General features: G+C 62.5%; 53 protein-coding genes, 1 tRNA gene and 2 pseudogenes (1 of these 56 running past the window's edge). 21 read left to right on the top strand and 35 right to left on the bottom strand.

Annotated elements, in window-relative coordinates; translation table 11 throughout:
- From plsX to ACWUKX_RS07855, 3 genes are all read right to left on the bottom strand, one after another.
- Positions 1-271, bottom strand: the 5' portion of a protein-coding gene (gene plsX / locus ACWUKX_RS07865; protein ID WP_029353422.1) for a phosphate acyltransferase PlsX. 800 nt of this gene lie to the left of the window's left edge; 271 of the gene's 1,071 nt are visible here — the first part of the coding sequence; it begins with the start codon at positions 269-271; the stop codon falls past the left edge of the window.
- Positions 272-401: 130 nt separating this feature from the next.
- Positions 402-980 (bottom strand): YceD family protein, encoded by a 579-nt coding sequence (locus tag ACWUKX_RS07860; protein ID WP_456005527.1) that lies wholly within the window; start codon positions 978-980, stop codon positions 402-404.
- 7 nt (positions 981-987) lie between these two features.
- On the bottom strand, positions 988-1,530 hold the full coding sequence (locus ACWUKX_RS07855) for a ubiquinol-cytochrome C chaperone family protein (RefSeq protein WP_456005525.1): 543 nt from the start codon (positions 1,528-1,530) through the stop codon (positions 988-990).
- 114 nt (positions 1,531-1,644) lie between these two features.
- On the opposite strand from ACWUKX_RS07855, the gene ACWUKX_RS07850 reads away from it, so the two are divergent.
- On the top strand, positions 1,645-2,190 hold the full coding sequence (locus ACWUKX_RS07850; RefSeq protein ID WP_456005523.1) for an outer membrane protein assembly factor BamE: 546 nt from the start codon (positions 1,645-1,647) through the stop codon (positions 2,188-2,190).
- A 277-nt stretch (positions 2,191-2,467) separates the two neighbouring features.
- Here ACWUKX_RS07850 and ACWUKX_RS07845 read toward each other — a convergent pair whose 3' ends face one another.
- The 14 genes and pseudogenes from ACWUKX_RS07845 to ACWUKX_RS07780 all read right to left on the bottom strand — a co-directional run bounded on the left by ACWUKX_RS07845 (position 2,468) and on the right by ACWUKX_RS07780 (position 16,100).
- Positions 2,468-4,609 carry a sodium-translocating pyrophosphatase gene (locus tag ACWUKX_RS07845; protein WP_456005520.1) on the bottom strand — a complete coding sequence of 714 codons (2,142 nt, stop codon included), beginning with the start codon at positions 4,607-4,609 and terminating at the stop codon, positions 2,468-2,470.
- Between the two features lie 491 nt (positions 4,610-5,100).
- The gene (locus ACWUKX_RS07840) at positions 5,101-6,321 is read right to left on the bottom strand and encodes an MFS transporter (protein ID WP_456005517.1); all 1,221 of its coding nucleotides are present in this window, start codon (positions 6,319-6,321) and stop codon (positions 5,101-5,103) included.
- Complete coding sequence (gene nusB, locus ACWUKX_RS07835; protein ID WP_456005515.1) at positions 6,318-6,818, bottom strand: transcription antitermination factor NusB; 501 nt, start codon at positions 6,816-6,818, stop codon at positions 6,318-6,320. Before nusB ends, ACWUKX_RS07840 begins: the two co-directional genes overlap by 4 nt.
- Complete coding sequence (gene ribH, locus ACWUKX_RS07830) at positions 6,815-7,309, bottom strand: 6,7-dimethyl-8-ribityllumazine synthase (RefSeq protein WP_029353404.1); 495 nt, start codon at positions 7,307-7,309, stop codon at positions 6,815-6,817. The genes nusB and ribH overlap by 4 nt, the downstream gene beginning before the upstream one ends.
- Before the next feature lie 88 nt (positions 7,310-7,397).
- Positions 7,398-7,535: pseudogene (locus ACWUKX_RS07825) on the bottom strand (CopG family transcriptional regulator); the annotation flags it as partial.
- Positions 7,536-7,561: 26 nt separating this feature from the next.
- Positions 7,562-8,179, bottom strand: coding sequence for a riboflavin synthase (locus ACWUKX_RS07820; protein ID WP_456005512.1), 618 nt, complete (start codon positions 8,177-8,179; stop codon positions 7,562-7,564).
- On the bottom strand, positions 8,179-9,309 hold the full coding sequence (gene ribD / locus ACWUKX_RS07815; protein ID WP_456005510.1) for a bifunctional diaminohydroxyphosphoribosylaminopyrimidine deaminase/5-amino-6-(5-phosphoribosylamino)uracil reductase RibD: 1,131 nt from the start codon (positions 9,307-9,309) through the stop codon (positions 8,179-8,181). The genes ACWUKX_RS07820 and ribD overlap by 1 nt, the downstream gene beginning before the upstream one ends.
- Before the next feature lie 2 nt (positions 9,310-9,311).
- On the bottom strand, positions 9,312-9,788 hold the full coding sequence (gene nrdR / locus ACWUKX_RS07810; RefSeq protein ID WP_023798407.1) for a transcriptional regulator NrdR: 477 nt from the start codon (positions 9,786-9,788) through the stop codon (positions 9,312-9,314).
- A 148-nt stretch (positions 9,789-9,936) separates the two neighbouring features.
- Positions 9,937-10,524, bottom strand: coding sequence for an invasion associated locus B family protein (locus ACWUKX_RS07805; RefSeq protein WP_156768303.1), 588 nt, complete (start codon positions 10,522-10,524; stop codon positions 9,937-9,939).
- 83 nt (positions 10,525-10,607) lie between these two features.
- Positions 10,608-11,921 carry a serine hydroxymethyltransferase gene (gene glyA, locus ACWUKX_RS07800; protein ID WP_029353390.1) on the bottom strand — a complete coding sequence of 438 codons (1,314 nt, stop codon included), beginning with the start codon at positions 11,919-11,921 and terminating at the stop codon, positions 10,608-10,610.
- Between the two features lie 364 nt (positions 11,922-12,285).
- On the bottom strand, positions 12,286-13,539 hold the full coding sequence (locus tag ACWUKX_RS07795; protein ID WP_456005506.1) for a L,D-transpeptidase family protein: 1,254 nt from the start codon (positions 13,537-13,539) through the stop codon (positions 12,286-12,288).
- A 327-nt stretch (positions 13,540-13,866) separates the two neighbouring features.
- Positions 13,867-14,382, bottom strand: coding sequence for a transcriptional regulator LdtR (gene ldtR / locus ACWUKX_RS07790; RefSeq protein WP_095485756.1), 516 nt, complete (start codon positions 14,380-14,382; stop codon positions 13,867-13,869).
- Between the two features lie 255 nt (positions 14,383-14,637).
- Positions 14,638-15,060: a DUF6163 family protein gene (locus ACWUKX_RS07785; protein WP_127212047.1), complete on the bottom strand. Its 423-nt coding sequence runs from the start codon at positions 15,058-15,060 to the stop codon at positions 14,638-14,640.
- Positions 15,057-16,100 (bottom strand): enoyl-CoA hydratase/isomerase family protein, encoded by a 1,044-nt coding sequence (locus ACWUKX_RS07780; protein WP_456005503.1) that lies wholly within the window; start codon positions 16,098-16,100, stop codon positions 15,057-15,059. Before ACWUKX_RS07780 ends, ACWUKX_RS07785 begins: the two co-directional genes overlap by 4 nt.
- A gap of 206 nt (positions 16,101-16,306) precedes the next feature.
- On the opposite strand from ACWUKX_RS07780, the gene hemB reads away from it, so the two are divergent.
- Together hemB and ACWUKX_RS07770 are read left to right on the top strand one after the other, a co-directional pair.
- Positions 16,307-17,338, top strand: coding sequence for a porphobilinogen synthase (gene hemB, locus ACWUKX_RS07775; protein ID WP_456005501.1), 1,032 nt, complete (start codon positions 16,307-16,309; stop codon positions 17,336-17,338).
- Between the two features lie 221 nt (positions 17,339-17,559).
- Positions 17,560-18,204: a dihydrofolate reductase family protein gene (locus ACWUKX_RS07770; RefSeq protein WP_456005498.1), complete on the top strand. Its 645-nt coding sequence runs from the start codon at positions 17,560-17,562 to the stop codon at positions 18,202-18,204.
- A gap of 243 nt (positions 18,205-18,447) precedes the next feature.
- Here ACWUKX_RS07770 and ppk2 read toward each other — a convergent pair whose 3' ends face one another.
- Positions 18,448-19,368: a polyphosphate kinase 2 gene (gene ppk2, locus ACWUKX_RS07765; protein ID WP_456005496.1), complete on the bottom strand. Its 921-nt coding sequence runs from the start codon at positions 19,366-19,368 to the stop codon at positions 18,448-18,450.
- 259 nt (positions 19,369-19,627) lie between these two features.
- Between ppk2 and ACWUKX_RS07760 the strand changes: the two genes are divergently transcribed.
- Positions 19,628-20,671 (top strand): aldo/keto reductase, encoded by a 1,044-nt coding sequence (locus ACWUKX_RS07760; RefSeq protein WP_095521736.1) that lies wholly within the window; start codon positions 19,628-19,630, stop codon positions 20,669-20,671.
- A 34-nt stretch (positions 20,672-20,705) separates the two neighbouring features.
- Here ACWUKX_RS07760 and ACWUKX_RS07755 read toward each other — a convergent pair whose 3' ends face one another.
- Entirely contained in the window at positions 20,706-21,677 is a 972-nt protein-coding gene (locus ACWUKX_RS07755) for a glycosyl transferase family 90 (RefSeq protein ID WP_456005493.1), read from the bottom strand.
- Positions 21,678-21,878: 201 nt separating this feature from the next.
- Here ACWUKX_RS07755 and ACWUKX_RS07750 point away from each other — a divergent pair, with 201 nt between their 5' ends.
- Positions 21,879-22,037: a hypothetical protein gene (locus tag ACWUKX_RS07750; protein ID WP_023798419.1), complete on the top strand. Its 159-nt coding sequence runs from the start codon at positions 21,879-21,881 to the stop codon at positions 22,035-22,037.
- A 55-nt stretch (positions 22,038-22,092) separates the two neighbouring features.
- Here the strand turns inward: ACWUKX_RS07750 and ACWUKX_RS07745 are convergent, their stop codons facing one another.
- A complete protein-coding gene (locus ACWUKX_RS07745; protein WP_245316534.1) occupies positions 22,093-22,326 on the bottom strand; it encodes a DUF982 domain-containing protein in 234 nt (77 codons plus the stop codon).
- Positions 22,327-22,411: 85 nt separating this feature from the next.
- Positions 22,412-23,077: a GntR family transcriptional regulator gene (locus tag ACWUKX_RS07740; protein WP_456005490.1), complete on the bottom strand. Its 666-nt coding sequence runs from the start codon at positions 23,075-23,077 to the stop codon at positions 22,412-22,414.
- A 163-nt stretch (positions 23,078-23,240) separates the two neighbouring features.
- Here ACWUKX_RS07740 and ACWUKX_RS07735 point away from each other — a divergent pair, with 163 nt between their 5' ends.
- Together ACWUKX_RS07735 and ACWUKX_RS07730 are read left to right on the top strand one after the other, a co-directional pair.
- A complete protein-coding gene (locus ACWUKX_RS07735; protein ID WP_456005488.1) occupies positions 23,241-24,500 on the top strand; it encodes a multidrug efflux MFS transporter in 1,260 nt (419 codons plus the stop codon).
- A 41-nt stretch (positions 24,501-24,541) separates the two neighbouring features.
- Positions 24,542-24,916 carry a DUF423 domain-containing protein gene (locus ACWUKX_RS07730; protein WP_456005486.1) on the top strand — a complete coding sequence of 125 codons (375 nt, stop codon included), beginning with the start codon at positions 24,542-24,544 and terminating at the stop codon, positions 24,914-24,916.
- A gap of 49 nt (positions 24,917-24,965) precedes the next feature.
- On the opposite strand, the gene ACWUKX_RS07725 is transcribed toward ACWUKX_RS07730, so the two are convergent.
- Both ACWUKX_RS07725 and ACWUKX_RS07720 read right to left on the bottom strand, forming a co-directional pair.
- Positions 24,966-25,124, bottom strand: coding sequence for a hypothetical protein (locus tag ACWUKX_RS07725; protein ID WP_456005483.1), 159 nt, complete (start codon positions 25,122-25,124; stop codon positions 24,966-24,968).
- 61 nt (positions 25,125-25,185) lie between these two features.
- A complete protein-coding gene (locus tag ACWUKX_RS07720; RefSeq protein ID WP_456005480.1) occupies positions 25,186-25,329 on the bottom strand; it encodes a hypothetical protein in 144 nt (47 codons plus the stop codon).
- 142 nt (positions 25,330-25,471) lie between these two features.
- Between ACWUKX_RS07720 and ACWUKX_RS07715 the strand changes: the two genes are divergently transcribed.
- On the top strand, positions 25,472-26,554 hold the full coding sequence (locus ACWUKX_RS07715) for a LacI family DNA-binding transcriptional regulator (RefSeq protein WP_456005477.1): 1,083 nt from the start codon (positions 25,472-25,474) through the stop codon (positions 26,552-26,554).
- A 10-nt stretch (positions 26,555-26,564) separates the two neighbouring features.
- On the opposite strand, the gene ACWUKX_RS07710 is transcribed toward ACWUKX_RS07715, so the two are convergent.
- Entirely contained in the window at positions 26,565-27,785 is a 1,221-nt protein-coding gene (locus tag ACWUKX_RS07710) for an OpgC family protein (RefSeq protein WP_456005474.1), read from the bottom strand.
- 205 nt (positions 27,786-27,990) lie between these two features.
- Between ACWUKX_RS07710 and ACWUKX_RS07705 the strand changes: the two genes are divergently transcribed.
- The gene (locus ACWUKX_RS07705) at positions 27,991-28,665 is read left to right on the top strand and encodes an alpha/beta hydrolase (RefSeq protein WP_456005472.1); all 675 of its coding nucleotides are present in this window, start codon (positions 27,991-27,993) and stop codon (positions 28,663-28,665) included.
- A 9-nt stretch (positions 28,666-28,674) separates the two neighbouring features.
- Here ACWUKX_RS07705 and sthA read toward each other — a convergent pair whose 3' ends face one another.
- Positions 28,675-30,063, bottom strand: coding sequence for a Si-specific NAD(P)(+) transhydrogenase (gene sthA, locus ACWUKX_RS07700; protein WP_456005470.1), 1,389 nt, complete (start codon positions 30,061-30,063; stop codon positions 28,675-28,677).
- Positions 30,064-30,262: 199 nt separating this feature from the next.
- Between sthA and ACWUKX_RS07695 the strand changes: the two genes are divergently transcribed.
- The 3 genes from ACWUKX_RS07695 (at position 30,263) to ACWUKX_RS07685 (ending at position 32,657) form a co-directional block, all read left to right on the top strand.
- Positions 30,263-30,733, top strand: coding sequence for an RDD family protein (locus ACWUKX_RS07695; protein ID WP_456005468.1), 471 nt, complete (start codon positions 30,263-30,265; stop codon positions 30,731-30,733).
- A gap of 135 nt (positions 30,734-30,868) precedes the next feature.
- Positions 30,869-31,633, top strand: a complete 765-nt coding sequence (locus tag ACWUKX_RS07690) for an arginyltransferase (RefSeq protein ID WP_127314425.1) — start codon at positions 30,869-30,871, stop codon at positions 31,631-31,633.
- A 127-nt stretch (positions 31,634-31,760) separates the two neighbouring features.
- The gene (locus tag ACWUKX_RS07685; protein ID WP_456005465.1) at positions 31,761-32,657 is read left to right on the top strand and encodes a DMT family transporter; all 897 of its coding nucleotides are present in this window, start codon (positions 31,761-31,763) and stop codon (positions 32,655-32,657) included.
- Here ACWUKX_RS07685 and ACWUKX_RS07680 read toward each other — a convergent pair.
- Together ACWUKX_RS07680 and parC are read right to left on the bottom strand one after the other, a co-directional pair.
- The gene (locus tag ACWUKX_RS07680; RefSeq protein WP_287340050.1) at positions 32,645-33,853 is read right to left on the bottom strand and encodes an AI-2E family transporter; all 1,209 of its coding nucleotides are present in this window, start codon (positions 33,851-33,853) and stop codon (positions 32,645-32,647) included. The two genes, ACWUKX_RS07685 and ACWUKX_RS07680, sit on opposite strands and share 13 nt — an antisense overlap.
- 275 nt (positions 33,854-34,128) lie before the next feature.
- A complete protein-coding gene (gene parC, locus ACWUKX_RS07675; protein ID WP_456005462.1) occupies positions 34,129-36,381 on the bottom strand; it encodes a DNA topoisomerase IV subunit A in 2,253 nt (750 codons plus the stop codon).
- A 264-nt stretch (positions 36,382-36,645) separates the two neighbouring features.
- Between parC and ACWUKX_RS07670 the strand changes: the two genes are divergently transcribed.
- Positions 36,646-37,836 carry a hypothetical protein gene (locus ACWUKX_RS07670; protein WP_456005460.1) on the top strand — a complete coding sequence of 397 codons (1,191 nt, stop codon included), beginning with the start codon at positions 36,646-36,648 and terminating at the stop codon, positions 37,834-37,836.
- Positions 37,837-38,103: 267 nt separating this feature from the next.
- On the opposite strand, the gene aspS is transcribed toward ACWUKX_RS07670, so the two are convergent.
- Positions 38,104-39,894 carry an aspartate--tRNA ligase gene (aspS, locus tag ACWUKX_RS07665; RefSeq protein WP_456005913.1) on the bottom strand — a complete coding sequence of 597 codons (1,791 nt, stop codon included), beginning with the start codon at positions 39,892-39,894 and terminating at the stop codon, positions 38,104-38,106.
- Between the two features lie 260 nt (positions 39,895-40,154).
- Between aspS and ACWUKX_RS07660 the strand changes: the two genes are divergently transcribed.
- The 3 genes from ACWUKX_RS07660 to rnd all read left to right on the top strand — a co-directional run bounded on the left by ACWUKX_RS07660 (position 40,155) and on the right by rnd (position 43,319).
- Positions 40,155-40,658, top strand: a complete 504-nt coding sequence (locus tag ACWUKX_RS07660) for a DUF3280 domain-containing protein (protein WP_456005457.1) — start codon at positions 40,155-40,157, stop codon at positions 40,656-40,658.
- Positions 40,659-40,823: 165 nt separating this feature from the next.
- Positions 40,824-42,068 carry an MFS transporter gene (locus ACWUKX_RS07655; RefSeq protein WP_456005454.1) on the top strand — a complete coding sequence of 415 codons (1,245 nt, stop codon included), beginning with the start codon at positions 40,824-40,826 and terminating at the stop codon, positions 42,066-42,068.
- 99 nt (positions 42,069-42,167) lie between these two features.
- Positions 42,168-43,319, top strand: coding sequence for a ribonuclease D (gene rnd / locus ACWUKX_RS07650; RefSeq protein ID WP_456005451.1), 1,152 nt, complete (start codon positions 42,168-42,170; stop codon positions 43,317-43,319).
- A gap of 42 nt (positions 43,320-43,361) precedes the next feature.
- Here the strand turns inward: rnd and ACWUKX_RS07645 are convergent, their stop codons facing one another.
- The 3 genes from ACWUKX_RS07645 to ACWUKX_RS07635 form a co-directional block, all read right to left on the bottom strand.
- Positions 43,362-43,904 (bottom strand): hypothetical protein, encoded by a 543-nt coding sequence (locus ACWUKX_RS07645; protein ID WP_456005449.1) that lies wholly within the window; start codon positions 43,902-43,904, stop codon positions 43,362-43,364.
- Positions 43,905-43,929: 25 nt separating this feature from the next.
- Positions 43,930-45,432 carry an IMP dehydrogenase gene (guaB, locus tag ACWUKX_RS07640; RefSeq protein WP_065008021.1) on the bottom strand — a complete coding sequence of 501 codons (1,503 nt, stop codon included), beginning with the start codon at positions 45,430-45,432 and terminating at the stop codon, positions 43,930-43,932.
- Between the two features lie 67 nt (positions 45,433-45,499).
- Positions 45,500-45,985 carry a hypothetical protein gene (locus ACWUKX_RS07635; RefSeq protein ID WP_456005447.1) on the bottom strand — a complete coding sequence of 162 codons (486 nt, stop codon included), beginning with the start codon at positions 45,983-45,985 and terminating at the stop codon, positions 45,500-45,502.
- A gap of 342 nt (positions 45,986-46,327) precedes the next feature.
- Between ACWUKX_RS07635 and ACWUKX_RS07630 the strand changes: the two genes are divergently transcribed.
- Complete coding sequence (locus ACWUKX_RS07630) at positions 46,328-47,743, top strand: MFS transporter (protein WP_456005445.1); 1,416 nt, start codon at positions 46,328-46,330, stop codon at positions 47,741-47,743.
- A 183-nt stretch (positions 47,744-47,926) separates the two neighbouring features.
- Here ACWUKX_RS07630 and ACWUKX_RS07625 read toward each other — a convergent pair whose 3' ends face one another.
- Both ACWUKX_RS07625 and ACWUKX_RS07620 read right to left on the bottom strand, forming a co-directional pair.
- On the bottom strand, positions 47,927-48,622 hold the full coding sequence (locus ACWUKX_RS07625) for an RlmE family RNA methyltransferase (RefSeq protein WP_065008018.1): 696 nt from the start codon (positions 48,620-48,622) through the stop codon (positions 47,927-47,929).
- Positions 48,619-49,998, bottom strand: a complete 1,380-nt coding sequence (locus ACWUKX_RS07620; RefSeq protein ID WP_456005442.1) for a Ppx/GppA phosphatase family protein — start codon at positions 49,996-49,998, stop codon at positions 48,619-48,621. Before ACWUKX_RS07620 ends, ACWUKX_RS07625 begins: the two co-directional genes overlap by 4 nt.
- A 290-nt stretch (positions 49,999-50,288) precedes the next feature.
- On the opposite strand from ACWUKX_RS07620, the gene ACWUKX_RS07615 reads away from it, so the two are divergent.
- The 3 genes and pseudogenes from ACWUKX_RS07615 to ACWUKX_RS07605 all read left to right on the top strand — a co-directional run bounded on the left by ACWUKX_RS07615 (position 50,289) and on the right by ACWUKX_RS07605 (position 53,117).
- A complete protein-coding gene (locus ACWUKX_RS07615; RefSeq protein WP_456005439.1) occupies positions 50,289-51,221 on the top strand; it encodes a lysylphosphatidylglycerol synthase domain-containing protein in 933 nt (310 codons plus the stop codon).
- A gap of 343 nt (positions 51,222-51,564) precedes the next feature.
- A tRNA-Gln gene (locus ACWUKX_RS07610) sits at positions 51,565-51,638 on the top strand.
- A 597-nt stretch (positions 51,639-52,235) separates the two neighbouring features.
- Positions 52,236-53,117, top strand: a pseudogene (locus tag ACWUKX_RS07605) (IS1595 family transposase).
- A 298-nt stretch (positions 53,118-53,415) separates the two neighbouring features.
- On the opposite strand, the gene ACWUKX_RS07600 reads toward ACWUKX_RS07605, so the two are convergent.
- Positions 53,416-53,994, bottom strand: coding sequence for a hypothetical protein (locus tag ACWUKX_RS07600; RefSeq protein ID WP_456005437.1), 579 nt, complete (start codon positions 53,992-53,994; stop codon positions 53,416-53,418).
- 376 nt (positions 53,995-54,370) lie between these two features.
- On the opposite strand from ACWUKX_RS07600, the gene ACWUKX_RS07595 reads away from it, so the two are divergent.
- Entirely contained in the window at positions 54,371-54,931 is a 561-nt protein-coding gene (locus tag ACWUKX_RS07595) for a hypothetical protein (RefSeq protein ID WP_456005434.1), read from the top strand.
- A gap of 295 nt (positions 54,932-55,226) precedes the next feature.
- Here the strand turns inward: ACWUKX_RS07595 and ACWUKX_RS07590 are convergent.
- Positions 55,227-56,114: ISAs1 family transposase (locus tag ACWUKX_RS07590; protein WP_456005431.1), on the bottom strand; the 888-nt coding region annotated here is incomplete at its 5' end.

Here is a 56,114-nt window from a genome sequence, read left to right as displayed (position 1 = left end):
CCTCGACCGCTTTCCACATCGACGACTTCCAGCGGCCATGGCGCAGCGCCTGGCTCGGCTTGTCGTCCATCCTGACTGCTATGTCGCAGTGGATGAACTCGCTCACTTCCGCCAGCTTGGGGAGTTTTGCGAGTTCGGGGCGCACCGCCTCCTCGCGACCATAGATGACGAAGCGGATGTCGGGACGCCGGGTCGCGACCGTCATGAGCGCCGGGATGACCACGCTTGGTCCGTGATCGCCGCCCATGGCATCGATGGAAATCCTGATCACGCGGTGTTCATCTCACAGTTTGCTTGAGCGAGCGCCTGGCGCTGGCAACGGTTTGGGGCTCGCGAAGGTTCGGCGAAAATAGCGTTTTTGGGCTGCCGCACAACCGGCTTTCTCCGATTGGGTCGGGTTTTCAGGATTTTCCGAGGAGGGACCGCAGCTGTTGCTGGAATTCGCTTTCCGCAGCCCCGGCATCGTCGGCAGCCACCATCGAAACGCCTTGCTTGCGTGGATAGGGATCGATCGCCAACCCAAAGAACTGTTCGGCGAGCGCCCCGACGTCAATCGAATTGCCGGAAAACGTTTCAGGACTGTCCGGCCCTTCGGCATCGAGCATTATCTCGCCGCCGCCCTCGAAACCCTGCCGCCCGAGCTTGGACTGCTCCGGCAGAAACAGTGCGTCGACCGCCTCGTCGATATGCGCCTCGACCGGGTCGAGGGAGACGACGCAGGCTTGGGTGATATCGGCCTCGACGCGGCCGCTGACCTTGACGCCGTTGCGCTTCCATGGCGCCACCAGCAGTTCGGCGCGGTAGTTCTCGACCGAGAGCAACTCGTGCTCGCCCGCTAGCGCGGCGCGCTGCGCGGCGTCGGCCTCGATCACCACCGGCAGTCCCTTTTGCGGCAGCCGGGCGACATTGGCCACGAAGGACACGGGGCTCTGGTGATCGGGGCTCTGGTGATCGGGGCTCTGGGAATCGGCGTGTTTCATCTTATCCTTAGATAGTCTTGGCGACGGGGAATGCCACCGTGCCGGAAACAATCGATTCGGTCGCCTGTTCCGCGAGTCGCTTGGAGACATCGGCGACGTAGCCGGCCAGATGCGTTGCTTGCGGCCAAGCGCCGGTATCGGGCCGGACATTGCGGGCAAGGGCAGCGACGAGTGCATCATGGTCGTTTCGTTCCAGCGCATCGTCATAGACGGCAGTCCGGCCATAAAACATCTTCGCCAGTTTCTTCATGCGCTTCGGCACACCGACGTCGCCGATGCCCAGTTCCCGCAGTGAATGCTCGACATCCATGAAGAATTCGTCGATCAGCACCTGTGCGACCTCCCCGGCAACACCGCCCTCGCCGCGCAGCCGGTGCTGGAACAGGAACATGTGCAGCGACAGCATCTCGAAGCGGCCGAGCGGCGTGTCCGGTACATTCCAGTCGGAATAAAACACAGTTTGCCGCGCCGCTGCCACGATTTGTGCGTAAAGCGCCTCGGTGATAGCGCGGTTGGCGTGACGTTCGCGACCAAAAAGGCGCTGGAACATTGAGGGTGGTCTCCCGGGGACCGTTTGTTGAATTGGCCTTGTTGCATCGGCGAGCAAGCTGGTTTACCGGTTTTGCGGCCCAGCGCAAGTTGCGGCCAGCTAATGGAGTTGTAGTTGCGCGCGCTGAAATTCAAGTCGAGTTTTCTGCCCAGGTCAGCTTTGCCTAGATCCGCCGGCGCGGTCTCGCTGCTGGTGGTTGCTTCGGTGCTTTCCGCCTGCAACTCGTCGAAGATGATCGGTGATCTCAATCCGAGCGAGACGCTGACGCAGGGCTACGTCATCGACCAGCAGGCGATTGATCTGGTGCCGGTCGGCTCGAGCCGCGAACAGGTGCTTCTGGCGCTCGGCACCCCGTCGACGAAGGCGACTTTCGACAACGAGGCCTTCTACTACATCTCACAGACGCGCAAGCGTTACGTCGCCTTCGACAAGCCGAGGCTGGTCGACCAGAAGGTGCTGGCGGTCTATTTCGGCGAGGACGGGCGCGTTACCCGGATCGCCAATTACGGCCTGAAGGACGGCAAGGTGTTCGACTTCATCTCAAGGACCACGCCGACCGGCGGCAAGGACCAGAACTTCCTCAGTCAGATCATCAACGGCGCCAGCAAGCTGGCGCCCGGCCTCCCCGGCGGCGGCGGCAGCTCGCTCGGCGGCACCTGATCCATCCCGACAGAATCGGCTTTTCATCCTTTCCTCTTGCTTCCCTGGAAGCAGCAACATCTCAGGCGACCGAAAACCCGCGGGAGCGATCCTGCGGGTTTTGGTTTTTGAGACAGCAAGCCATCATCGCAGGCTGCGGGCCGCAGACGACCTGAACGCGAGCTTTGGAGCCGTCACGGCATCAATGCCCTGATGCTGTATGTCCAAAATAGAAGAACCGCGGGATAGCTCCCGCGGGTTCGGTTCTGGATTTCGGGCCCGGAAGGGCCGAGCGGCCTCAGCCGTGCGCGAGCACGGCCAACAGCAGCAGGGCGACGATGTTGGTGATCTTGATCGCCGGGTTGACAGCCGGACCGGCGGTGTCCTTGTAGGGATCGCCGACCGTGTCGCCGGTCACCGACGCCTTGTGCGCCTCGGAACCCTTGAGGTGCTTGATGCCGTCCTTGTCGGTGAAGCCGTCCTCGAACGATTTTTTCGCGTTGTCCCAGGCGCCGCCGCCAGAGGTCATCGAGATGGCGACGAACAGGCCGTTGACGATGACGCCGAGCAGCGAGGCACCAAGTGCTGCAAAGGCGGACGCCTTTGAGCCCGAGAGCAGCAGCACGCCGAAATAGACGACCAACGGCGCCAGCACCGGCAGCAGCGACGGAATGATCATTTCCCGGATCGCCGCCTTGGTCAGAAGATCGACCGCACGCGCATAGTTCGGCTTCGACGTGCCGGCCATGATGCCCGGATCCTCGCGGAACTGCTTGCGCACCTCTTGGACGATGGCGCCCGCCGCACGGCCGACGGCGGTCATGGCGATGCCGCCGAACAGATACGGAATCAGACCGCCGAAGATCAGGCCGGCGACGACGTAAGGGTTGGAGAGGTCGAAAGAGACTTCGCTCATACCCTGGAAGTAAGGATATTTGTCGCTATTGGCGGCAAAGAACTTCAGGTCGTTCGAGTAGGCCGCAAACAGCACCAGCGCGCCGAGACCGGCCGAACCGATGGCGTAACCCTTTGTCACCGCCTTGGTGGTGTTGCCGACGGCGTCGAGCGCATCGGTGGACTGGCGCACTTCCTTGGGCAAGCCGGCCATTTCGGCAATGCCGCCGGCATTGTCGGTGACCGGGCCGAAGGCGTCGAGCGCAACGATCATGCCGGCAAGGCCGAGCATCGTGGTGACTGCGATCGCGGTGCCGTAGAGGCCGGCGAGCTGGTAGGTCGATATGATGCCGCCGACGATGACGATCGCCGGAAGTGCCGTCGATTCCAGCGAGACCGCAAGACCCTGGATGACATTGGTGCCGTGACCGGTGACCGAAGCCTGGGCGATGGAGTTCACCGGGCGCTTGCCGGTGCCGGTATAGTATTCGGTGATCACCACGATGAGGCCGGTCACCGCGAGACCGATCAGGCCGCAGATGAACAGGTTCGTGCCGGTGATGGCCATGCCGGCGACCGTTCCGATCTCGCCCCAGCCCAGCGTTGCCGAGGTGGCGATGCCGAGGCCGACGATCGACAGCAGGCCGGTGACGATCAGGCCCTTATAGAGCGCGCCCATGATCGAGCCGTTGGAGCCGAGCTTGACGAAGAAAGTGCCGACGATGGAGGTCAGGATGCAGGCGCCGCAGATGGCCAGCGGATAGAGCATCGTGGCACTGAGAACGGCGGTGCCGCCGAAGAAGATGGCGGCGAGGACCATGGTGGCGACCACGGTCACCGCATAGGTCTCGAACAGGTCGGCGGCCATGCCGGCGCAGTCGCCGACATTGTCGCCGACATTGTCGGCGATGGTGGCCGGATTGCGTGGATCGTCTTCCGGAATGCCGGCTTCGACCTTGCCGACGAGATCGCCGCCGACGTCGGCGCCCTTGGTGAAGATGCCGCCGCCGAGACGGGCGAAGATCGAGATCAGCGAGGCGCCGAAGCCGAGCGAAACCAGCGAGTCGATGACGACACGGTCGTTTGGCTGAAGGACCATGAATTGGGTGAGGATCAGGTAGTAGATCGAGACGCCGAGCAGGGCCAGGCCAGCGACCAGCATGCCGGTGATGGCGCCCGACTTGAAGGCGATCTCGAGGCCGGCAGCGAGGCTGTTGGAAGCCGCCTGCGCGGTGCGGACATTGGCGCGCACCGAGACGTGCATGCCGATGAAGCCGGCAGCGCCCGACAGAACGGCGCCGATCAGGAAGCCGATGGCGGCGGTGATCGAAAGCAGCCACCAGGCGAGCAGCAGGACCACGACGCCGACGATGGCGATGGTGGTGTACTGGCGCGCCAGATAGGCCTGCGCGCCTTCGCGGATGGCCGCGGAAATTTCCTGCATGCGTGCATTGCCCTGATCGGCCGCGAGAACCGAACGTGTCGCCCAGATGGCGTAAAGGACTGAAAGCAGACCGCAGGCGATGACAGCTGAAATTATGGTCATTGCCGGATTTTCCTCGATTGATGACCCAAAAGAACCCCTCCCTGGGCCGTTGAGACGGGGAGCGGATTCCGCGCGCGGAATCCGCTCCCTTCGCACCGGCTTATGCGAAACAGGGGTGCGAACGTCAAGATATTGTTCGGTTTTTGCCCGGCTTTCGCCCAAAGCCTCTCGGTAGAGCCGCTATCTTTCACTTCAGAACCCGGTCGGGTCATGGAAATCACTGTTTCCCGCCGAGATAAGCAAGGCGATTTCTGAGCTGATTGGTCGGCTACGCCGTCTCCTGCCCCATGCGGCGCGCGGCGTAGCGGCATGGGCGCAATAATTGTTCGGAAGCGTGTGAGCTCGCGGCTGCCTCGTCCCGACAGCGTCATGTCACTACAGCGCCGCGCGTCCGCTTGGACGCGCAAAGGACGCTGTAGCACTTTTGATTTTGCGCATGATCCCCAGCGAAATCGATTCCGATTTCGCCGAAGCGAACCTTCGGTTCGGGGTCATGCGCTGGTCGGCCGCGCGCTTGTCATCTTCAACACACCCAGTGCCACGAAGCACAGCACCGTCACCGGGAAGATGATCCAGTTCAGCATCTCCCAGCCCCAGGCGTTGTAGACGGCGCCCGACATCAGCGATGCGAAAGCGACGGAGCCGAACAGGACGAAGTCGTGAAAACCCTGGACCTTGCCCTTTTCGGATGGCCGGTAGCTGTCGGCGACCATGGCAGTGGCGCCGATAAAGCCGAAATTCCAGCCGAGGCCGAGCAGGATCAGCGCCGTCCAGAACTGCCACAGTGCCAAGCCCGACAGCGCCACCACTGCGCAGCCGACGAGCAACACAAGTCCGGTTGCGACGATCCGTTCGGCGCCGAAGCGATAGATCAGCGAGCCGGTGAAGAAGCTCGGCGCGAACATCGCCATGACATGCCAGGAAATGCCGAGCGTGGCGTCGTCCGTCGAAAGGCCGCAGCCGACCATGGCGAGCGGCGCGCCGGTCATGACGAAGCTCATCAGCGCATAACTGCCGACGGCACAAAACAGCGCCGCGACGAAGCGCGGCCTGGTGACGATCTCGGAGAGCGGCCGTGCGTCGCTGTCGGTGATATCCGCTTTGCCGGCTGCCTTTGCCGGGATGCGCAGGAGCGACAGGATGGCAGCGCCGACAGCTGCCAGCACCAGGATGGACGCAAACGAGCCGGCAAACATCACCGGCGCAAACAATTCGCGGGTGAAGATGACGATCTGCGGCCCAAGGATGGCGGTGACGATGCCGCCGGCCAGCACGAAGGAAATGGCGCGCGCCTTGAATTCAGATGGCGCGTTGTCGGCGGCGGCGAAGCGGAATTGCTGGACGAAGGCACCGCCGATGCCGATCACCAGCAGGCCGAAGGCGAAGAGCCAAAAGCTGGCTTGAAACAGCGCCAGCGTGGCGATCAGACCACCGAGCGCAGTGACGATCGTGCCGGTCATGAAGCCGTCGCGCTGGCCGAGCCGGCGGATGATGGCGGCGGCCGGCAAGGCGCCGAGCGCCACGCCGACGTTGAAGCCGGTGATCGGTGCGGTCGCCAGAGACTTGTCGGAGCCGAGCAGATAATGTCCGGCCAACCCGCCCACGGAAATGGCGATGGGTGCGGCCGAACCGATAATCGCCTGCGAAGCGGCAAGGATGAGCGCCGTGCGGCGCGCTTCCCTGCCAGCCTCGGCGATAGCGACGGCCGTCATGAAGCGTCCTTGCCACGCCCTTCGCCGCGCACCCGGCGCGACACGCGATCGAGCACCGCGTTGACCAGCTTCGGCTCGTCTTCTTCGTAAAACGCCTTGGCGATGTCGACATATTCCGAAACGATGACAGCCACCGGCACGTCCTCTCGCTTCATCAGTTCGTAGACGCCGGCGCGCAATATGGCACGCAGCGTCGAATCGAGCCTGGACAGCGGCCAGTCTTCGGCCAGCGCCTGGCGGATGACCGGATCGATGGTTTTCTGGTTCTCGACGACGCCGGCGAGGATGGCGCGAAACCATTGTGCGTCCGCCTCGCGATAGAGCGCGCCGTCGACTTCCTTGCCGAGCCTGAACGCCTCATATTCGGCGGTGATTTCGAAGACGCCGCTGCCGGCCACATCCATCTGATAGAGCGCCTGCACTGCGGCCAGACGGGCAGCACCGCGCTTGTTGGCGAGGCGTGCTGCGGCCTGGCCGGGTGATGCGGGCCCGCTCACGATCGCTCTCCCAATTGTTGCTTGAGGGCAATCATAGTCAGCGCCGCACGCGCGGCAAAGCCGCCCTTGTCGCCTTCCGAGCGTTTGGCCCGCGTCCAGGCCTGTTCGTCATTTTCGGTGGTCAGGATGCCGTTGCCGATGCAGACCGCTTCCTGCACGGACAAGTCCATCAGGGCGCGGCTCGATTCATTGGCGACGATGTCGAAATGATAGGTGTCACCGCGCACGATGGTACCAAGGGCGACAAAACCGTCATAGCTCGGCCCGCCTTCGGCCGCGCCGTCAAGCGCGAAGGAAATCACCGCGGGAACCTCGAGCGAACCCGGGACGGTGACGACATCGTATGTCGCGCCCGCTTCCTCGAGCGCGCTTGTCGCGCCTTCGAGCAGCGCATCGGCAAGATCGTCATGGAAGCGTGCCTCGATGATAAGAAGGTGGGCCTTCTTCTTCGGGCGAATGAACGCTTTGCCGTGTTGGGATGTGCCAGCCATAGATGTCTCCGGGATCGCCGGTGACTTAGGCCGAAGCCGGTTTGATCGCAAGCAGAAGATTGGTGGAGATGCGGGAGGTCTGCCGAAACTATTTTATTTTCCGGCGCGGAGTCTGACGCGGATCCCTCGGATCAAGGCTCAAAGCCCAAGCCTGCACGACATGGTGGTCAATCACATTACCGGCGTCAACATCGGCTAACGCTTCGCGCGTCAGTTGCTCTTCCTGTCTGGAAGTCCTTCTGCCCTCAATCATCAAAGCCCCACTTTCGCGGCCTCGGCCAAACGCGCCGCGTAGCGGGCCATGGTGTCGATCTCAAGGTTGACCCGGTCGCCGACCTGGCGTTCGCCCCAGGTGGTCACCGTCAGCGAGTGATGGATCAGAAGCACGTCGAAGCGCGTGCCCTCAACCTTGTTGACGGTGAGCGAGGTACCGTCAAGCGCGACCGAACCCTTGGGCGCGATAAATTTGGCCAGGTCGCGCGGCGCTTCCAGCGTGAAGCGCACAGCATCGCCCTCGTCCTTGCGTTCGATGATCTCGGCCGTGCCGTCGACATGGCCTGAAACGATGTGGCCACCAAGCTCGTAGCCGATCTTCAGCGCCCGCTCCAGATTGATCCTCGTGCCGGATTTCCAGCCCATGGCCGTTGTCAGCCTGAGCGCCTCTTCCCAGGCCTCGACCTCGAACCAGCGCGCATTGGCGCCGCTTTCCGGCAAGGCCGTCACCGTTAGGCAGACGCCGCCACAACAAATCGAAGCACCGATGGCGATGGTCTGCGGGTCATAGGCGGTGTCAATGCGCAGGCCGACGCCCTCTCTCAGCGGCTTCACCGCAGCGACGGTGCCGACATCGGTGACAATCCCGGTAAACATCAGATGTCCCTTATCCACTCCGCGTAGCTGTCTTCGCCGAAACGCATGTCGCGCAATTTGCGAAATCCTGCCGGGATATGGTTCGCGTCGATGGGCGATACAATGCCGCTCCTGCCGATCGGCTCCTGCCCCTGGAACAGCACGATGCGGTCGACCAGCCCTTCGGCGAGGAAGGCCTTGGCCACCTTGGCGCCGCCCTCGACCAGCACGCTCGCCATCCCAAGCGCCGCCAGATCCTCGAGCAGTTCCGGCAACGCTATATCGCCTTCATACGTCTCGGTGCCGATGAAGCGCACGCCGGCGCGTTCGAGCGCGGCCCGCCGGTATGGGTCGGCTTCGGCGCAGGCGGCGACATAGAGCGGAACCCGGTCGACGCCGGCGACCAGCTTCGATGTTTCCGGCAGCCTGATCTGGCGGTCGAGCACGATGCGCGCCGGCGAACGGTTTTCCAGCCCCGGCAACCGCACCGTCAGCGCCGGATCGTCCTCCAGCGCCGTACCGATGCCGATCAATATGCCGTCGGCTTCGGCCCGCATCAGATAGACTTCGCGCCGGGCGATGTCGCCGGTGATCGAGACTTGCCCCTCGCCTTCCATGCCGATCTTGCCGTCGCTGGAAAGCGCAAGTTTCAGGATCACTTCCGGACGTTTTTTCAGAGATCGAATGAGATAGCCGGCCATCTGCTCGGCGGCTTCTGCCGCGAGCACCCTTTCGACAGCCTCGACACCGGCGGCACGCAGGATCGCATAGCCCTTGCCGGACACGCGTGGATCGGGGTCGCTCACAGCCCCAACCACCCGCGTGACGCCGGCATTGAGCAGTGCATTGGCGCAAGGCGGCGTGCGGCCATGGTGGGCGCAGGGCTCCAGTGTGACATAGGCGGTGGCGCCGCGTGCGAGCTCGCCGGCCTCGGCCAGCGCCTCGGTCTCAGCATGCGGCCGGCCGCCGACAGCGGTGACACCGGTGCCGACGATCATCGGTCCGGTGCCGTCGTCACGCACGATCAGCGTGCCGACGGAAGGGTTGGTCGCGGTCCGCCCGGCATTTTTGCGCGACAGCCTGAGTGCTGCCGCCATGAAGCGGCGATCAAGACCCTCTTGTTCGGCTTGGCTGCGCCCAGGCCCTGCCATGCTCAGCCGGCGTCCTCTTCCTTGAGCTCGTCACCTTTGAGCTCACCCAGCACGTCGTGAAAATCCTTGGCCTCGCGGAAATTGCGATAGACCGAGGCAAAGCGCACATAGGCGACGTCGTCGAGCGATTTCAGCGCCTCCATCACCAGGCGGCCGACCTCGCCCGAGGCGACCTCGGTCTCGCCCGAACTTTCGAGCTGGCGCACGATGCCGGTCACCGCGCGGTCGATGCGCTCGGGATCGACATTGCGCTTGCGCACCGCGATCTCGACCGAGCGCAGCAGCTTGTCGCGGTCGAACGGCACCTTGCGTCCGGACTTCTTCACCACCACGAGGTCGCGCAACTGCACACGCTCGAAGGTGGTGAAGCGGCCGCCGCAATCGGGGCAGACGCGCCGCCTGCGGATCGCCGCGCCGTCTTCGGCGGGGCGCGAATCCTTCACCTGCGTATCTTCGGACTGGCAGTAGGGACAGCGCATGGACAGCCTTGTATTCGCGATTCTCGTGGAGCGAAAGGCTTAGAGGTTTTTGCCGCGATGGCAAAGTATCGGGATGGTCTCTCGCGCCTCAGAGATAGCGAGGCGCGAAGCAAATTGCCAGATCATACCAGACGGCAACACCGGCCGATTACGGCGCGACGTCGACGGTTGGGAATCCACATGACACGCCGAGGCTGCGATAGGCCTTTGTGAAGCCGTCCATCGATACCGTCGCGACCGGTGTGTCGGCGAAGATCACATCGAGTGCGCTGGCGCGGCGCATGGCACGCAGCAGCGCCAGGCTGATCTCGGGCTTGTTTTTCAACATCCATTTTCCGCCGGCACCCGCCATGGCATCGACGGTCGCCTTGACCTTGCCGTTGCTGTCGCCGAACACCGCCGGAATGTTCTCGCCAGTCGGCAAGTCCTTGTTCTTCATGGCGATGACAAGGGTTGGATAGCCATCGGGCGGCAGTGCATCACCATTCGAGATGGCGAGCGTGAGGGTGCCGCTGGCACCGCTCGCGTCGAGAAAGGCGGTCGAGGCGACACAGGTCCTGCGCAGATCCTCACCGGTATCGATCTCGTCCACAGTGGTGGACCACTTGCCGAAGGTTTCGGTCTTCGGTGCGGCTGGGGTGGGCGCAGACTGTGCCAAAGCGGACAGCGGCAAGGTGGTCAGTGTCGCCAACACGCCAAGCGCGGCAAAGCCAGCGACACGGAAAATCTGCATCATCATTCAAGGCTCCTGTCCGGACTCCGTCCTCACTGAAACAGTGCTTTTCGTCCGGCTGATAAGGGACGACACTTTGCGTGAGCTCAACCGAGATAGGGATAGAGCGGAAAACGATCCGTCAGCGCGGCCACCTTCGCCTTCACCGCTGCCTCGACGGCTGCATTGCCCTCGTCGGAATTCGCGGCCTTGAGCCCGTCCAGCACCTCGGCGATCAGCTTGCCGATCTCGCGGAACTCGGCCTGGCCGAAACCGCGCGTGGTGCCGGCCGGCGTGCCGAGCCGCACGCCCGAGGTGACGAACGGCTTTTCGGGATCGAAAGGGATGCCGTTCTTGTTGCAGGTAATGTTGGCGCGGCCAAGCGCTGCCTCGGCGCGTTTGCCGGTGGCGTTCTTCGGGCGCAGGTCGACCAGCATCAGATGGTTGTCGGTGCCGCCGGAGACGATGTCGAGACCGGTTTCCTGCAGGCTGGAGGCAAGCGCCTTGGCATTGGCGGCAACGCTCTCGGCGTAAAGTTTGAAGCTTGGCTTCAGCGCTTCGCCGAACGCCACCGCCTTGGCGGCGATGACATGCATCAGCGGGCCACCCTGCAGGCCCGGAAACACGGCCGAATTCATCTTCTTGGCGATATCCTCGTCGTTGCACAGGATCATGCCGCCACGCGGGCCGCGCAGCGACTTGTGCGTGGTGGTGGTCACAACATGGGCATAGGGCAGCGGCGACGGATGCACGCCACCGGCGACCAGGCCGGCAATATGGGCCATGTCGACCATCAGATAGGCGCCGATCGAGTCGGCGATCTCGCGAAAGCGCTTCCAGTCCCAGACGCGCGAATAGGCGGTGCCGCCGGCCAGGATCAGCTTCGGCTTGGTCTCGTGGGCGGTCTTCTCGATCGCATCCATGTCGAGCAGATGATCGTCCCTGCGCACGCCGTAGGAAACGACCTTGAACCATTTGCCGCTCATATTGACCGGCGAGCCATGGGTCAGATGCCCGCCCGAGTTCAGGTCGAGACCCATGAAGGTATCGCCGGGCTGCAGCAGCGCCAGGAACACCGCCTGGTTCATCTGGCTGCCGGAATTCGGTTGGACGTTGGCGAAGTTACAGCCGAACAGCTTTTTCGCACGCTCGATGGCTAGTTCCTCGGCCACGTCGACGAACTGGCAGCCGCCATAGTAGCGCTTGCCCGGATAGCCCTCGGCGTATTTGTTGGTCATGATCGACCCCTGCGCTTCCAGCACGGCGCGGGAGACAATGTTTTCCGATGCGATCAGCTCGATCTCGTGGCGCTGGCGGCCGAGTTCGTTACGGATCGCGCCGAAAATCTCCGGGTCGGCATCGGCAAGCGTGGTTTCGAAGAAGGATTCGAATTTGTTCGACACTGCCGCTGCTGTTGCCATGCTTGAGATCCTTGTCGTCCGGGGGGTCTGCCGCGCCATTAACACAGTTGCTTTCGCCCCGCCACGTTTGCAGCGCGAAATTTGCTGGCCGGATTGCGGCAGCGAGGCGAAGAGCCCACCTATTTCCTTGCCTGACCGCCCCTCAGCAAGGCCTCGGTGAGCGTGATCTCGTCAACAGCGCCCGCGTCGTATGATCGTTGATCTGCCAACGCCGAAACATGGCGCGCACCGCGCCTTGGCCGCGTGGCGACTTGCATGGCTCTGTACCGAACGGCGCTTTCCGGACCCTGCGCGAAGCGCGCCCTCCAGCCGGATACAAAAAGGCCGCCCTCACCGGCGGCCTTTCAGCAAAAAGATCGGTCGCTTAGAGCGCAGAGGTGATTTGCAGCTCGTTGGCTCCGTCGAGCCCGTAGATGTCGTCGCGGAACTGCACGACGCCAGGCCCCGTCGACCAGGCCGAGATGTAAAGGAAATAGACCGGCACCGGATTGGTGACCTGCACCGGGATGTTCTCGCCGCTCTTGATCGCCGACTCGAAATACTGGCGGTTCCAGCCCGGCGTGTCGCGCAGGATCCAGGTGACGAGGTCGCGCACGTTCTGGACGCGCACGCAGCCCGAGGAATCGAAGCGCATCATCTTGCCGAACAGGCTCTGCTGCGGCGTGTCGTGCATGTAGACGCCGTCCGGGCTCGGGAAATTGATCTTGACCGAGGCCATCGCGTTGCCGGCGCCCGGATCCTGGCGGAAGCGGTATTTCTCCGCGTCGTCGGTCGACCAGTCGACGGTCAGCGGATCGACCTCGCTGCCATCCGGTGCGAACAGGCGGATCTTGCTGTCCTTGAGGTAGTTGGGGTCCTTCCGCATCAGCGGAATGATGTCCTTGCGCACGATCGATACCGGCGCGTTCCAGTAGGGATTGACGATGATCTCGTTGATCTTGGAATCGACGATCGGCGTCTGGCGGTCGATCTTGCCGACAACGGCGGTGTGGCGCAGCACGACGCGGTCGTTCTCGACCGCCTCGATCTGGGCGCCCGGGATGTCGACCAATACATAACGGTTGCCCAGCGTGCCGGCACGTTCGTTCAGCCGCTGCAGATTGGTCTGCAGCTGGCCAAGCCGGACCTGCGCCGAAACATTCATCGCCGCATAGGTATATTGGCCCAGGGTCCCGTCGGAAGGCAGGCCATGGCGCGCCTGGAAGCGCTTGACCGCCGCATCGACATAGGAATCGAAGGCCTCTGACAGGCCGGCGCTCTGCGCCAGGTCGCCCGAAATCATCAAGCGCCTGCGCAATGGCACCACGTCGGAGTCGACAACACCGAGCTGCAATTTCTTGGTATCCGGGACCGGCTCCCAGCCGCCCTGCGCGACAATGTTCTGATACTGCGCTATCGCCTGCTCGGTGTACGCAACGGTCTGCAGGCTGACGATCGGCAGCGTCGAGGCCACCTTGCCGCCCTGGCTGGCGCGGGCGTCGAACTGGTCGTTCCAGTTGCCGCGGCCTGAGGATTTCAGGATATCCGCGATCACGTCCTGCGCGCTGGCACCACCGGCAAGCATCGTCGCGGCCAACGCGGAGGCTCCGGAAAGGAAGAAACGGCGACTGGTTCTCATGTACGCTCCAGACATTCCTATAACAATTTCACCGGGCGATGCCGCCCGCACTCTAGGGTTGGCATTGTTAACAATTAGCCAACCATGACCCCTATCACTTCGTGAGAGCGCGCCGGGGGCGACTGCGTTCAGGGAGACGCCGGCTTTCGCCGCAACATCACCCGCATCCTCGCTTTCACCGGGAATATGGCGGCAACGTGGCCCTGACCGTGATTTGGATCGGCCGGTATCACGAAACGGAAAGACCGATGCTTTTCGGCACCGGTCCTTGATTGGCTGTCCCCGACCGCGCTTCTATGGCGCGGCTCCCGATCTCGATGCGGCGCCTTACATCCGATACGCAATCGTGTCGTTCCAGAACCGATCCAGCCGCTGCAGGGCGCGGTTCATCTGCTTGAATTCTTCCGTGTTGATGCCGCCGACCTGCTCGATCGAGCCGACATGGCGCTCGTAGAGGCCGCCGACGACTTCCGCCACCTCACTGCCCTTCGGCGTCAGCGAGACCCGCACCGAACGACGGTCGATGCGCGAGCGCTGGTGGTTGATGAAGCCGAGATCGACCAGCTTCTTCAGATTGTAGGAGACGTTCGAGCCGAGATAATAGCCGCGCGAGCGCAGTTCGCCGGCGGTCAGCTCCGAATTGCCGATGTTGAAGAGCAGCAGCGCCTGGATGGCGTTGATGTCGGAACGGCCGTTGCGGTCGAATTCGTCCTTGATCACGTCAAGCAGACGGCGGTGCAGCCGCTCCACCAGCTGCAGCGATTCCATGTACAGCGAACGGATTGCCTCGCGGCGGTCATCGGATACGTTGGCGGTCTTCGCCGCCGGACGGGAATTGATCATTGTCTTTGCCTCTCGTTTGTCGCCTGGTGATTTTTTGTTTTTCACCTTGATCGCGACACTATCGAATACTCATAAAATTCGACTTAAACGCTAGGGCTAACAAGAGCTTACCGGTAAGAGGTTTCGAAAGAGGCTTAACGAAGGGTCACCCGAACAAGGATGATTAACCTAAAGATTTAGCCAATGGTTCCGGGCGAAATTTGCGCGTCCAATCGGACGCGCGGCGCTATTCTTGTTGAGTATCGGTCCGATGCTCTATTGCCGGCTCTGGCGCTTCTGCATCCAGATCACCACGCGAAAGACGATGTAGAGCAGCGCCACCGCCGCATGCGAGGCGAGGATCAGCGGCCGGTGGCCGAAGAGCTCGGGAAAGCCGGCATACATGACGATCTCGGTCGCCGCGCAGATGAACCAGATCACCGGCCCCCAGGAGGCCAGCATCCACAGACCGGCGGCGGCGAAGGGGAAGAAGACGGCGAGCGTCACCGCCGCCACCTGCCAATGCACCGGCATCAGGTCGAAGCGCCACAACGAGCCGGGATAGAAGCCGATCAGCCGGATCCAGTACAAAATCCCGAACAACAGGCAGTAGCCCGATATGACGCGCTGGAACCAGGCGAAGATGACCTCGACCGTCGAGGGCTGGAGCACGACGCGTCTCGACGTGACGTCGCTCACAGCTCGAGTTCCCGTTCGCCAAGCGGAGCAAAATAGGCGTCGACCTCGGCAGCACTGACGTCGTCGATGCCTGCCGGCCGCCATTGCGGCGTCGAGCCCTTGTCGATGATGGCAGCGCGGATGCCTTCGTAGAAATCGTGGCCGGCAAGCATGCGGTTGAGGATGCGGAATTCCGTCCGCATGCACTCGTCCATCGATAGCGTCAGCCCGGCGTTGATCTCGCGCCAGGCGACATGCAGACTGGTCGGCGAGCGGGTGCGGATCGTCGCCAGGGTCTTTGCCGCGAACGCATCGGCGGGTGCGGCGCGCTCCAGGCTGCCGATGACGTCATCCAGCGACGTTTGCGCGAAATGCCGGGCGATTGCTTCCAGCGTCCGACTGTCAGTCTCGCGGCGGGCCGGGACGGAAAAGCCGCGCAGCGCCGATTCCGGGTCGCCGGTCGCGACCAGCCGGTCGAGAAAACCGGCCTGGTCCTGCGCCTTGATCGTATGCGTCGCCAGGCCCGACCACAAAGCGTCGCCATAGCGGATGCGGGTTCCGGTCAGGGCCAGATACATGCCGAAACTGCCGCCAAGGTTCGGCAGGAGATGACTGGCGCCGACATCCGGGAAAAAGCCGATGCCGACTTCCGGCATGGCGAATTGGGCGTTTTCGGTCAGCACCCGATGCGAACCGTGGAACGAGATGCCGACGCCGCCGCCCATGACGATGCCATCGATCAGGGCGACATAGGGTTTTTTGAACCGCGCGATGCGGGCGTTCAGCCGGTATTCGTCGGCGAAGAAATCGACCGGCGGCTTTCCCGCCCGGCCGGCCTCGTAGATGTGGAGGATGTCGCCGCCGGCCGAAAACGCCCTGCCCTCGGCCTTGACGATGACGACGTCGACGCCGTCGTCCCGCTCCCAGGCGCGCAGCGCCTTGTCGAGCGCCTTGACCATGCGGTGGGTGACGGCATTGAGCGCTTGCGGCCGCGTCAGCGTGACGATGCGGGCCCTGTCCAATCGTTCGAAGCGGATCTCGTCGCTGCCGCCAAAATCCATCGCCTGACATTCCCTCCCCTGCGCCGCCGGGACTAAAGTGCTAAAGCGTGGCGCATGGGTGCGTCAATGCCAAGGTCAATCCTGTCCTGCTACGGTCAGCCGGATTTGGTATACCGATATCCAGGTAATGCCAGCCCGGCACAATCGTGCCGCATTGGTCAGCGGCGGAAGCTCGTGGTAAAAGCTGCCGATCCGGAGTTTTGGCGATGAACAAATTCACCCCAGCAAAGCCTGCCGGCGCGCGCAGCGTCGACGAGATCACCGGCAGCCGCCGCTTGCGCCGCATGCGCAAGGCCGACTGGTCGCGCCGCCTCGTCCAGGAGAACCGGCTCTCCGTCGACGACCTGATCTGGCCGATCTTCGTCGTCGATGGGAAGAATATCCGCGAACCGATCGCCGCCATGCCCGGCGTCTTCCGCCTGTCGCTCGACCTTGCCGTCAAGGAGGCCGAGCGCGCGGCAAAGCTCGGCATTCCGGCGATCGCCACCTTCCCGAATGTCGAGCTCAGCCTGCGCGACCAGACCGGCTCGCATATCCTCGATCCGGAAAACGTCATCAACCGCGTCACGCGCGCCATCAAACACGCGGTGCCAGAGATCGGCATCATCACCGACGCAGCGCTCGATCCCTTCACCTCGCACGGCCACGACGGCATCTTGCGCGACGGTATCATTGTCAACGACGAGACGGTGGAACAGGTGACGGCGGCTGCCGTCATCCAGGCAGCGGCCGGCGCCGACATCATCGCGCCTTCCGACATGATGGACGGCCGCATCGGCGCCATTCGCGACGCACTCGACGCCAACGGCTTTTCCGATGTGGCGATCATGTCTTACGCAACGAAGTTCGCCTCCGCCTTCTACGGCCCCTACCGCGAGGCGGTCGGCACCGCCGGCCTGCTCAAGGGCGACAAGAAGACCTATTACATCGACCACGCCAATTCCGACGAGGCAGTGCGCGAGGCCGAGCAGGATCTCGCCGAAGGCGCCGACATGCTGATGGTCAAGCCCGGCCTGCCCTATCTCGACATCATCCGGCGGCTGAAGGACGAGTTCCGGGTGCCGACCTTCGCCTACCAGGTGTCGGGCGAATATTCGATGATCAAGGCGGCTGCCGCCAATGGCTGGATCGATGGCGACAAGGCGATGCTTGAATCGCTTCTCGCCTTCAAGCGCGCCGGCTGCGACGGTATTCTCACCTATTTCGCGCCCGAAATGGCGGCGATGCTGAAGGGGTAGCATCCCCTTCAGCCGAACATTGGTTCGCGGCGCGAACAATAGCCGGCGATCCGCTTCGACATACAGGACAATTTCAGTTTCCGGCCGGTGAAACGCAGCGAGAGTCGCCTGGCCCTTCGCTCTCGCCTTGCCGTGTTCCAAAAAACAGCTTGCAATTTCGCAATCAGTTAAGCTACCCAATAACTGATTGCAAAATGCAACTGGTTATCGAGGAGGCTCTCATGTCCAAACTTCGCGTCAACGCTTTCACCCTGTCGCTCGACGGCTTCGGCGCCGGTCCTGACCAGGATCTCAGCAATCCTCTCGGTGTCGGCGGAGAAGATCTGCACAAATGGATGGTCGGCACCCGCACATTTCGTCAGATGGTTGGCAAGGAGGGCGGCACCATGGATACCGACGAGGCGTTCACCGTGCGCAGCTTCGAAAATGTCGGCGCCTGGATCCTGGGCCGCAACATGTTCGGCCCGATCCGCGGCGAATGGCCGGACGAGAACTGGAAAGGCTGGTGGGGCGACAATCCACCTTACCACGTACCGGTCTTCGTGCTGACCCACCATCCACGCGACCCTATTGTGATGGAAGGCGGCACGACCTTCTATTTCGTCACCGACGGCATCCACTCGGCGCTGGAACAGGCGAAGGCGGCGGCCGGCGGCAAGGATGTTCGGGTCGGCGGCGGCGTCGCCACCATCCGTCAATATCTGCAGGAGAAGCTGATCGACGAGATGCACCTGGCGGTGTCGCCGCTGCTGCTCGGCAAGGGTGAGAACCTTTTTGCAGGCCTCGACATGCTCAAGCTCGGCTATCAGTGCACCGAACAGGCGGCGACGCCGCTTGCCACGCATGTCATCATCAAGCGGGCTTAGCGGCACTTCTGCAACGTTGGTGATTGGCGAAACCCTCGGTGCAGGCCCATTTCTCCCCGTCACTATACCGGGAGAAATGCCCGGCAGGGCAATGAGGGGCGGCGCAACCCATCGAAGATTGCGTCAGAATGAGTTTGGCCCACGCAGTAACTTGGCCGGGTTCAACTGCCGAGGTCGGCGCCGCCCCTCATCCGCCTGCCGGCACCTCTCCCGGTATACTGACGGGGAGAAGGGAACCCTGCCTCAATACTTCTCCGGTACATACAGCTCGCGCGGCAGCACCTGGCGCTCGTATTCGGGATTGAAGACGCGGTCGGGCAGTGTGATCTCTTCGTGCGGCACTTCTTCATAAGGCATCTGCTTGAGGAGATGATCGATGCAGTTCAGCCGCGCCCGCTTCTTGTCGTTGCCTTCGACGATGAACCAGGGGGCTTCGGGAATGTTGGTGCGGGCGAACGTCTCTTCCTTGGCCTTGGTGTACTGCTCCCAGCGCACGCGCGATTGCAGGTCCATCGGCGACAGCTTCCACTGCTTCATCGGATCATGGATGCGCATCTGGAAACGCATCTGCTGCTCCTCGTCGGTGATGGAGAACCAGTATTTGACCAGCGTGATGCCGGAGCGGACGAGCATGCGCTCGAACTCCGGCACGTCGCGAAAAAACTCCTCGACCTGATCCGGTTCGGCAAATCCCATCACCCTTTCGACGCCGGAGCGGTTGTACCAGGAGCGGTCGAACAGCACGATCTCGCCGCCTGCCGGCAGATGCGGGACGTAGCGCTGGAAATACCATTGCGACTTTTCGCGTTCGGTCGGCGCCGGCAAGGCTACGACGCGGCAGATGCGCGGATTGAGCCGCTGGGTGATGCGCTTGATGACCCCGCCCTTGCCGGCCGAATCGCGGCCCTCGAAAACCACGACCAGCTTCTTCTTGTGATATGCCACCCAGGACTGCAGCTTGATCAATTCGGATTGCAGCGTGATCAGGTCGCGAAAATATTGCTGGCGATCCATCGAGGGCGGATGCGCTTTCTTGTAGATCTTGGCGATCTCCAGCGACACCGCCGGTTCCGACATTTCCAGCTCGTAATCTTCGTCAAGCGTGTCGGCGAGTTCCGCCTCCAGCCAGTCCTTGGCAGGAGAATTCTGTTTTGCTTCGGTCATTTATGCTGCTCCGCGTGCGAGCCCCTGTCGGCGTCCGGCCTGCCGGCCAAGACCGAACACCTTGAGCCGACTTGCATACAGGCCGGCAATGACGGTTTTATTGCAGCCGGCCTGTGTGCCGGTCGCGCAAATCCGTGAGATGTGATCGATCAGCCTCCATGGCATGCACGACAAGCGGCTCGAATTGTCCTACAAATGCCAGGCTCCCCTCGGGCGGCCTTCGAAGCAGCCCTTCCCAACGCAATTGCGAGGATCTGACATGGAATACCGCACTCTCGGCCGTTCCGGGCTGAAGGTTTCGACGCTGACCATGGGCACCATGACCTTTGGCGGCGCCGGCGCATTTTCGGCGGTCGGCAAGACCGATCTCGACGAGGCGCGCCGGATGATCGACCTCTGCATAGATTCCGGCATCAATCTCATCGACACCGCCAATGTCTATTCGAACGGGCTTTCGGAAGAGATCATCGGCGAAGCGCTCGGCGGCAAACGCAAGGGCGATGTGCTGATCGCCTCCAAGGCGCGCATGCGGATCGGCACGGGCCCCAACGACGAAGGGCTGTCGCGCTACCATCTGATCCGCGAGTGCGAGAAGAGCCTGAAGCGCCTCAGGACCGACGTCATCGACATCTATTTCCTGCACGAATGGGACGGCACGACGCCGCTCGAGGAGACCATCGCCGCGCTCGACACGCTCGTCAGCCAAGGTAAGGTCCGCTATGTCGGCTGTTCCAACTATTCCGGCTGGCAAGTGATGAAGGCGCTGGGGATCAGCGACCGCCAGCACCAGCCGCGCTTCGTCACCCAGCAGATCCACTACACGCTGGAAGCACGCGAAGCCGAATATGAACTGCTGCCGATCTCGGTCGACCAGGGGCTTGGCGTGTTGGTGTGGAGCCCGCTCGCCGGCGGACTGCTGTCCGGCAAATACCACCGCGACCAGGCCACCTCCCGCCAGCTCAGCGGCTGGACGGAGCCGCCGATTCGTGATGGAGACCGGCTGTGGCGGATCGTCGATGTGCTTGCCTATATCGGCAAGAACCATGGCGTCTCGGCAGCGCAGGTGGCGCTTGCCTGGCTGCTCGGCCGGCCGGCCGTCAGCTCGCTGGTGATCGGCGGACGGACCGAAGCGCAGTTCAAGGACAATATCGCCGCTGCAAGCCTGGTGCTGACCAGCGATGAGCGCGCACGCCTGGACGCTGTGAGCCGCCCGCCCGTTCTGTATCCCTACTGGCACCAGCAATTCACGGCAAAGGACCGGTTTGGTCCGGCCGATCTGGTTCTTGACCGGGAAGATATCTGACAACGGTCCTGATCAGGTCGAAGGTCGCCGCGGCTTAGCCTGAGATAAAACGCCAGACCTCGGGATCAGGCTCGATCTGGCCGCTGAGCACGAAGTACTTGTAGAGCACGAGCAAGCAGATCGCCTGCTCGGCCCGTTCGTCGGCGAACTCGCGGCAATAGGCGTTGGCGGCGGCAACGATGCGCTCGGCCTCAGTCGGATGACGTTCGAGATATTGCACCCGCTCGGCAAGATCCGTGAAATCAGGTTCGAGCGGCACATAGTGAACATCGGCCACGAGTTCGCTTTCGGCGAACCATGTCTCATACGTCGGCGGCGGCATCAGGCACAGCGAATTCGAACTCATGATCCATTTTAGGTTGGTCGCCACATCGTTGCCTTCGAGCGAAATGATATAGCGACAGCGCCGCTGCTGATCGATGCTCAGATAAGATTTGCGATATTCCGGCGCTGCCGTCGGTTTGGGCGTGCCGACATCGCAAAAGGGCAGATCGCGCGCGGCCTCCAGAAGCAAGGTCCTTATCGGGTTGTTGAGCTCGCCGCGCCACACCGCAACCGGAAGCTTGTCCGCGAAGGCTACATCGTCGGCGGGCATGTGGAAGTGGCGGAACTTGTTGAGCTTGAACAGGACCCCGTTCCTGTTGTCGCCGGCGATCGGCCGATCCTTGACGATCGACGGCATCGCAGGCACTTCAATGACGTCGCCGAATTCGAAGTCGATGCGCAAATCGGGATCGAAGTAGCGGGCAAATTCCTTCAGATCGTAGTAATACATGCTCCGGCCTCTCGGCAGCCGGCTGACCGGCACGGCGCCGGCGCTCGGCGCGAAAGGGTCCTGCAACCTATTGTAATAATTGAGACGCGCGCGGACCGATCCATCCGAAAGCCCAGCCTGATCGAGCAGCCCGGCGAGCCTGCGGCGGAACATCGCCTGCGGTGCAATATCGCGTACGGCATTGCGCGCATAGTAGAATAGCTTCTGTGCGTTTCTTTGAAGGGTGGCCATCGGTCACTTGATAAAAAGTCGGCTTGTGATTTGCCCCCCGGCCCCTCCTACACCATTGTGCCAGCCATCTTGCAAGCCACAGAACCGTGTTCAGCTAGCCTGCCGGCTGTGTATGGAGCCGATCGCTCTTTGCGGTGTTGTGTTTGGAGCCCAATGCTCCTAGGCAGGGCTAAGAACCTTGGGATTGTGAAAGGAAGAGATATGGCGCGAGCACCGAATTACGGCCAGGAGCGCAAGGAACGCGACCGGCAGAAGGCCGCCAAGAAGGCGGAAAAGCAGGCGGCCAAGGTGGCAGCCAAGGAACGTTCGAAACCCGAAGACGAGACCACGTCCGAGACCGAAACGGAAACGGCAGAGTAAAACGCATCCGGCCCGCGAGGCGGATCGGATTTGGCCTAGGAATCCCGCTGCGTCTTCAGGCCGGCGCCTTGTCGCTGACGAACACGTTCACCTCGCGCGCGGCGGCGATGAAGGCGCGCCTTGCGGTCATCGCCGGTTTGTCGCCGGCCAGCGCATCATGGCAGGCCTGCAGCGCTTCGCGATGCTTTGGACTGCGCTTGCCGGGCCAGCTGTTGAGGAGGTAGTCGGAAGCCTCGCGGACGGTACGCAAGAGCTGAGTGGTTCCCTCCGCGCCCGACTTGACGGTCACGGGTGTTTCAAATCGGTTGTTTTCCATCGCCGCTCTTACGCCATCGGCGCTCGCGAAGCGAGGGCGAAAGTGGTTGCCTCCGCAATCACGCCGCGACGACGGCAAATCCCCTGGCGCGCAGGCCGCGCCGGTCATTGTGCAATGACATCACCAGCCGGTCGCGGCTGCCGACGATATGGGCCGAAAGCCGCCGTGCCGCCTCATCGGCATCGCCGGTCCGCACCGCTGCCAGAATGGCACGGTGCTCGGCCCAGGCACGGCCGAGTGCCGCCTCGTCGCGCACCTCCAGCCAACGGGCGCGTGACAGGCGCGTCATGGCATCGCGAACCGCCCTGAGCAGGAACTCGTTGCCGGACAGGCGTGCCAGCTCGATGTGAAAATCCATGCCGACGCGATGCCATTCCTCGCGCGGGGTGCCGGCGTCACAGGAGTCCAGCATCGCCTCGATGACGTCGACGGCGCTCCTCTCCTCCAAGGCACAAGTCAGCTTGACCGCCGCCACCTCGACCGCCTCGCGGTAAACGGCGATCTGCTCGAGCTCGGTGAGGTTGATCGGCGATACCGTCCAGCCGCGCCCGTCGCGGCAGACCAGACCTTCCGTCTCGAGCCGCAGCAATGCTGCCCTGACCGGCGTACGCGAGGCCCCGAAGCGGCTTTCGATCCAGCGCTCCGTCAGCCGCTCGCCCGGGCCGATCTCGAGGCCGAGGATCATTCCGCGAAGGTGTTTTTCGACATTCTGCATCTGCGACATGGTGTTCCGTTCTGGCTATTTGTTCTGGCTATCTGGTCGCTGCTCAGCGTTGAGAGCGCCGCATTGACAGCCGTCGAGCTTGCGTCCATGACGGATACCAACTTGGTATCCCAAAATGGTATCTGCAGCAAGCCGCCGACAGACTTGCCGGACAGGACAGGACATGCCGCAAGACGCCACCCCTGCCACGCAAGGCGCCCACAACATCCACTGGCGCCGCAATCTCGCCGTGTGCTTTGCCGGCTCGTTCAGCACGCTTGTCGCGATGACGCTGCTGTTGCCCTTCCTGCCGCTTTACGTCGAGCAGTTGGGTGCCGAGGGGCACGCGGCGATTGTGCAGTGGTCCGGCATCGCCTATGGCGCGACGTTCTTCGCCGCCGCGCTGGTGGCGCCGCTGTGGGGACGGCTGGGGGACCGCTACGGCCGCAAGCTGATGCTGGTGCGTGCCAGTTTCGGCATGGCCGTCTGCATGTCGCTGACCGGCATGGTGGAGACTGTCTGGCAATTGGTGCTGCTGCGCCTGCTGATCGGTTTCGCCGGCGGCTATTCCTCGGGCTCGACCATTCTCGTCGCCATGCAGACGCCGAAGGACCGGTCAGGCTGGGCGCTTGGCGTGCTGTCGGCCGGCATCACCGCAGGCGCCCTCGTCGGCCCCCTGCTCGGCGGCGCGCTGCCGCCTTTGATCGGCATCCGCGCAACCTTCCTGCTCGCCGGCGGCATCATTTTTCTGGCGTTCCTGGCAACGACTTTTTTCATCGAGGAGAACCCTCGCCCGGTAGCCGACAAATCAGCATCGACTGAGAAGCCGAAACGCGGCTGGTCGCAAATCTCGGACAAGCGCCCGGTCGTCGCCATGCTGGCGACCGGCACGCTGTTGAGCTTCGCCACAATGTCGATCGAGCCGATCATCACGGTCTACGTCCAACAGCTCATAGAGGATCAAAGCCGCGTCACGCTGATCTCCGGCGTCGTCATGTCGGCGGCAGCACTTGGCGCCATTCTGTCGGCCTCGCGTCTCGGAAAACTCGCCGACCGCGTCGGCCATTGGAACGTCATCATTGGGGCGCTTGCCGTCTCGGCGCTGCTGCTCATCCCGCAAGCCTTCGTCACGCAGGGCTGGCAGCTCGTCGGCCTGCGTTTCCTGATGGGGCTGGCGCTTGGCGGTCTTTTGCCCTGCATCACCAGCGTCATCCGCCACAATGTTCCGGACGGCGTCGGCGGCAATGTGCTCGGCCTATCGATCTCGGCGCAATATGTCGGACAGGTCGCCGGACCACTGCTCGGCGGCTTCGTCGGCGGTCATTTCGGCATGGGCGCGGTGTTTCTCGGCACATCCGTGCTGATGGCAGGCGGAGCTGCGTATAACTGGCTGGTCCAGTCGCGACGCGCGCGCGACATGCTGGTGCAGGCGGGCAAGTCGTGACACCGTTCGCGAGCTATCATTACTTGACGGAGACCAGAGACATGAGCACGGCCGAGCAGCCAGCAAGCGGCAGTGGCCGCATTCTCATTTTCACCGGCGGCCTGTGCGGCGCGGCCGGCGTGGCACTCTCCGCCACGGCCGCGCACCTGGGCGGCGCTTTCGTCGGCACGGCCGCGTCCTTCCTGCTCATGCATGCGCCGGTCTTTCTTGCCGTCGGCCACGTCGGCGCAAACCGGATCCTGCGAACCGCAAGCCTTGTCCTTCTTGTCGGGCTTGTATTGTTCTGCAGTGATCTCCTCGCCCGTGAATTTCTCGGCTCGCGGCTTTTCCCGATGTCGGCGCCGATCGGCGGCACCCTGCTCATCGCCGGCTGGCTGGCGGTTGCAGCCTCGGCGCTCATGCGCCCGCGCTCCTGAGATGGCGCTTTCGGGCAAACGGCTGGGGCCCGTTTCCGCCAAACGACGATCAGTCAGTCGATGACTGCCGGCGTTCGGGCCGGACCGGCAGGTCGCGATTGCGTGCAGCCGGCTTGGTCAGGCGGCACCGCTCCGGCCTATCGATGGCCGGCGAGATGCCCCAATAGTTGCGATAGATGTCTTCGAACAGATGATTGATCGGATGCATGGCTAGGCTCCTTTTTCAACTTGAATCGATCCAATCGACACGCCCGAAAATGCCGAGCCGATCAGCTCCGCTTGCGCTCCACGAGAAAACGCAGGTCGCGGATCCACGGGCCGGCCCTGCCGCAACGTGTCCGGGTCACCGCGTTCGAGGTTATGCTCCAGTCGTTGCGATAGATGTCTTCGAAAAGATAGTTGACGGGGTGCATGGCTGTCTCCTTCCTGAATCGATCCAACGGACAGATGGCATTTGGACTTGGATCGATTCAAAGATAAACCCAACCGCACCGATGTCAAGCAAAAATTTGAATCGATCCAACGAAAGTGCTAGAGAGGAGTCTGGAGGCAAAAATGGCGTCGTCCACCGAAAGCAATACAAGACCCATCCGGCTGGCCGACATCGCCAAGGCCGCCGGGGTTTCGCACGGCACCGCCTCCAACGTGTTCAGCCGCCCTGAGATCGTGCGCGAGGAGGTCCGCGAACGGGTCAAAGCGGCCGCGGAGGCGCTGGGTTATGCCGGGCCCGACCCCAAGGGCCGGCTGCTGCGCGCCGGCAAGGTCAACGCGATCGGCGTCGCCACGACCGAGCCCCTCGCCTATTTCTTCGACGACCCCTTTGCCCGCGCGATGATGGCCGGGATTTCCGAGGCATGTGACGCCACCGGCGCCGGCATCGCGCTGGTATCGGCCGGCAACCAGGAGAAGCTTGCCTGGAACATCCAGAGCGCCCTGGTCGACGGCTTCATTCTTTTCTGCATCGAGGGAGGTCCGCGCCTCGTCGAGCTAACACGCGAACGCAAGCTCCCCTTCGTGGCGCTCGAACTCGGTTCCGAGGACGACACCGTGTCGGCGATCGGCGTCGACAATGTCGTCGGCGCCCGCATGGCGGCACGCCATCTGGCGGAGCTTGGTCATCGCCGCTTCGCCGTGCTGTCGCTTGCCCTCGCCGACGGTCGCACCGGTCTGGTCACACCAGAGCAGGTCCGCTCGGCGGTCTACACGGGAACACGCGACCGCTATGCAGGCTATTTCGAGGAGCTCTCCCGCTTCGGCGTGGATACAGCCAGCGTACCGGTCTTCGAGACCGAGAACGACGAGGCCAGCACCAGAGCGGGCCTCGAAACGGTATTCGCCTCGGCCGAGCCGCCCACCGCCATCCTGGCGATGTCGGACAGGATCGCCATGATCGCCATCGAGTGGCTGAAGGCACGTGGCTTCTCGGTTCCCGGCGACGTTTCCATCGTCGGCTTCGATGGCGTGCCGGACGCGGCGCTTTGCGATCCTGCACTCACCACGATCGCCCAGCCGATCGCCGAGATCGGCCGCCGGGCGGCACGAACGATCCTTGATTTCGACGGCACGGTGCGGCGTGAGACGCTCGGCGTCGAGCTTGTCGTCAGGGCATCTTCCGGACCGCCGCCCAAAACAGCTTGAACCCGGACGCTTACGGATTGCTAGTCGCCATGGCCCCCACACCGAAGGGCGTATGGACAGGCGGCGTCTCGCTACGGACCGGCTTGCTCTTACCGGACTTTCCAATACCCGACAGCCATTCAAGATAATAAGCGAGCGCGAACTGCATGGCGATGCCGGCGGCGATAAGCAAACTGTCATAGGCAAACCCGCCCGGGTTGATCAGCTTCATCACCTGCGCCACCATAGCGATCACCGTGCCGGCGATGAAAACCGGCAGCGAACGTTTGCCCAATATGGCGAGCGGATGGTCGCGACTGGTGCGGAACAGGTTCGAGACAGAAGGAAAGGCCACAATCAGGTAGCTCACCGCCAGGATGTGGACCAGCCTCGGCAGCGACAGGAATGTCTTGTCGAAGCCGGTCAGCACCACGGGCAGGTTCAGCCACGACACGTGCCCCCATAGCGGGCTGTGCACCCAAATCAATGCCGCCGCGACATAGACCGCCGCCGTGCCGACCAGCCAACGGTTGACCGGAATGGTGCCGCCGCGCTTGATATGCAGCATACTCGCCAGGCCGATGTTGAAGAGGAACTGCCACGACAGCGGATTGAGGAACCAGAAGCCGGGCTCAGGATAATTCGGCGGCGCGATCTGATAGATTCCGGCAACCAGCCACAGAGCTCCCGATATCGCGAGCGTCGCCACGGGCCTGTAGCTGATGAACAGCAGGAAGGCTGGCGCCATCAGCAGCAGCACCGCATAGACCGGCAGGATGTTGTTGTAACCGAGCTGATGGCCAAGCGTGACGATGCCGATCAGCACTTGCTGCGGGTTCCTGATCAATGGCTCGATGTTGATCAGCGTCAGCATGTCCGGCCGCTTCTCGAACACCGCCGCCGCGCAGAAAATGGCCACCACCACCATCGTCGTGACGATGTGGGCGACATAGAGAACACCGGCGCGGCGCCACAATTTCAGTGTCGCCAAGAGCCGGTTTCCGGGCTGGAATTTTGAGCCGTAGGCGAGCGCGACTGAGATGCCGGAGATCAGCACGAAGGCCTCGGCGGCATCCGAAAAGCCGAAATTCTTGTAGGTCAGGGTTTCGAAGACCGTGCCCGGGACATGGTCGACAAATATGATCAGCAGAGCGAGAGCGCGGAGCACATCGATACGCGTATCGCGTTCAGGGATACGCATATCGCGATCCGGGATACGCGTGCCGTGATCCTGTGAAATTGGCATGGTCATCGATAAAAGGCCTCAAAGCTGGTTGTTCATGCCGGCGATCGATGCGACCGCCCGACGCACCGCTTCGATTCCTCCTGCAGGAGCATATCGGCGAAGAACCGGACTGAAATGCGCCCGGTTCAATCAACTTTGAAGGAGCCCGAAAATATTCCGTTTTGAAGCCGGCAAATGAACAAAAACGACGCGAAATCAAAAGGATGCAGCTATGGCCGAAAAACCTCCGGAAGACGGCTTTTTGCGGCGCGACCTGCCGTTTTTCTACCGCCTCCACAGACCAGCAGAACCAACCGGCGAATGCCTTTTTCTGCTGCATGGATCGGGTGTCGACGAGACGACGCTGGTGGCGCTGGGGCAGCAAATCGCACCGCACGCGGTGTTGGTGGCGGTGCGTGGCCGTATCGCCCAGGAGGACGGTTTCCGCTGGTTCAGACGCATCTCGCCCATACGCTTCGAACAGGGTAGCATCCGCAAGGAAGCGGCCGCTTTCGCTGACTTCATCACGGAAGCCGCGAAACGCCACGGCCTCGACCTCTCCCGGGCAATTTTTCTCGGCTATTCCAACGGCGCGAACCTGGTTTCAAGCGTGATGCTGCTGCATCCGCAATTCATCGCGCGAGCAGCGTTGCTGCGGCCCATGCCCGTGCTGGACGAGGTGCCGCCGGCGGACCTCCGCAAGACACGGGTGGCCGTCATATCCGGCGCCGCCGACCTGACCTATGGGCCCTTCGCACTCGCGCTGGTCGGACTGCTCGGCCGGCATGGCGCCGAGGTCGACGCCCACACCGTCGCCTCCGGTCACGAAATCGGCGATCGGGATGCTGAAATCGTCAGGCAATGGCTGGCAGGCCCGGCAACGGTCATCGCGCAGGCAAATCGATGAGCCGAGATTTTACCCTCGCCCCATCCGGTTCCAGGCGTCCAGCCCGGCGATCTTGTAGGCTTCGGCCAGCGTCGGATAGTTGAAGGTGTTGTTGACGAAGAAATCGACGGTGCCACCGAGATTGATCACCGCCCGGCCGATATGGATCAGTTCGGTCGCGCCCTCGCCGACGATATGCGCGCCGAGCAGCCGGCGCGTTTCGATCGAAAACAGAAGCTTCAGGAAGCCGGTGTTGACGCCCATGATATGGCCGCGCGAGGTCTCGCGGAAGCGCGCCACGCCGACCTCATACGCGCCGCCGCCCTCGCGCACCTGCTCCTCGGACTGGCCGACGGTCGAGATTTCCGGCACGGCGTAGATGCCGTAGGGAAAGGTTTCCGGCGGCGGCGGCAAGGGCACGCCGAAGGCATGGCAGGCGGCCACCCTGCCCTGTTCCATCGAGGTGGAGGCGAGGCTCGGAAAGCCGATGACGTCACCGGCGGCGTAGATGTTCGGCGCACTGGTCCGGAAGGTCTGCGGATCGACCTTGATGCGGCCCCGGGAATCAGCCTCGATGCCGACCACGTCCAGACCGAGCGCGCCGACATTGCCGGTGCGCCCCGCGGCATAAAGCACCATCTCCGAGCGTATGGTGCGGCCGTCGGCAAGCGTCACCTCGGCATAGTCCGGTTTCGAGGCGATCTCCTTGATCGCACTGCCCAGCCGGATCGTCATGCCGCGGTCGCGCATCTGATGGATGAAATCGTCGACGATCTCGCGGTCGACGAAATCGAGGATGGTGTTGCGCGGCTCGACCAGCGTCACCGGCACGTCGAGCGCCGAAAAGATCGTCGCGTACTCCACGCCGATGACGCCGGCGCCAATCACCGTCAGTGTCCGCGGCAGGCGCTCGAGCTCCAGCATCTCGTCGCTGTCGAAGACACGTGTCTTGTCGAAGGGCACGTCGCGCGGCCGGTGCGGGCGGGTGCCGACCGCGATCAGCGCATGCGCAAAACCGACTTCGCTATAGTCGCCCGTGGCCGTCGTCAGGCTCGCTCTGTTGGGACCGAGAAACTTGACAGCGGCGCGTGCGCTCTTGACCGTGTTGCGCATGAACTGGTGCTGCAGCACCTCGACCTCGTGATCGAGCGTCTTGTGCAGGCGTTCGATCAGATCGCCGACCAAAATGTCCTGCTTGACCCGGTAGCCGCGCCCGTAGAAGCCGCGCTCGCGCCAGCCGGAGAGGTTGAGCACAGTTTCCCGCAGCGTCTTCGACGGGATGGTGCCGGTGTGCACGGAGACACCGCCAAGCCGCCGGCCCCTGTCGACCACCAGCACGGCTTTGCCGAGCTTGGCCGACTGCACTGCGGCGCGGCGCCCGGAAGGGCCGCTGCCGATGACCAGCATGTCGTAGTCCATGTCGCCCTCGCCTGCGCTTTGTTGCGCTGCAGCAAGCTAACGCCATCGGCGCTGCAAATTCAACCGATTCGGGCTGTGCCCGGCGCTGCTTCCCACCGCATGTCGCGGAAAGGCTTGATCTTGATTCCGCAGCAAGACTTCACCATTTCAACACCAGGCGGCCCGCACCCTATCCCGGGCCTGATTACGAGGAAATGACATGAACGCGCGCGTTCTCGACGGCGAAATCATCACCACCAGGCTCGATGATATCAGGGCCTATGATGGCGTGCGCACGCGGCGTGTCCTCGCCTTCATCATCGACTATTGCATCGTCGCGCTGCTCACCATCCCGTTCGCGATCCTGGTGTTCTTGCTCGGGATTCTGACGCTCGGCCTCGGCTGGATGCTGTTTTCCGTCCTCGTGCCGGCCGTCGCCATCCTCTACATCTGGAACACGCTCGGCAGCGCCGACCAGGCCACGACAGGCATGAAGATGATGGGGATCCGGCTCGACCGTCTGGACGGCACCCGCATCGACGGGCTGACGGCGGTGGTGCATTCGGCGCTGTTCTGGGCCGGCAACGTCATCCTGACGCCGCTGGTCCTTCTGGTGTCGCTGTTTGCCGACCGCAAGCGCACGCTGCACGACCTGCTGCTGGGCACGGTGGTCAGCCGCAGTGACCGCTGAGACAGCTTTTTTACGAGTCCCGCGAGCATTTGTGTGCAAAGTGACGGCTTCCGATCACCCACGCCTTCACAATCCTGTTGAATTTTTCGCCGTGCGCGCCAAAGGTATGATTCGCAGGAGTGTTTCCAAGGTTCGATGACGCACCATCCTACCCAGTCGCCGCAGTTTTTCCTGACCGCGCCGTCGCCGTGCCCGTATCTTGAGGGCCAGTTCGAGCGCAAGGTGTTCACGCATCTGGTCGGCGACAAGGCATCGGAGATGAACGACCTATTGACGCAAGGCGGCTTTCGGCGATCGCAGAACATCGCCTACCGGCCGGCCTGCGAGACCTGCCGCGCCTGCGTTTCGGTGCGCATCCTGGCCCAGGAATTCACTGCCAGCCGCAACATGAAGCGGGTGATACAGCACAATTCAGACCTCATCGGCGCCATGCACGACGCGCAACCATCCACCGAGCAGTATTCGCTGTTCCGCAGCTATCTCGATGCCCGCCATCGCCGCGGCGGCATGTCCGACATGACGGTGCTCGACTACGCCATGATGGTCGAGGACACCCATGTTGATACCAAGGTCATCGAATACCGGCGCCGCGGCCCCGACAGCTTCATCACCGGCAAGGGCCAGGGCGAGCTGATCGCGGTGGCGCTCACCGACAAGATGGCCGACGGCCTGTCGATGGTCTATTCCTATTTCAATCCGGACTTCGAGGACCGCTCGCTCGGCACCTTCATGATCCTCGACCACATCGCCCGCGCCAGGGCGATGGGCTTGCCCCATGTCTATCTCGGCTACTGGGTCAACGGCTCGCGCAAGATGAACTATAAGATGCGCTTCATGCCGCAGGAGCATCTCGGCCCGAAAGGCTGGGAACGCTACGACCACGAAGCGGTTTCGCGCTGATCCGCCCTTTCGCCAACCATCCTTAAAACTGTTTCAAGGAGGATGTCGCTGGTTTTCGGCCGCTTGGCTGGAACGACAGACGCTGGGCCAATTTTGTGCCTGCCTCCACATCATTGCGAGAATTGCCATGTCGTCCCACAACGATCACCAGAAGGGCCTTCTCATCACCGCCATCGGCGGGCTGACGCTGACCATCGACATTCCACTGATCCGGCTCGCCGACGGCGGCGCGTGGACGATCCTCCTGCTGCGCACCGGCACCACCTTGGTCGCGGCGCTGATCATCTGGGCCGTCTGGCGCTCGCTGAGCAGAAACGCGCCGCAGCTCATCCCCGGCTGGCCGGGGCTCGTTGTCGCGATATGCTATGGGCTGACCTCGGTCACCTTCGTCACCAGCATCTATTATACCACGACCGCCAATCTGGTCTTCATCCTGGCCTTCAACACCGTGTTCGCGGCGCTGCTCTCCTGGCTGTTCCTGAAGGAGCGGCCACGACTGGTCACGGTGGCCGCGATGCTGGTCATGATTGTCGGCGTCGCGATCATCGTCGGCGATTCGATCGGCACCGGGCACCTGTTCGGCGATCTCATGGCGCTGTGCTCGGCTTTCTTCATCGCGCTGGCCATCACCATCTCGCGCGCCAGCGGCAAGGACATGGGATTCACAGCGCTGGTCGGCGTAATCCTGCCCCTGGCCGTCACAGTGTTCATGGTCTCAGGCGAAGGCCTTCAGGTGAACGCGCCGTGGTGGATCGTCTTCAACGGCGCCGTCGTCATGCCGATCTCATTCTTCTGCCTTGCCAACGGACCGAAATATATTTCGGGACCGGAGGTGGCGATGTTCTATCTGCTCGAAACCGTGCTGGCGCCGGTCTGGATGTGGATGATCTTTGCCGAGACGCCGTCGCGCAACAGCCTGATCGGCGGCGCGATCCTGATCGTCACGCTGGTCGCCCATTCGCTGTGGCAGCTGCATGAGGGGCGCAAGCGCCGCGCAAGCCTTGCGGTCAGTCACCCGGCCTGAGACTTCTTCTCGGCAACGATTTCGATTTGCGGCGGCGACCCTTCCAGCTCCGCCGGTGCTACGGGGGCGAGCTCGTCGGCCAATTCCACCTCGCGCAGCCATTCGCGCCAGATCGCGACCAGCAATGCCATCAGCACCGGGCCGATGAACAGGCCGAGAAAGCCCATCGTCTTGACGCCGCCGATCAGGCCGAAAAAGGTCGGCAGGAACGGCAGCTTTATCGGGCCGCCGACCAGTTTCGGGCGCAATGTCTTGTCGACGATGAACAGTTCGACGCTCCCCCAGATGAACAGCGCCAACCCGGCCATCGGCGAGCCGCTGGCGGCGAGATAGATCGAAACAAGCGTGAAGGACAGCGGTGCGCCGCCGGGGATCAGCGCCATGATGCCGGTCAGGGCGCCGAGCGTCACCGGCGACGGCACGCCGGCCAGCCAGTAGGCCACGCCCAGCACCACCCCCTCGCCGATGGCGATAATGGTCATGCCGGTTACCGTCGAGGAAATCGTCGCCGGCACGACGCGTGAAATCCGCTCCCACCTGGTCGGCAGGATGCGTTCGCCGAGACGGTCGACCTGCCCGGCAAAATGCTCGCCGTCGCGATAGGCAAAGAACAGCGCGATCATCATGAACAGCAGCGCCAGCAGAAGGCCGAAGGCGCTGCCGCCGGCGGCCAGCACGCCGCGGTAGATGCTGCCGATGTTGGCGCCGCTGATCAGCTGGATCAGTTCGCCGATGCCGCCGGGATGGCCGAGATTGCGCGTCCACTGCTCGTTCAGCCAGTCGCCCACCACAGGCAGCGTGGCGATCCAGTGCGGCGTCACCGCGCCTTCGCGGTTGGTCTCGATCGCCCAACCGACCCATTCGCGGACTTCGTTGCTGGCGTAGGCGCCGGCGAGCGCGATCGGCACCACCAGGAAAGTGAGGATGAACAGGATCGCCAATGTCGCGGCGATCGTGCGGTTGCCGCCGACAGCAGCAAGCAGGCGCCGATAGAGCGGCCAGCTGGCAAAGGCGATGACGAGAGCAGCCAGCACCGGGACCAGGAAACCATGAAAGAAATAGACCCCGGCGGCAACGATCAGCACCAGGAGCCACCGCGCCGCCGACAGCGGCGGAATGACGGCGGATCTGACCGGCGTCGACAGGCCGAACAAGCGCTGCTGCCCTTCCGGTTTCTTAATCCTGGCTTCTTTCAAATGCCCATTTCTCCCAAAGGCCTGTGTCCCCGCCTTATGTAGCGATGCTTATGTACCATGATAGTGCAGCAATCGTGACGACATTCCAAATGTTTGCATGGAGGCGCTAATCTCCCCGCTTGAGGCCCGCTTGAGGGGAGACGTCGCCGAAGGGCGACAGACGGGTCGGGACGTTCAGATGCGACCTCTTATTGCGAACAGGGAAGGCTGGCGCTTCATGCGCGGGGACCCCCTCTGGCCTGCCGGCCATCTCCCCCCTCAAGGGGGGAGATTACCTACCCAAACTTCCCCGCCCTCGGGAATCCCTTCGGCACCATGCGTCCGGCCGAGGCTCGAGCACCGATCCACTCAATCAGCTCTTCGCGTGATTTGACGAAGGTGCGGTCGGCCGAATCCTGCCAGGAGAGACCGCCTGCGAGCGTGAAGGTCTTGAGGTCGAGGACGCCGCCATCCTTGTATTTCTGCAGGCGAACGCCCTTGCCGCGACCCATCTCAGGGATCTCGGCGAGCGGGAAGACGAGCATCTTGCGGTTCTCGCCGACGATGGCGAGATGGTCGCCGGCGACCGGCACACAGCGCTGGGCCTCGTCGGGCGCCTTGACGTTCATCACCTGCTTGCCCTTGCGGGTGTTGGCGACGACTTCCTCTTCCGGCACGATGAAGCCATTGCCGTCGTGAGACACCAGCAGCAGCCTGCGTTTGGGATCATGGACAAAGGCGGTGACGATGTCCTGGTCGTTGTCCATGTCGACAATGATGCGGATCGGTTCGCCATGGCCGCGCCCGCCCGGCAGCCGGTCGGCGCCGATCGTGTAGAACTTGCCGCCGGTGGTGAAGACCAGCACCTTGTCGGTGGTCTGAGCGTGGAAGGCGAGCTTGAGGCTGTCGCCCTCCTTGAAGCTCAGCAACGAATGATCGGTCAGGTGACCTTTCATCGCCCTGAGCCAGCCCTTTTCCGAAACGACCACGGTGACCGGCTCGCGCTCGATCATCGCATGGGCGATATCGGTCAGGTCATGTTCGGGCGCGTCGGCGAACTGGGTCCGGCGCTTGCCGAGCTCGGTCTCCGGTCCGAATTTCTCGCGGATGCTGGAGACTTCCCACTTGATCGTCGACCACTGCCTGGCGTCGGACGCAAGCAGCGCCTCGATCTGCTTTTTCTCGATAGTGAGGCCGTCGAATTCCTTGCGGATCTCGAATTCCTCGAGCTTGCGCAGGGCCCTGAGCCGCATGTTGAGGATGGCTTCGGCCTGGTTATCGGTGAGCGACCATCGCGCCATCATCACTTGCTTGGGCTCGTCCTCCTCGCGGATGATCCTGATCACCTCGTCGATGTTGAGATAGGCGATCAGATAGCCTGCGAGGATCTCCAGCCGCCTTTCGATCTCGCCCAAGCGATGCCTGGAGCGGCGGATCAGCACCTCGCGGCGGTGCTCCAGCCATTCCTTGAGCACGCCTTTCAGCGACAGCACGTTGGGTATCTTGCCGCGCGACAGGACGTTCATGTTGAGCGGAAAGCGGCTTTCGAGCTCGGTCAGCTTGAACAGCGATTCCATCAGGATGCCGGGATCGACTGAACGGCTCTTCGGCACCAGCACGACGCGGACGTCTTCGGCGCTCTCGTCGCGGATGTCTTCGAGCAGCGGCAATTTGCGCGCCATCAGGAGCTCGGCGATCTTTTCGATCAGCCGCGCCTTCTGGACGCCGTAGGGGATTTCGGTGACGACGATGCTCCAGGTGCCCCTGCCCTGGTCCTCTTGGCTCCATTTCGCCCTGACGCGGAAACCACCGCGACCGGTTTCATAGGCTTCGAGGATCGAGGCGCGGCTATCGACGATGATGCCGCCGGTCGGGAAATCCGGACCTTGGAAGAAGTCCATCAACGCCGTCACCGGCGCATCGGGGTGCTCGATCAGATGCAGCGCGGCGTCGCAGAGCTCGGCGGCATTGTGCGGCGGGATCGAGGTCGCCATGCCCACGGCAATGCCGGACGAGCCGTTGGCGAGCAGGTTCGGGAAGGCGCCGGGCAGCACGACCGGCTCCTCGTCCTCCTCATTGTAGGTCGGCCGGTAGTCGACCGCATCCTCGGTGATGCCGGACAGCAGCTCGGTCGCCACATCGGTCATGCGCGCTTCGGTGTAGCGCATGGCGGCGGCATTATCGCCGTCGATATTGCCGAAATTGCCCTGCCCGTCGACCAGGGGATAGCGCATCGAAAAATCCTGCGCCAGCCGCACCAGCGCGTCGTAGATCGACTGGTCGCCATGCGGATGAAACTTGCCCATCACCTCGCCGACGATGCGGGCGCATTTAGCGAACCCCTGGTCGGGGTTGAGCCTGAGCAGCCGCATGGCATGCATGATGCGGCGATGGACCGGTTTCAGCCCGTCGCGCACGTCCGGCAGCGCCCGGTGCATGATGGTCGACAGCGCATAGGCGAGATAGCGCTCTTCCAGCGCTTTCTTCAGATCGACCGGCTCGATGTTGTCGCCACCGCCATCGCCAGGCGGCAAAAGCCTTTTTCCCATGGGCTGGGACTAGCCGAGCGGGTGATTCGCGGCAAGAGGCGCTTGACTGCGCCTCCTTCCGCAACACGAACTGGACGCACTGCTGCGCCGACCAACATCAATCGGTTACATCCCGGCTCTATGGCAATGGATCGGATTTGCCTTTCGCTATGGTTTTCGACCATTGTGCGGGAGAACGCCTTTTTCCCGTCCAGTTCATCACGGAAGGGTGACGGCGCAACGAGTTGAAAAAACAATCTTCAGGACACTCTCAGGGGACTCGCGATGACGATCAGACGCTCGACACTCAACAAACTTGCTTTTTCGACGTTTTTGCTGACGCTGCCGCTGAACGCGGCCTTGGCGCAGGATGCGGCGGTCGCCGACCGGCTGAAGGCGGCTCTCGCCGCCCAGGGCGTCGACATCTCCTGGACCGGGGTGACGGGCGATGCCTCCAGTATGGTGCTGCAAGGCGTGGCCTTCAAACCGGCGGCCGAAAAGGAAGCGTTCAAGATCGGCGACGTCACACTCGAAGGCGTGACCGAAGCCAATGGCGGCTATGAAATTGAAACCGTCTCGACTGCGGCGTTCCGGCACAGCGAGGACGGCGTCACGGTCGACCTCAGCCCCTTCATCATCCACGACATGACGGTTCCGGCGGACGGCGCCACAGGCCCGCTGGGCTCAATGATGATGTATAAATCGGCCGAACTCGACAACATGACGGTCAAGGTTGCCGACAAGACCGCATTCTCGATGGAGGGACTCGCCATCGAAATCACCCCACCGGCCGACGGCAAGGCGATGGAATTTTCCGGAACCACGGAAAAGTTCAATGCCGACCTGACGCTGGTCGAGGACCCGAAGTCCAAGGACGTGATCAACGCGCTCGGTTACCAGAACATCACCGGGAACCTTGAAATGAAGGGCACCTGGCAACCTGCGGACGGCAAGATGGAGCTGTCGAAATACGACATCTCCGTCGACAATGCCGGAACGCTCGGCATGACCTTCGGTCTCGGCGGCTACACGTTGGACGTCATCAAGTCGCTGCAGGAGATGCAGAAGAAGATAGCGGCTCAGCCCGAAGGCGCCGACAACTCGGCGCAAGGCATGGCCATGCTCGGCGTCCTGCAGCAGCTTTCATTCAACAGCGCTTCGATTCGCTTCGACGACGATTCGCTGACCAACAAGGTGCTGGACTACGTCGGCAAGCAGCAAGGCATGTCCGGCAAGGACATCGCCAACCAGGCCAAGGCGATCGTGCCTTTCGGCATGGCGCAGCTCAACAATCCCGAATTGACGGCGCAGGTGTCGGCGGCAGTCGGCAAATTTCTCGACGATCCGCAGAGCCTCGAGATCTTGGCCGAGCCGCCGGCGGCAGTGCCGTTCGCGCTGATCATGGCGGGCGCCATGTCCAACCCGCTCGACCTGCCGAAGACGCTTGGCGTGACGGTCAAGGCGAACGAAGACTGACCGGCACGTCTCTGGCCGGTTCTGCAAAATGCGCTTACATTGGAAGTGTCAGCGTCGCCCCTCATCCGCCTGCCGGCACCTTCTCCCCGTATGGTGACGGGGAGAAGGGAAATGGCCGCGACCTTGACGCCCATTGTGCAACGCAGGCAGCTGGCGAAACCATTCGTGACGGCGTCTTTCTCTCCGTCACTATACGGGGAGAAATGCCCGGCAGGGCAATGAGGGGCAGCGCAAACCGACAGCGTTTAGAATCGGTTGCTGGAGGTTTTAAGCCTCTTTCTTGGTCACGGCGACGCGCAGCGATAGTTCGCGGAGCTGCTGCTGGCTGGCTTCCGACGGCGCGCTCATCAACAGGTCATAGGCCTGCTGGTTCATCGGGAACATCGTCACTTCGCGCAGGTTTTTGGCGCCGACCAGCAGCATGACGACGCGGTCGATGCCGGCCGCCATGCCGCCATGCGGCGGTGCGCCGTACTGGAAGGCGCGGTAGAGGCCGCCGAAGCGCTCCTCGACCGTCTCGCGGTCCAGCCCGACAGTCTCGAACGCCTTGACCATGGTTTCCGGCAGATGGTTGCGGATTCCGCCAGACGCGATCTCGAAACCATTGCAGACCATGTCATACTGGAACGCCTTGATCCCAAGCAGATCCTCGCCATTGAGGGCGTCGATGCCGCCTTGCGGCATGGAAAACGGATTGTGGGCGAAATCGATCTTTTTCTCGTCCTCGTTCCATTCGAAGAAGGGAAAGTCGACGATCCAGCACAGTTCGAAGCGGTCGCGGTCGACAAGGTTCAGCTCCTCGCCGGCGCGAGTGCGCGCCGCGCCCGCGAACGAGACGAATTTCTTCGGGTCGCCGGCGACGAAGAAGGCGGCGTCGCCATCGGCAAGACCGAGTTGCTGGCGGATCGCCTCGGTGCGCTCCTCGCCGATGTTCTTGGCGAGCGGACCGGCGCCTTCGAGCTTCTCGCCCTCCTTTCGCCAGAAGATATAGCCGAGGCCCGGCTGGCCCTCGCCTTGCGCCCAGGAATTCATGCGGTCGCAGAAGGCGCGCGAACCGCCGGTCTTGGCCGGAATGGCCCAGACCTCGGCCTTCGGGTCGTTGGCGAGGATATTCGCGAACACCTTGAAGCCGGAATCGCGGAAATGATCAGAGACCGCCTGCATCTCGATCGGGTTGCGCAGGTCCGGCTTGTCGGTGCCGTATTTGCGCATGGCGACGTCATAGGCGATGCGCGGAAACTCCTGCGTCACCGGCTTGCCGGCGGCAAAGGTCTCGAACACACCGCGCATCACCGGCTCCATGGTCGCCAGCACGTCGTGTTGCTCGACGAAGCTCATTTCCACGTCGAGCTGGTAGAATTCGCCCGGCAGGCGGTCGGCGCGCGGATCCTCGTCGCGGAAGCACGGCGCGATCTGGAAGTAACGGTCGAAGCCCGAAACCATGATCAGTTGCTTGTATATCTGCGGCGCCTGCGGCAGCGCGTAGAAGGTGCCGGGATGGATGCGCGACGGCACCAGGAAGTCACGCGCCCCTTCAGGTGACGAAGCGGTCAAGATCGGCGTTGAGAATTCGGTGAAGCCGACCTCGCCCATGCGCTTGCGCATCTCGGCGATGATTTTCGTACGCACCACGATGTTCTTGTGCAGCGTGTCGCGGCGCAGATCGAGGAAGCGATATTTGAGACGTATGTCCTCGGGATAATCCGGCTCGCCGAACACCGGCAGCGGCAGTTCCTTGGCCGCCGACAGCACTTCGATCTCGCGCGCGAAAACCTCGATCTCGCCGGTCGGCAGGTTGGCGTTCGCGGTCTCGGCCAGGCGCGCCTTGACCTCACCGTCGACACGGATGACCCACTCGCCGCGCACCGTCTCGGCGATCTTGAAGGCCGGCGAATCCGGATCGGCGACGATCTGGGTCAGGCCATAGTGGTCGCGCAAATCGATGAAGAGCAGGCCGCCATGATCGCGCACGCGATGCACCCAGCCCGACAGGCGAACGGAAGAGCCGACGTCGCTCTTCCTCAACTGGGCACAGGTATGGCTGCGGTAACGATGCATTGTCATTGATAAGTCCGGATGTTGATTGCGGCCAAGGCATGATGGCCCGGCCCGAAAATTTGGGCGAAAAGCACATGAGAGGCCGCTTTTGTCAAGGCAGGCGGCGCACTGGCAGCATCTCTCGGTTTGAACTTCGGCTTGTAAACCCTGGCTGTGTGAAAACTCCACACCACAGTCAAAGCGTAGAATTTGCTCCGCTTGATCGTGATCGGGGTGGTCAAGCCGTGTACAATGGCCATTACACGGACGGGAGGACTACCATGAGCATTCGCACATTGACTGTCCTGGTGACGCTGCTTGTCGGCACCTGCGCATTTGCACTCGCTCAGACAAAGCCGATGTCAATCGAGGTGTTTCCATTCGAATTGGAGGACAAGAGCGCTGGGGCGGGAATAATTCCGCCGGATGAACACGATAGGCGCTATCTGTCCGAGTCGGCACAAGTGGCGAAGGACATGCTCTCCCAGTCCGGACGTTTTACAGTGGTTGATGCGCCGGCGACAGATGAGCAGGCGGTTGCACCGCACGGATTGCGCAATTGCGGTGGCTGTGAAAGCAAAATCGCCAAAGAGCACGGCGCATCTCTTGCCTTGCTAGGCGTCGTAACACGCGTCAACCGAACAGAACATACCATGTTCATTCGCATCCTCGACGTTGAAACCGGGAAACCTGTTTCGCAGGGCTTTACCGATCTTCGCATGGGTCCGAACTACGCGTGGCCCCGCTCCGTGAAATGGCTGATGACAAACAGAATTCTGCGGTAGGACGCCCACCACCCCAGCGCGCCATCGGGAGCGCGAAAGATCGCCCCTCAGCTAAAAATCAAACCGAGAAACTGATTATCGGCGCTGGTCTGCCAATCGCCGGGAATTGCCGCTGGCATTGGCGCGGGCGATGGTTCAAGAAGGATCAACGACAGGCCTTCCTTCATGTCCTCCATGCGCCCGCTGATCCCGCTCCTTATTGCCGCCGGCATCCTGCTCGGCGGCAACGGCCTGCAGAGCACCCTGATCGCGCTGCGCGGTGCGCAGGAGGGATTTTCGGCCTCGACCATCGGCCTGATGGGCACGTTCTATTTCGCCGGGTTCCTGCTCGGCTGCCTCGCCGTCACCCACATCATGAAGGCCGTCGGCCATGTCCGCGCCTTTTCCGCGCTGGCGGCGATCGCTTCCGCCGGGACATTGCTTTTGGTGCTGGTCGTCGACCCGGTCATGTGGTGCATGTTGCGCCTCGCCGGCGGCTTCTGCTTCGCCGGCCTGTTCACCATCATGGAAGCCTGGCTCAATTCCGGGGCAGCCAACAAGGATCGCGCGCGGGTGCTGGCCATCTACCGGATGGTCGACATCGGTTCGGTCACAGGCGCACAGTTCCTGATCCCGATCGTCGGCGCCGGCGGTTTCGCCATCTTCGCCGTCATGTCGATCATGATCACGCTCTCGCTGGTGCCGGTGTCGCTTGGCGACCGCTCCAACCCGACCCCGCCGGACGACGTCAAGCTCGACCTGGCCCGCGTCTGGCGGATTTCGCCGCTCGGCTGCTTCGGCTGCATTGCCGTCGGTGTCACCAACAGCGCCTTCCGCACATTGTCGCCGGTCTATGCCGAACAGATCGGCATGTCGGTCACCGACGTCGTCACCTTCGTCAGTGTCGGCATCTTCGGCGGCGCCATCATCCAGTATCCGCTCGGCTATCTGTCCGACCGCTGGGACCGGCGTTCCGTGCTGCTGATCACGACGTGCTGCGCGATGCTCGTATCGCTGGCGCTGGTGTTCTGGGCGGGCAGCGACCCGTCGCTCAACTTCGTGGTCGTCTTCATCTTCGGCTGCTTCGCCATGCCGCTCTACTCGCTATCGGCGGCGCATTCCAACGACCGCGCCGACAAGGGCGAGTTTGTGCTGATCAACGCGGCGCTGATGCTGTTCTATTCCTTCGGCGCCATTGGCGGGCCGTTCGCCGCCTCGACGGCTATGCAGTATTTCGGGCCAAGCGCGCTGTTCGTGTTCACCGCCACCGTCTACGCCATCTTTGTCGTCGTCATCCTTTACCGGATGCAGGTGCGATCGGGCGTGCCGGCCGGCCATCGCAGCCGTTTCATCGGCCTTTTGCGCACATCGACGGTCTTCGCCCGACTGGCCAAGCGCAACGATGATTCCGACGGGCCTGCGAAGCAATGATGACGGCCCCCTATGTCTTGAACCCGGGGGCTGCCGCTTGACGAAAGCCCGCGCGGCTGAAATTGAAGGAAACCTTACCATTTTGCCAAAAGCGATTTGATGCACGTCATATCAACCCAAGAAGAACTCGAGACCGCTGTTGCCGCGTTCGAAAAGTCGGATTTCGTCACCGTCGACACCGAATTCATTCGAGAGACGACGTTTTGGCCGATCCTCTGCCTGATCCAGATGGCGGCGCCCGGGGTGACGGCGCTGATCGATCCGCTGTCACCCGATATCGACCTGAAGCCGTTCTTCAGGCTGATGGCCAACGAGGCCATCGTCAAAGTCTTCCATGCTGCGCGCCAGGACATCGAAATCATCGTTCATCTCGGCGACCTGGTCCCGCATCCGGTGTTCGACACCCAGGTGGCGGCGATGGTTTGCGGCTTCGGCGACAGCGTCTCCTATGATCAGCTCGTCCAGAAGATCACCGGCGCTCGGCTCGACAAGTCCTCACGTTTCACCGACTGGCGCCACCGGCCGCTTTCCGAAAAGCAGCTCGACTACGCGCTCGCCGATGTCACCCATCTAATCGAGGTCTACCAGCACCTCAGCGCCGAACTGGTGCGGGAAAACCGCGCTCATTGGCTGAACGAAGAGATGGAGGTGCTGACTGCGCGTGAGACCTACGATCCGCATCCGGAGGATGCCTGGAAGCGTCTGAAGATGCGGCTGCGCAAGCCGCAGGAGCTGGCGATCGTGCAAGCGGTGGCGGCATGGCGCGAGCGCGAGGCGCGCGAACGCGACGTGCCGCGCGGCCGGGTGCTCAAGGACGACGCCATCTACGAGGTGGCGCAGCAGGCGCCGCGCGATACGGCAGCACTCGGCAAGCTGCGCACCACGCCGAAGGGTTGGGAACGGTCGGCGACGGCAACGGCGCTGCTTGGCGCGATCAACAGCGCGCTTGCCTTGCCCAGGGAAGAGATGCCGAAGCTGCCGAAGAGTTTTCAGCCGCCCGAAGGCTCCAATGCCGCCGCGGAATTGTTGAAAGTCCTGTTGCGGATCGTCGCCGAAAGGGAGGGAGTCGCTTCGAAGGTGCTGGCCTCCAGCGACGATATCGACCGCATCGCCGCCGAGGGCGAGGGCGCCGACGTGCCGGCCTTGCAAGGCTGGCGACGCGCCGTGTTCGGCGAGGCCGCGCTCAAACTGGTGCGCGGCGAGATTGCGATCAAGTTCGACAAGCGCAAGATCGCGCTGTTCGATTTGTAGCGTCTGCCACATCCTTCTCCCTTTGTTGTGGAAGAAGGGAAGTCAACGCTGGCGCGGCTGACCGGTCAGGTGGAAAACCGCGATGACGATGACCGGTATCGCCAGAAGCGCGAATTTGGTGACGATCAGCGCCGAGGCGAAGGACAGCGAATCCGGATTGGCCGACAGGAAATCCGAGAGCAGGCGGGCCACAGCGATGTTCTGCGCATAATCGGCAAGCGTGTAGGGCAGCACCAGGACAAGCGCGAACAGCGACTGGAGCTGCGCGGGCAGAGCCCGGAAGTTCTTCAGCCGCCGCCCCGTGGCCAGGATCAGGCTGACCAGCGTCAGCGACAGCAGCGCCGGGAACAAGAGGTCGAAGGTCAGATAATGCCAGACCAGAATGATCTCGCTGCCGCGACGGCCGAGCGCCGTCAGCCAGGCCATGCCCTCATCCGGGGTGAAACCGGTCCAGCGCAAATCGAGTGACGGCAGGCCACCACTCAGCTGGCGGAAATAGAGGAATTCCATCGCCGTCATGGCGACGAAAACCGCCGCGCAGGCAAAACAGAGCGCGGCAGCGTGGCGCGACAGCCGCAGCATCATTGCCGTCAGGCTTCGTGCGAGTTGGTTAGGCTCCGCCGGGGTAATTCGGGCTTTCGCGGGTGATCGTGACGTCATGGGCGTGGCTTTCACGAAGTCCGGCGTTGGATATGCGTACAAAGGTGGCGCGGTCGCGGAAATCGGCAAGATCGCGACCGCCGACATAGCCCATAGCGGCTTTCAGGCCGCCGGCAAGCTGGTGCAGCACGCCGGACACAGGTCCTTTGTAGGGCACCTGCCCTTCGATGCCTTCCGGCACCAGTTTCAGCGTGTCGCGCACCTCGGCCTGGAAATAGCGGTCGGCGGAGCCGCGGGCCATGGCGCCGACCGAGCCCATGCCGCGATAGGCTTTGAACGAGCGGCCCTGGTGCAGATAGACTTCGCCCGGGCTCTCGTCGGTACCGGCCAGCAGCGAGCCGATCATTGCGGCACTGGCGCCGGCGGCGAGCGCCTTGGCGAGATCGCCGGAATATTTGATGCCGCCATCGGCAATGACCGAGACGCCCGATTTCTGCGCTGTCTCGACCGCCGACATGATTGCCGAAAGCTGCGGCACGCCGACGCCGGCGACGATGCGGGTGGTGCAGATGGAGCCGGGCCCGATGCCGACCTTGACGGCATCGGCGCCGGCATCGATCAGCGCCAGCGTGCCTTCTGACGTGGCGACATTGCCGGCCAGGATGCGGACCGAATTGGACAGCTTCTTGGCCCGCGTCACGGCATCCAGCACGCGTTGCGAATGACCATGCGCGGTGTCGATCACCAGAAGGTCGACGCCGGCATCGATGAGGCGCTCGGCGCGCTCGAACCCGTCATCGCCGACGCTGGTGGCGGCCGCCGCGCGCAAGCGTCCCTGCACGTCCTTGGTGGCGTGCGGGTTGAGCTGCGACTTCTCGATGTCCTTGACGGTGATCAGCCCGACGCAATTGCCGTCGCTATCGACCACGACTAGCTTTTCGATGCGGTGCTGGTGCAGGAGCCGCTTGGCCTCGTCCTGATCGACATTTTCCTTGACCGTGATCAGGTTCTCACGGGTCATCAGCTCGTAGACTTTCTGGGCCGGGTCGGAAGCGAAGCGCACGTCGCGGTTGGTCAGGATGCCGACCAGCCGTCCGACCTTATGCCCGCCGGCGCCGCCATTCTCGACCACCGGAATGCCCGAGATGCTGTAGGTGCGCATCAGCCCCAAGGCGTCGGCGAGCGTCGCGTCGGGGCCGATGGTAACGGGGTTGACCACCATGCCGGATTCGAATTTCTTGACCTGCCGCACCTGCTCGGCCTGTTCGGCCGGCGAGAAATTGCGGTGGATGACGCCGATGCCGCCAGCCTGGGCCATGGCGATGGCAAGACGCGCCTCGGTCACGGTATCCATGGCGGCGGACAGGATCGGCACGTTGAGGTCGATGTCGCCGGCAATGCGGGTGCGGATGTCGGTCTCGCCCGGCATGACCTCGGAATGACCCGGCTGCAGCAGCACATCGTCAAAGGTCAGCGCCAATGCGCCCGTGGACGTTTCGATAATCTTTGCCATGGCCAGCCCTCGGAATGCATAAAAAGCGCTGGACCGGATGGACAGCGCCGACTCGTCTTCTTCCCTTTCAGGATTGGCGCTGGCTCGTAACACGTCCCGTCGCCGATGAAAAGCCGATTGCTTGTGCACGGCAGGGCTGCGAACTCAGCTTGGTGCCTTCGGATTGGTGACCGGCATTCGCCGCTGCTCTGCGAGCGCAGCGGGAAAGATACGCGCTCGGATAGTCGCTCGGGTAGTGGGTCAGGTTGAAATTTGAGCGCCGGCAGGCGATGGATGGCCTAATAGTAATCGTAAACGCGCCGCTTGCCCGCTTGCACTTGATCTCTTCCTTGTATTCGTCACCTTCCCACTTGCGCTCGATCGTGCAGTTGCCGCGCCGATATTCCTCTTTGTAGCTGTAGCGTTCCCGCTTCCGCTCATAATTATCTTCGTATCGATAGCGGTCCTGCCATTTTCCATGGCCGCTCTCGTCCTTCCACGGATCGGCAGCAGCCACGCTGTTGCCTCCGACGATTGCAACCCAGGCGGCAAGCATGGTGCCTAGCATCTTCATGACGCATCTCACTTCAAAAAGGGGTTTAACTCGGATAAACCGGTTCCGGTTCCCGGCGCTTCCGCGCTCGTGATCCGTTGCTTTTTGACGGCAGTTATGCTATTGATTTGTGCATGGTGCTGATTTGCGCCAACCGACCCGCCGCCGAGGCGGGACTTTTATTTTAAGCGCCATTCTTCGCAAGGCTTCGGACTGGCACGGCTGCCAGGGTCGCACAAATGTGACGGCAAATTAAGGCGACATCCGACCCAACCCGTGGTAACCCGCCCTGCCTGTCGGCCTGCCCCTCCCCTGGACCGGCAAAGCAATCGACGACGCAACATTCAAATCCGGACGCGTTCCATGAACCGCACCATTCCGCTTATCCTGGCGGTCGCTCTGTTCATGGAAAACATGGATTCGACCGTTATCGCAACGTCGCTGCCGGCGATCGCCACCGACCTCCAGACCAGCCCGGTCGCGCTCAAGCTGGCGCTGACCGCCTATCTGGTGTCGCTGGCGGTCTTCATTCCGATCAGCGGCTGGATGGCCGATCGTTTCGGCGCCAAGAACGTGTTTCGGGCGGCGATCGCCGTGTTCATCGTCGGTTCGGTCGCTTGCGCCGTGTCCAATTCGCTGCCGGCTTTCGTGATGTCGCGCTTCCTGCAAGGCATTGGCGGCGCCATGATGACGCCGGTGGGACGGCTTGTGCTGGTGCGCGCCACGCCGAAAAGCGAGCTTGTCGCCGCCATGTCCTGGCTGAGCATCCCGGCGCTGGTCGGGCCGCTGGTCGGTCCGCCGGTCGGCGGTTTCATCACCACCTATTGCAGCTGGCACTGGATCTTCCTGATCAATGTGCCGATCGGGCTGATCGGCATCTGGCTCGCCACACGCTTCCTGCCGGAGACCGAATCGGCGCAGACGCCGCTCGACTTCATCGGCTTCGTGCTGAGCGGGCTGGCGGCATCGGGCATCGTGTTCGGCCTGTCGGTGGTCAGCCTGCCCGCTTTGCCGCCGATCGCCGGCTTTCTCACCGTGGCTGTCGGGCTGGCGTCAGCCGTGCTTTATCTCCTGCATGCGCGCCGCGCCAAGAATCCGCTATTGGCGCTCGAGCTGTTCCGCAACCAGGTGTTCCGCTCCTCGGTTCTCGGCGGCGGGCTGTTCCGCATCGGCATCGGCGCCGTGCCGTTCCTTTTGCCGCTGATGTTCCAGATCGGCTTCGGGCTGACGCCGTTCCAGTCGGGAATGATCACCTTCGTGGCGGCGATCGGCGCGATCGGCATGAAATTCGTCACGGCGCTGATCTTCAGGGTCGCCGGCTTCCGCCGGGTGCTGATCTTCGGCTCGCTGATCGCGGCGGCGTCGATCGCCATCAACGGCTTGTTCACGCCCGACACGCCCTATGTGGTGATCCTCGCCGCCCTGCTCGTCGGCGGCTTCATCCGCTCGATGTTCTTCACCGGCATCAACGCGCTTGCCTATGCCGAGATTTCGACCGCCGACACCAGCAAGGCAACGCCGATCGCCGCGGTGTTCCAGCAACTGTCGATCGCGCTCGGCGTGGCGCTGGCCGGCGGCATCCTGGAAGTGTCGACGACAATCCATGGCGGGCCGCTGACGCTGAGCGACTTCCACATCGCGTTCTTCATCGTCGCGGCGGTGTCGGCGACCGCATCGCTGTCATTCATGCGGCTGGCGCCGGACGCCGGCAACGCCGTGTCAGGATTTGGCGGGCTGACGGCGCCCAAGACGCTGGAGGCGGGTCCACCGGCGAGTTGAGGCTCCTTCCCTTCTCCCCATCTTGTGGGAGAAGATGGATCGGCGCGCAGCGCCGAGACGGATGAGGGGTGTTGCAAGAACGAGGCGATGATAACTGCAGGCGTGTTGCCAAGCTGGAACACCCCTCATCCGACCTCGCTTCGTGAGGCCACCTTCGTCCCACAAGGAGAGAAGGGAAAGACGCTACCCCTTAAAATCCTTCGCCAGCAGATAAAGCTCGACCGACTCGTCCCGCGAGGCCGGCGGCTTGACGTGATGGACCGAGCGGAAATTCTGCTTGAGCCTGGCGAGCAATTCGTTCTCGGCGCCGCCCTGAAACGTCTTGGCAAGGAAATGGCCGCCCGGCTTCAACACCGAAAGGGCGAAATCAGCCGCCACCTCGCACAGATACATCGTGCGGATGTGATCGGTCCGGCGGTGGCCGGTCGTCGGCGCCGCCATGTCGGACAAAACGATGTCCGGTTGGCCACCGAGCGTTTCGGCGAGCTTTTCCGGCGCCTGCGGGTCGAGGAAATCCATCAACAGCACCGGCGCGCCGGGCACCGCGTCCATCTCCAGATAGTCGATGCCGACGACATGCGGGTGTTCGGCCGTCGATTTCGTCCGCGCGGCGGCGACCTGGCACCAGCCGCCGGGTGCCGCACCAAGGTCGATGACCTTCATGCCGGGCTTGAGCAGATGGTGCTTGTCGTCGATCTCGATCAGCTTGTAGGCCGCGCGCGAGCGGTAGCCGTCGGCCTTGGAGCGTTGGACATAGGGATCGTTGATGTGGCGCTGCAGCCAGCGGCGCGACGATTCCTTCAGGCCGCTCTTCTTCTTGATCCGCGTCTTCAGCACGCGAATGCCGGCTGAGCCTGGTTTTTCCGGCTTCTTGGTCATCGCCTATCACGCCCATTGCTGCGCCAGACGCCGTCGTCGGCCATCAATTCGCTCAATATGCCCTCGCGCAGGCCGCGGTCGGCGACACGCAGCCGCTCCGACGGCCACACCGCGCGGATCGCTTCCAGGATGGCGCAGCCGGCCAGCACCAGATCGGCGCGATCGGCGCCGATGCAAGGGTTGGCGACGCGCTGCTGGAAATCCCAGCCGACCAGCTTCTCGACCATGCGGTCGACGCTGTCGCGGTCCATCCACAGCCCGTCGACCCGGCGGCGGTCGTAGCGTTCCAGGTCAAGGTGGACGCCGGCCAGCGTCGTCACCGTGCCCGAGGTGCCGAGCAAATGAAATTTCGGGCTGGCGAGCACATGGCTGAGCCGGTCGCGCCCATCGAAGGCATGCAGGCGCACAGCCACATCTTCGACCATGGCGGCGAAAACCTCGCGGGTGACGGTGCGGCCGCCGAAGCGCTCGGCCAGCGAAACCACGCCGACCGGCAGCGACGTCCAGGAGACGATATGGTTGGCGAGCCTCGGCGAGCGGTGGCCGGTGAGGTCGATCAGCGCGATTTCCGAGGAGCCGCCGCCGATGTCGAACAGGACGACGCCTTGCGTGTCGCGGTCGACCAGCGAGCCGCAGCCCGAAACCGCCAGCCGCGCCTCGGTCTGGCGGTCGATGATTTCGAGCTTCAGGCCGGCCTCGCGCTCGACGCGGTCGAGGAACTCGGCGCCGTTCGCGGCCGTGCGGCAGGCTTCAGTGGCGATCAGCCGGGCCTTCCTGATCTTGCGGCTGCGCAATTTGTCGCCGCAGATCTTCAGCGCCTCGACCGCACGGTCCATCGCAGGCTGCCCGAGCCGGCCATTGGCGGTGAGGCCCTCGCCCAGCCTGACGATACGGGAGAAAGCGTCGATGACGCGGAACTGACCGTGGCGCGTCGGCACAGCCACCAGCAGCCGGCAATTGTTGGTGCCGAGGTCGAGTGCCGCAAACACCGGCAGTTCCTGCGCCGGCGAGCGGCGAACATCCTGCTCCGGCCTGCTTGGCGCAGCTGAGGGCAAAGGCGCGACGATCGCCTCGGGAGGACGGCTGGCTGGAGCGCTGTCGGCGGCCGCCGACAGCCCGGCCGCCGCGAGGTGTGCGTCATCGCGCACGAAAACCTTGCGGCCGCGCCGGCGTTTGCGCCGCTTCCTGGTCTTGGCCTTCTGATTCTGGCCATTCTGATGGTGGGACGCGTCGCCTGCCTGTCCGTGACCGGACCAAGGCTGCACCGGGCGGCCATTCTGCCGACCGGCGGATGGGCTTGCCTGGCCTGAAGGCGGCGGCGAAGCCCTGGACACGCCCACTTCCGGCGCGCCAGCGCCGGTGTCGTGGTCTTCCACTTCAGTTCCTTCCGGCGCCGCGCGAACCGGAGATCGGACGCAGCAGGCGCTTTCATGTGTTCTAAGTTGCCGCCAGAGTAGCAGCGCCGGGCCGGATCACCAAGAGCGCAGGGGCCGAATTTTGCCGGCGGCATGAAGCGGCAGCGGGAAGAGCCGCGCGTTGCCGGTTGAATAGCCGGCTTCGATAAGGCATTTCTGAAATGGCGGAATGGAACATTCGGAATCGCGGCCAGTTTCCCTGACGCGAACCGAAAGAGGGCAACGGGGCTGCAACGCATGATCGTCACGCCATGAACTGGAGGCGCTATTTCTGGCCGGTCGTCGGCATTGCGGCGGTCGTGTTCTCGCTGTGGCTGCTACTGCACGAACTGCGCGGCATCTCGCTCGACGATGTCTGGGACGGCATCGTCGCCATCCCTGCCCGCGGCTGGATGCTCGCCGCGCTGAGCTCGGTCATCGCTTATGCATCGCTGGCCGGCTACGACCACATCGCGCTCCTGCATATCGGCAAGAAGGTCTCTTGGCTCTTCGTCACCTTCTGCTCATTCACTACCTATGCGCTGTCGCACAACATCGGCGGCTCGGTATTTTCAGGCGCGGTGATCCGCTACCGCGCCTACGGAACCAGGGGCCTCACCGGAAAGGATGTCGGCGTGCTGGTGGCGATCTGCTGGATCACCTTCGTGCTGTCGACGATCCTCGTCTCCGGCCTCGTGCTGGTCTTCGAGCCTGAAATCATCGACCGGTTCTCCGGCGCACCGCATCATCGCCTGACCATGGCCGCGGGCGTCGCCATGCTGCTGCTGGTGGCGGCCTATGTCTTCGGCAGCTGGCTGCATCTCAGACCGCTGAAGATCGGCAGCTTTCAGATTCATTATCCGGCCCTGCCGATCGTCGTGCGGCAATTGCTGATCGGCCCGATCGAGCTTCTGGCGGCGGCGGCGATCATCTTCTTCGCCCTGCCCGCGGCTGGTAATCCCGGCTATTTCGTCGTGCTCGGCGTCTTCCTGGTGTCGTTCTCGGTCGCCCAGATCTCGCATGCGCCGGGCGGACTCGGCGTGTTCGAAGTCGTCTTCCTCGCCGGGCTTTCGCATATGGACCCGGTCGGCGTGCTGGCAGCGCTGCTGGTGTTCCGGCTGTTCTACCTGATCGTCCCGCTGCTGATCGCGCTCGGCGTCGTGCTGTATTTTGAGCACTCGCAGCTCGGGCGGAGTGGGAAGTGAGATGCGGCACAATCGTTTCGGACTGAAGATGATGTCATGTCTGAGACGATCAATCGTCGATGCCGGCGCCGCCCCTCATCTGCCTGCCGGCATCTTCTCCCCGTGAAAAGCGGGGAGAAGGGACCTAGCCGCAACGCTGGCGACCCCCTCTCCCGTCCTTCACGGGGAGAGGGCCGGGGGTGAGGGGCAGCGCAAACGCCCACAAGAGTGAGGGCAAGTCAAAACCTGAAGCAATTGCGTTTATTGAAGGCTGGGCAGGCTTGACTATTTTCCGGCGGCGGCTACAAGGCACGCGCGGTGCCATCGCCGCCCTGCCCGCACGGTTTTCGACAGCCGCGCCTGCTGGGGAATAGGTTAACGGTAGACCCACGGACTCTGACTCCGTTAGTCCTGGTTCGAATCCAGGTTCCCCAGCCAAATATTGATTGGTGGCTCTGTAAGTCGAGACGGCTGTATGCCGCCAAGCTCTTTCCCGTGCGCGTCATGGTCTGCCGGTGGTCGCGGATGCGCCCGGTCTCGAGCAAAAGCGGGAAGTGGGCCGGTGCGAGTAAGCGGATGCTTGCGGGAGTGTCTGTGCCGCCTTCCGGCGCTTAGGTTGAACGCTCGCCTTTGGCTGGCGTCCAGCTTGCGGGCGGCTTCACTAGAAACAAGAAGGCCACCATACGGCAGCCTTCGGTCTCCGTGTGACTTATAGCGCTCAATCGATGCCTTCTAGCTCCATGGGCTTATCAAGGCGGTCTACTTTTTTGGATCTCTGTAAATGACTCTCTTGTGTCGATGACCCAATTGGCCGGATTGCCTGGCAGATTCAAGCAGTAACCAACAACTCTCTGACTGGTAATTGAACTCGTAAGTATTCTATATTCGTGCGTGTTTTGACATCTGGCTTGCCAGATCCACAATCGAGGATTGTGTAACTTCCGCGAATTTGTCTATTGTTTCCTTCATAAGTCGGCATAATTACAGGGAATTATCCCCTTGACGTACGTATGACTACATGCGATAACTGGGGGCATGAGCAAGAGCAAATCGCCCCAGTTTTCGGTTCGTGACTTCTTCGCCTGCTTCCCGGACGACGACGCCTGTTTGAACCACATCATGGAAGTCCGCTTTGGCATGAAGCATCCTTGCCGGAAGTGCCTGAACGTTGCCACGTTCCATCGCCTTTCCAAGGTCCGCGCGTTCGCTTGCTCGCAGTGCGGCGACCATGTTCACCCGACAGCGGGCACCGTGTTTGAAGACACCCGTACGCCGCTCCAGTCGTGGTTCTATGCGATCTATCTGTTCGTCACGACGCGCGATGGCGTTTCGGGCAAAGAGCTTCAGCGCCAGCTTGGCGTGACCTACAAGACGGCCTACCGGATGGGCATGAAAATCCGTGAGCTTATCGGCTCGCTTCAGAACTTCGACATGCTGCAAGGCCACGTCGAAATGGATGAGGCGTACGTGGGCGGCTATCGCCCTGGTACACGCGGTCGCGGCGCCGCCGGCAAGACCATCGTCATGGGCATAAAGGAACGCGGCGGCGACATGCGCGCCGTGGTGATCCCGGACGTAAAGAAGGCTACGTGACGTGACGCTTCGCAACGTCAAGCCGGCTCTGCCGTCTCGACCGACGAACTAATGTCTTACGGTTTATTGGAAGGCGACGGCTACAAGCACGGCACCGTGACGCACTCGCAGAAGGATTGGTCGCACTACGATTGGCGGGATGGGGAAACCTATTCGACAAACCATGTCGAAAGTTTCTGGGTTCTGTTCAAGCGTTCGGTTCGTTTGACGCACATTCACGTGTCGTCAAAGCACATGCACCGCTATCTTGATGAGTTCACTTTTCGGTCGAACCACCGCCAGATGCAGAACGCGATGTTCGATTTGATTGTGGCTCGTGTTTGATCACTTTGGAGGCGGCTTTTAGAAAGTCCGCCTCTTGGGCTGGGCCGACGCCGGCAGCCTCCTGTTCGCGAATGAACTGGTCTATTCGGTTCGTTTTGATGGCGTCAGCAAGGGTTAACATGGTCAAGAATATAGACCGACTCCGCGATTCGTGCTACCACTGACGTGCGGAAACGCCGGGGCGGGTAACCCACCTCGGCGTCCTGTCCCCCTACGGGGCTGACGGAAGCGCCTTGTCTAGCTCAAGACGCAACCGTGAAGGTGGTGATCAGGGTGTCCTATAATAATGGCATCGTTCTCACCTCCCTTCCTCGAGGGTATCGGACGCATCTTCTTCTTCGCGGTTGAGCGATGCGTCACTCGAAGTCGCAGAACCGGTGGACGACGAAACATCGTCCGCCGGTTTATTTTTGCCGTTCCTCGCCTCGGTCTCGTCGGGCTTGGCGGGCTTGGCGTTCGGGTACCACTCCAGCAGCCCATACGTGCCGTTAGGCAGTTTGTGGAACGTGACCGAGTTCTTGGTCAGAGACTGACGCAGACCGCGTTCAGCGTTGGCGTCATCCTTCGTTTCGAACTTAAAGCCACCTTGTTTCAGCGCGTCGAAAATCTCGCGCACGGTTGCCGCGCCCTGCCCACGCGCAAAGCGCATTTCGAGGTAGAACCTAATTGCCGATGCGAGGGGCTGACCATAGAACTGATCCGGGCGAATAAGCCCAGCGCCCGCGCCAACGATAAGCTGGGCGTCGGCGTACATATGAGGTCTGCCGGCGTAATCGCAGAGCTGGTTGACCATGCGCTTCTTATTCAGAAGCGTGGCCTCGACTTCATCGATGTCGGCTACCAGCCGCTGGATCGCCGGGTCAAATTCCCCGGCCATGACGTCTAATCTCCTTCTTCCGGTTTCGGATCGTCACTCAATGTCGCGCGATCCTTATGCCAGAATTCTGCAAAATTTACAATCCGGCGCAGAATGACTAAAAAATGTGTTATGCAACACCGCACACAATCGTTTAATTTCAACGGGTTATATGTAGTCGCTATTTTTGCGACCTTCTGCCGTCCGTCTGGCGACTTCCGAATCAACCAGTCCGATTCTAAGGGAAGGTGGCCCGTCAACAGGGATTAGCCGAGTCAATCGGTCGCAGGCGGTTAACCCTTCCTTAACCACATGATTCTGTTATGGTTTTTGCCTTAACGGAGGGCGAATCGCCTTGGACGCTACCTACAACCTCAACGGCGGCTTCAAGCCGACCATGAAGCGGTTCGCCGATTTGGCTGGTCCGGACTATTTCCCGACCCCGGCATGGGCGACGCACGCCCTTATGGAAAACGAGAAATTCGTCGGCGAGATATGGGAGTGCGCTTGCGGCGATGGCGCAATGTCTCGTGTGCTGGAAAGCCGTGGCAACCCTGTCCGCAGTTCGGATCTATTTGACCGGGGCTTCGGCAAGGCTGGTATCGACTTCAACACGGCGGCGACGCCGGCAGACAACATCGTGACCAATCCGCCCTACAACAGCGCTGAGAGCTTCGTACGGTCTGGCGTGAAGCTGGCGCGCAACAAGTTCGCGTTGCTTCTCAGACTTGCCTTTCTAGAGGGTGCAAACCGCGCCAACACGATCTTCGCAGAATGCCCGCCGGCGCGCGTCTGGGTGTTCAGCGAGCGGATCACGTTCTATCCGGCTGGCGCGGTGCAGGCCGGTTCCGGCACGACCGCCTATGCCTGGTTCGTCTGGGACAAAAGCGCCTCGGCCCAAACAGAATTGAAGTGGTTTAGGCCGGGTTACAAGGCGCAGTTTTCTAAGGTCGCCTAAAGCCCCTCGGGATAGCAATCAAGTGCCCGTCATGGATTAGATTACCGGGCTGCTTTCTATGAGACTTTATGTTTCGGACTATCTGAGAAAAGCGATCGTCGTTTCGACCGTCTAGCTGTTCTTCATCGTCGGCGTTAAGCGGAATGCGGTTCCGCAACTCTGAAATCAACCTTGTGGTGCTAATCTGGCGACCGGGCTGCGCATCTACGATTGCCAGCACGTCCGTCGCAATATCTGCTTCGCCCACTCTTCCCGGCTTCTTAGCCATTTCTTCCCCTCCCGTTAGGTGGCAGGGCTATCGCATATGAGTGATGGCATTGATGAGATAGTCGTCATTCCAGGCGCATTTCTTGATGCGATGGCTGATAGGAACGTTGGGAACATCGGCGGCTTGCAGGATGTTTCTGGCGAGCCGATTGAGGAGGGCTGTGTTGGCGGGAGCATTGTCTTTGCGGGCACGGCTGAGATCCTCATCAAGATGTACGTCGAGCATCCAATGCAAGCCATTCTCGATCTGCCAATGAGCTCTGGTGAGGCTGAGCGCCTGCTGCGGCGACAGAAGCGTGGAGGCCATGAACAGGCGCATCAACGGCTTGGCCTGATCGCGCCGGCTGGTGATGCGGATGAAGGCCTGGTGGCCGGGCATCAGCGGCTCGGCCGCCGCCACGATCTCGGCTTGCCGCCACTCGTTGCGGCCGTGACTGGTCTCGACCCGCTCGGCAATGGAAGGGGTGGCGTCAGCCAGTTGCAGGTTGGCGCGGCGCAGCCAATGACGGCGGTTCCCCTTCAGCGCAAGCAGGTAATCGCCACCCCTTTGGGTGATGGCCTCAGCCATGCGGGTGTGGCAGTGGAGCGCGTCGGCGGTGACCAATCTGCCCGTAAGATCAATGAGTTCGACGACCTTGAGCGCGGCCTCGACCTCGTTCTCACCATCGCTCGGCGAGACTGCCGCCAGACACAGCCGGGTCTCGGCGGCGAAGGCCGACACCGTCAAGGGCGGACTGGCTGCCAAGCCCTTCTCGTAGGCCCGCCGCAAAGCCTTGCCGTCGAGCGACACCACCTCAGGTACCTCTTGGCCGGCTCTCGCAAAAGCTGCGGCAAAGGCGGCAAAGGCGCGACCGAAGGCCTCCGGGTCGAGCAGGCGCAGCAGCCGCGAGACCGTATCGTGGCTGGGGGCTGCGTC

The organism is Mesorhizobium sp. f-mel (genome assembly GCF_053850215.1).
The sequence above is the reverse complement of the archived record's forward strand: the minus strand, read 5'-3'. Positions and strand labels throughout refer to the sequence as shown.

Bases quoted from the DNA above. Each gene is read 5' to 3' on its own strand.
- ACWUKX_RS07860 (WP_456005527.1), bottom strand. From the start codon at position 980: ATGAAACACGCCGATTCCCAGAGCCCCGATCACCAGAGCCCCGATCAC.
- ACWUKX_RS07855 (WP_456005525.1), bottom strand. From the start codon at position 1,530: ATGTTCCAGCGCCTTTTTGGTCGCGAACGTCACGCCAACCGCGCTATC.
- ACWUKX_RS07845 (WP_456005520.1), bottom strand. From the start codon at position 4,609: ATGACCATAATTTCAGCTGTCATCGCCTGCGGTCTGCTTTCAGTCCTT.
- ACWUKX_RS07840 (WP_456005517.1), bottom strand. From the start codon at position 6,321: ATGACGGCCGTCGCTATCGCCGAGGCTGGCAGGGAAGCGCGCCGCACG.
- ribH (WP_029353404.1), bottom strand. From the start codon at position 7,309: ATGGCTGGCACATCCCAACACGGCAAAGCGTTCATTCGCCCGAAGAAG.
- ACWUKX_RS07820 (WP_456005512.1), bottom strand. From the start codon at position 8,179: ATGTTTACCGGGATTGTCACCGATGTCGGCACCGTCGCTGCGGTGAAG.
- ribD (WP_456005510.1), bottom strand. From the start codon at position 9,309: ATGGCAGGGCCTGGGCGCAGCCAAGCCGAACAAGAGGGTCTTGATCGC.
- nrdR (WP_023798407.1), bottom strand. From the start codon at position 9,788: ATGCGCTGTCCCTACTGCCAGTCCGAAGATACGCAGGTGAAGGATTCG.
- ACWUKX_RS07805 (WP_156768303.1), bottom strand. From the start codon at position 10,524: ATGATGCAGATTTTCCGTGTCGCTGGCTTTGCCGCGCTTGGCGTGTTG.
- glyA (WP_029353390.1), bottom strand. From the start codon at position 11,921: ATGGCAACAGCAGCGGCAGTGTCGAACAAATTCGAATCCTTCTTCGAA.
- ACWUKX_RS07795 (WP_456005506.1), bottom strand. From the start codon at position 13,539: ATGAGAACCAGTCGCCGTTTCTTCCTTTCCGGAGCCTCCGCGTTGGCC.
- ldtR (WP_095485756.1), bottom strand. From the start codon at position 14,382: ATGATCAATTCCCGTCCGGCGGCGAAGACCGCCAACGTATCCGATGAC.
- ACWUKX_RS07780 (WP_456005503.1), bottom strand. From the start codon at position 16,100: ATGGATTTTGGCGGCAGCGACGAGATCCGCTTCGAACGATTGGACAGG.
- hemB (WP_456005501.1), top strand. From the start codon at position 16,307: ATGAACAAATTCACCCCAGCAAAGCCTGCCGGCGCGCGCAGCGTCGAC.
- ACWUKX_RS07770 (WP_456005498.1), top strand. From the start codon at position 17,560: ATGTCCAAACTTCGCGTCAACGCTTTCACCCTGTCGCTCGACGGCTTC.
- ppk2 (WP_456005496.1), bottom strand. From the start codon at position 19,368: ATGACCGAAGCAAAACAGAATTCTCCTGCCAAGGACTGGCTGGAGGCG.
- ACWUKX_RS07760 (WP_095521736.1), top strand. From the start codon at position 19,628: ATGGAATACCGCACTCTCGGCCGTTCCGGGCTGAAGGTTTCGACGCTG.
- ACWUKX_RS07755 (WP_456005493.1), bottom strand. From the start codon at position 21,677: ATGGCCACCCTTCAAAGAAACGCACAGAAGCTATTCTACTATGCGCGC.
- ACWUKX_RS07750 (WP_023798419.1), top strand. From the start codon at position 21,879: ATGGCGCGAGCACCGAATTACGGCCAGGAGCGCAAGGAACGCGACCGG.
- ACWUKX_RS07740 (WP_456005490.1), bottom strand. From the start codon at position 23,077: ATGTCGCAGATGCAGAATGTCGAAAAACACCTTCGCGGAATGATCCTC.
- ACWUKX_RS07735 (WP_456005488.1), top strand. From the start codon at position 23,241: ATGCCGCAAGACGCCACCCCTGCCACGCAAGGCGCCCACAACATCCAC.
- ACWUKX_RS07730 (WP_456005486.1), top strand. From the start codon at position 24,542: ATGAGCACGGCCGAGCAGCCAGCAAGCGGCAGTGGCCGCATTCTCATT.
- ACWUKX_RS07725 (WP_456005483.1), bottom strand. From the start codon at position 25,124: ATGCATCCGATCAATCATCTGTTCGAAGACATCTATCGCAACTATTGG.
- ACWUKX_RS07720 (WP_456005480.1), bottom strand. From the start codon at position 25,329: ATGCACCCCGTCAACTATCTTTTCGAAGACATCTATCGCAACGACTGG.
- ACWUKX_RS07715 (WP_456005477.1), top strand. From the start codon at position 25,472: ATGGCGTCGTCCACCGAAAGCAATACAAGACCCATCCGGCTGGCCGAC.
- ACWUKX_RS07710 (WP_456005474.1), bottom strand. From the start codon at position 27,785: ATGACCATGCCAATTTCACAGGATCACGGCACGCGTATCCCGGATCGC.
- ACWUKX_RS07705 (WP_456005472.1), top strand. From the start codon at position 27,991: ATGGCCGAAAAACCTCCGGAAGACGGCTTTTTGCGGCGCGACCTGCCG.
- sthA (WP_456005470.1), bottom strand. From the start codon at position 30,063: ATGGACTACGACATGCTGGTCATCGGCAGCGGCCCTTCCGGGCGCCGC.
- ACWUKX_RS07695 (WP_456005468.1), top strand. From the start codon at position 30,263: ATGAACGCGCGCGTTCTCGACGGCGAAATCATCACCACCAGGCTCGAT.
- ACWUKX_RS07690 (WP_127314425.1), top strand. From the start codon at position 30,869: ATGACGCACCATCCTACCCAGTCGCCGCAGTTTTTCCTGACCGCGCCG.
- ACWUKX_RS07685 (WP_456005465.1), top strand. From the start codon at position 31,761: ATGTCGTCCCACAACGATCACCAGAAGGGCCTTCTCATCACCGCCATC.
- parC (WP_456005462.1), bottom strand. From the start codon at position 36,381: ATGGGAAAAAGGCTTTTGCCGCCTGGCGATGGCGGTGGCGACAACATC.
- ACWUKX_RS07670 (WP_456005460.1), top strand. From the start codon at position 36,646: ATGACGATCAGACGCTCGACACTCAACAAACTTGCTTTTTCGACGTTT.
- aspS (WP_456005913.1), bottom strand. From the start codon at position 39,894: ATGCATCGTTACCGCAGCCATACCTGTGCCCAGTTGAGGAAGAGCGAC.
- ACWUKX_RS07660 (WP_456005457.1), top strand. From the start codon at position 40,155: ATGAGCATTCGCACATTGACTGTCCTGGTGACGCTGCTTGTCGGCACC.
- ACWUKX_RS07655 (WP_456005454.1), top strand. From the start codon at position 40,824: ATGTCCTCCATGCGCCCGCTGATCCCGCTCCTTATTGCCGCCGGCATC.
- rnd (WP_456005451.1), top strand. From the start codon at position 42,168: ATGCACGTCATATCAACCCAAGAAGAACTCGAGACCGCTGTTGCCGCG.
- ACWUKX_RS07645 (WP_456005449.1), bottom strand. From the start codon at position 43,904: ATGATGCTGCGGCTGTCGCGCCACGCTGCCGCGCTCTGTTTTGCCTGC.
- guaB (WP_065008021.1), bottom strand. From the start codon at position 45,432: ATGGCAAAGATTATCGAAACGTCCACGGGCGCATTGGCGCTGACCTTT.
- ACWUKX_RS07635 (WP_456005447.1), bottom strand. From the start codon at position 45,985: ATGAAGATGCTAGGCACCATGCTTGCCGCCTGGGTTGCAATCGTCGGA.
- ACWUKX_RS07630 (WP_456005445.1), top strand. From the start codon at position 46,328: ATGAACCGCACCATTCCGCTTATCCTGGCGGTCGCTCTGTTCATGGAA.
- ACWUKX_RS07625 (WP_065008018.1), bottom strand. From the start codon at position 48,622: ATGACCAAGAAGCCGGAAAAACCAGGCTCAGCCGGCATTCGCGTGCTG.
- ACWUKX_RS07615 (WP_456005439.1), top strand. From the start codon at position 50,289: ATGAACTGGAGGCGCTATTTCTGGCCGGTCGTCGGCATTGCGGCGGTC.
- ACWUKX_RS07600 (WP_456005437.1), bottom strand. From the start codon at position 53,994: ATGGCCGGGGAATTTGACCCGGCGATCCAGCGGCTGGTAGCCGACATC.
- ACWUKX_RS07595 (WP_456005434.1), top strand. From the start codon at position 54,371: ATGAAGCGGTTCGCCGATTTGGCTGGTCCGGACTATTTCCCGACCCCG.